We start from the raw sequence: 57,671 nt of genomic DNA on the forward strand, positions 1-57,671 counted from the left end.
AGTAGGTCGATGCCAGATTTAGAGAAGAGCGATTCTGAAAAGAGTCGCTCTTTTTTTATGGTGTAAATGGTATTTTAGCTCTCCCTCTGTTTTAGTCGCCTCCGGCGAGTTGCAAGTTACATTTGCCTTCGGCAAGTTGCAGGTTGCTTGTCTTGTGTTGTAGACTGTATTTAATTTATTTGCTTTTAGATAATGAAAAAAAGAGTAGGAATACCTACTCTTTTCTGCTGTGTGAAATGATATATGCTTACTTGAGAAGCTCTTTTATTTTTTCTTCCAATGCTTTGCCTCGTAGTTTGATGGATAAGACTTTTCCTGTTGAATCTACAAGGAAGATAGCGGGGATAAGTTTTACTTCGTATGCATCGGCGATATTTGATTTATCCAAGAAATTAGGCCAAGGGAATTGTTCTTCTTGAAGTGCTTTTTGCCATGCAGCATTGTCTTTGTCTATGGATATGCTGATTATTTCAAGACCTTTGGTTGCAAATTCTTTATACAAGGCTTTCAGGTTGGGAATTTCCCGACGGCATGGTCCACACCAAGATGCCCAAAAGTCGATGAGTGTGTATTTTTTGCCTTTTATTAGTTCTTGTAAAGTGAGTGTTTTACCTTGAGAGTCAGTTACGGTAAAGTCAGGGGCTTGTTTGCCTTCGAGGGTTTCCGGATATAGTTCTTCATAAACAATTTGACCGTAATAACTTTTCTGTGCTTCCGGTGAGAAGTTCGCGAACCATTCTTTTTGCTCTTCCTCGAACCAACTCATGGATTGCAACATAAGGAAAGGTCCCCACCAAGAGTTCTTGTTATCCATGACGGCTTGTTTTGTCTTTTCCCCCGCAGCTTTGAAAAAAAGATTTTCGTCTGCAGCCATTTCCTGATATTCTTTTGTTTTGGCAAGAGAGTCCATGAGAGTTTTGTTTTTATTCATTCTGGCTTCACTTATTTGGGCGCTGATTACCTTGTGTTTTTCATTTTTGCTCATAAACATCTGTTCTAATTCTTCTTTAAATGCCATTTTTTTGAGAAATTCCTCGTGGATGGGGGAGCCGGATACTTTTGTATCACTAAAAGATGTCCATTCTTTACCATTGTTATCCCGGGTTTCTACCTTGCTTGTAACAGTGGCATTTACCCCGTTCTCTACCATTACTTGTATTACGCCCGAATTTTCTTTCAATTGTATGTAGAACATCCGGGGTGATTCAACTTGACCGGAAAAGGTAAATTTGCCGTTAGAAAGAGTTGTCGTTGCAATGGGTTTTTCTTGTTTGTGAGTAGAACCCGGCACGAGGCAAATTTCTGTTCCGTCGGTTAAGCCGGTGATTGTTCCGTTGATTGTAAATGAATCTTTTGAAGCACAAGCAGTGGTGGCTAGCGTGATGATGGCTAGCATCATGATTATTATTGTTTTCATTATCGTGTCGTTTTAAAGCTTATCGTTCTACATTTTGTTTTATGGTTCCGTTCCCCGGATTGCTTGTAGCTCCCAACGGGAAGGGCATTATCCACAGGTGTGAAGTCGGGGATAGGGTGAGTGTACTTTCATTAAACTCTTTTGTGAGTGTCCGGGCGTACAGGGCATCTTGATTTAAGCGACGCATATCCCAAAAAGGGATGGCGGTTTGCACGTATTCGTTCGCTTTTTCCGAAATGATGTATTTCACGGCTTGCTCTGTCGTGGCGGCAGAGAGTGGAGCGTATTTATCCGCGAAGATACGGGTTACACGTACGGCGTTCAGAACGTTCATGGCTTCGTTGATATTGTCCTGTCCTCCTTTGCGTGCAAGACATTCGGCTTTTATGTAATACATTTCGGGCGTGGAGATTCCACCACCGTTAAATTTATCATTACGGATACCATAGAATATATCATCGGGTGCTTCGTATTTCGCTTTCCATTTAGAGGCAAAACGGGCATCGCCTTCTTCAAAAAGGGCGGCACGCGTGATGGTTAAAGCTCCGTTGACTCCGCTTTGTCCGAAGTTCTTTTGTGTGTTGGTCCCGTAGCGGAAAATATAGTTTTCCGGGTTATTCAAGCCGATAGCGGGATAACTGGTTGACCAATCGTCCGGTTTTTCTATTTGTTCTTTGTTTTGCTCGTAATAGGTGCGCCAGTCATATAGTTCATCGTTTTGTTTCAAGGCTTCTTCCGCGTATGTTAAGGCATTCGTGTAATCGCCCATGGTGAGATATACCCGTGCCAACATGGCGTATGCGGTTCCCAGAGTCGGGTGCAGGACGGTAGTACCTTCTTCGGGGAGAGCCGGAAGAGCCTCGGTAAGGTCTTGTAAAATGAATCCATACATTTTTTCGATCGTGATCTGGGTAGAGGGAGCCCCCATATCCATACTGAGAATCTGGGGAACGGATAGCTTCGTGGCGGCAGTTGTGCTGTTGTAGGCTTCCGCGTAATAGTTTGTCAGATAGAAGTAATTCATTGCCCGGAGTACTTTTGCTTGAGCGATCAATTCATCCCGTTCTGCTTGGGTACATTCCGTGGCATCGGGTACGCTGCTGATAATGAGATTCCAATTCGCGATGGCAGAATAGGAATAGTAATAGAGGGCTTCATCGGAATTGTTTTGTTCGATGCGATCTTCGTTCTCCTGCCAGTTGTAGTTGATAGAATTTAGTGTTACAGAAGTGAGGGAACTCGGTTTCATGTACACGTCGTTCAATAGGTTTATGGCTTGTGTGGCATCGTTAAGATGATTTGATTCATTCCGGATAAAAGCGTCGAAGTCGGCGAGGGTTGTCGGGATTTTTTCTCCTTTGGGGAGAATGTCTAAAAAGTCGTTGCAGGAGGAAAAAAGAGCTCCTGTTATCAGAAGACTGATACTTACGAGTATATATTGTATTTTCTTTTTCATGGTCTTTCGATTTTAGAATTAAAAGTTCAGGTAGAGTCCACAAACGTAATTCGGTTTGTTCTTACTTCCCAGAAGAACTCCGGCTTTGCTGTTAAATGCAAGGGTGGCTAAATTCTCGATATTGAATTGTACACGGGCTGCACCAAGACCGATTTTCTTCACCCATTCAACCGGAACTCTGTACGAGAGCGAGAGATTGTTGATTTTAATATAGGATGCATCCAACACGTGAATGTCTGCTTTCCCGTATATGCTTTCCCGCGCGTAATTAAATTCCGGGGATGTGCTGAACAAGAGGCGGGGAACATTGGTTTTTTCCTCGTCACCTGCTTCTTGCCAGCGTTTACGGATGTCTTTGTTCGTCATACTGACCGTCCTGCCCATGCTGATCGTGGGAATATTGGTGTTGCGTATTTTATGACCGCCCGCGTAAAGCAGCATGAATGAAAATTCAAAGTTTTTGTAGTTCAATGTGTTCGTGAAGGAGCCGCTGTAAACGGGAACACTTGTCCCGGCATAATGGATCGCTTCGAGATCCGTGTATTTCGTTGTCGTGATTTCTCCGTTCAAATCGTACATTTGAGGTTCTCCTTTTTCACTCAATCCTGCCCATTTGTAAGCGTAAATAGCGTTATAAGGTTTTCCTTCTCTGGGGTATGCCATAGGATAATCCATTTGGAGATAATACACGGGTGCAGTTACATTAATCTTGGTTACTTTGTTTTTGTTGTACCCGAAAAGGAATCCCGCGTTCCATTTGAACTCGGTTTCGCGGAGGATGTCCCCTTGGAGTGTCAATTCAAATCCCCGGTTACGCATAGCCCCGTTGTTGAAGGAGAGGGTTCTGTACCCGAAACCTTCCGTGGGTACTCCCATTTGGTTGGCAAGCAGGTCTACACTTTTTTTGTTGTACACTTCAAACGTTCCGGACAAGCGTCCCGTGAGCACTGAAAAGTCTATACCGACGTTTATGGTCGTTGTTTTTTCCCAACGCAGGTTTGGATTAGGAGGTGAAGAGATATTTCCGTACAAGCCTCCGACTAAGGTGCTCGCGTAGTAATTGGCCGTGAGATAGGGTGCGGCGTCTTTCGCGATATTACCGCCAATACCGTATGATGCCCGAAGTTTTAGTAAATCTATCCAGTTTACGTTAAAGAAGCTTTCCCGGTTGATATTCCAGTTTGCCCCGACAGACCATAACGGTTTGTTCTGGTATTTGGAGTTTGTACCCCATAGGTTGGAACGATCCCAACGGATACTGCCGGAGAGGGTGTAACGGTTGTCGAATGAATAGGCTATGTTGGAATAGAATGACACGAAACGGTTTACCAATTCCGATTGTGACCGGGGAGAGGTGAGCGATGCCCACGAGTTCATCAGACCGGAGAAACCTGCCGTCAGTTTGGTTTCATCGATATATTGTGATGACAATAATCCGCTGTCGTAGCCGTAGCGGGTAAGACTGCTATATTCCAGCTTGGTGTTTCTGATTTCCTGCCCGATGATCCATGTTACGTTGTGCAAGTCGTTGAATGATTTGTCAACATTGATTTGCTGGCGGAAATTATACGCGTTGGAATGGTGTTCCTGCGTGTAGAATATATCCCCCGCGGGCAGGTTATACAAGGCTTCTCCGTTATTGTTCGTGGCAAATTTATTGACCGTTTGGCGGGTATTCAAAGATTCCATTTCTTCCAGACGTTTCAAGCGGCTTACCCCGTATTCGTATTGGAACATGGTATTATAGGATAACCACGGAAGGATTTTGATATCCAGTTTCCCGTACAGGCGGTTGTTAAATTCTCTGGTTTTGTTCAAACGTCTGTCGAGCTCGTCAAGCGGTACGATATCCAGACTGTATAGTCCGTAATTGGCTATATTATCTCTCACGGTCTTTGTTTGCTGGGCGGCAATGGTGACGGGCGTGCCGTTTTCTTTTAACCGGTCGTAGGGACTCGCGGTGAAGCCTGCGCTGTAAGAACTGAATAAGTCGTATGTTTGTTCCGTTTTATTCTTGAAACTGATGTAAACGCCGACATCTGCTTTCAACCAAGAAGTCAGTTGAAGTGAATTTGTGATATTTATCCCGACTTGATCGTTTTTCGTGTATCGGTCTTCTTCTTTGTTGTTCCGGTAACTGACGGAGAGGTTGAAGTTATTCCGGTCTGTGGCTTTGCCCACGCTCAGGTTGTATTGCTGGTAGAAAGGATTGCGTTTGGCGTATTTCTCTACATCCTTGTAAAAGCCGAATCCCCGAGAGCTCAATTCTGCCAGTTTCGCGTCCGCTTCTGCTTGAGAAATCTTGTTCGTGTAAAGGTCGAGTAAGATATTGGTCCCCGCGCTGGGTAGGGTGGAATAGTTGTTCCGGAGGTTTTCAGCCTCGGCAATCGCCCGGTCTATGCCATTGTTTAATTCGGCGTTTTGTGTTGCCCAGTATTTTTCCAGTTCGATGATATCGGCCGAATTGGTCAAGTTACCCGTGTAGTAGGAATAGGGATGAATGGTAAACGAGCCGGAAAGTTGTACTTGAGTCTTGCCTTGTTTGGCTTTTTTGGTCACGATGACAACGACACCATTGGCAGCGCGTGCCCCGTAGATAGAGGTGGCGGCGGCATCTTTTAATATGGTGATGCTTTCGATGTCTTCCATGTTGAGATCGGGTATGTTTTCCGTGACATTGCCGTAGGCGTCGATAGTCGTGTTTTCCACTGGAAAGCCGTCAATCACGTAAAGCGGGGTTTGCATGGCATTCATGGTTGATACTCCCCGGATGATTCCGTCGGAATACCCGGCGACCTGTCCTTCCAGTACGGAGGACAAGTTGTCCAAACGACGGGTTTCGAGAGTGGTGGCGCTTACTTTGGCAAAAGCTCCGGTAGAGCGTTCCTTGGAAATGGTTTGGTATCCGGTTACCACCACTTCGTCTAAGGTTTCCTTGTCGGGTTCCAGTTTGAAGTTGATTACTTCCTGTTTACCCAAGGGCATTTCAATGGTTTTGTAACCGATGAAGGATACCATGACGGTGTTATATTTCTCGTCGAATGTAAGAACATAGTTTCCGTTGACGTCGGAAGGTACTCCGGTGGTGGTTCCTTTCAGCCAGATGTTGGCTCCGGCGATGGGCTGGTTGTTTTCGTCCAGTACCTGACCTTTGATCGTGCGTGTTTTTTTCTTTTCCGGGGTGTCGGTCGCCGGTTTCGGTTTCACGATAACGATGTCGCTTTCGATTTCATAGGTGTAAGGCTGGTTTTTGAAAATAAGATCCAATGCCGTTTTTAACGGTTGGTTCTCGAATTTCAAGGTGACGTTTGAGGCTTTCTGAATTTCGACTTCGCTGTAAATGAATTTTACTTCGGTCTGTTCTTTGATTTGTTTGAATACTTCGCGAAGAGGCATATTCTTCACGTCCAGAGTCACTTTTTTCACGGGAGTGTCAGCGTAACTCCCCATGCCGAATACGAATAGGAAAATGAGTAATAAACTCAAATGCTGTTTCTTAAATGGATTTTTTTTCATAACATTGTACTTTAATTGTTTTTTCCACCTAGAGAATGGAATTAATTGTTTAAACGGGAGATGTTTGCAGCATCTTCCGCTTTCTTTATAATAATATTTCTTCCGGATATTTCGAATTTGATATTTGTTGTCTTGCCGATAATCGTGAGGACTTCTTCCAAGGTTTGGTTTCGCTTCACGATGCCTGTAAAGGGGTGCTCCCGGAACTCCGCCGCTTCAAAGGTGAATTGCACGTCGTACCAGCGGGACAGTTGTCGGGCAATGTATGATAAGGGCATATTCTCGTACTCGAAGGCTCCGCTAATCCATGAGGTATAGATTGATACATCGACTTTTTGTTTTTCCAGTTTGTCGGTCGTGTGGTCCATGATGGATTGTTCTCCCGGCGAGAGGCGAATTTTCGAGTTATTGTGTTCGAACTCGACACTTCCGGTGACGAGTGTGGTAATTGTTTTTTGTTCTTCGGGATAGGCTGTTATGTTGAATTTCGTGCCTAGTACCCGAATCCGGTCGTTGCCCGAATGCACGATGAACGGGCGGGATTTATCCGGCGCCACTTCCAAGTATATTTCTCCTTTCATGTAAATCTCCCTTGTATTCCCGGAAAATTGACTGGGGAATTGTATTTCGGAGGACGAGTTTATCCATACACGTGTGCCGTCTGACAGCGTGAAACGGTATTCACCACCCGGGGGAACGGTAATCATGTGAAGCGGGGCGGTTTGCCCTGTTTCCCGATTATCCTTGTTATATTGTAATCCTTCCAGAGAGTCGTTTACAATAGTCGAACCGTCGGGAGCCACGATGCGGGAAGATGCCGAGGAGGTTAGGTTGACAGTTTCGCCGTTGGCGTAGCTGAGTACAGCTTTCACGCTGCCGGGTTCGATTTGAGTTTGAGCAACTTGTTGCTCCGGGGCATACGTCGATCGTGTATCCGGGAATATAAAGAGCAGGATTAAAGCGACAGAGGCTGCAATAGCAGTTCCGATAATCCGGTGCAGGCGTCTGTTCTTCCGGCGAGTGTGTGTTAATGTTTCGGAGAAGTTTTCCCAAGCTTCTCGCGGTGAAAGTTTTTCTTGTGCCTGTATTGTTTTTAGTAGTTTCTCTGCTTCCCGGATATCCCGAAATAGTTTCCGGGCTTCCCTGTCATTGTCTATGAGATGGCGGAGTTGCTCCCGCGCCGCCGGGGAGAGGGTGCCGTTGCTGTATTCCGCTATCAGTTCGTATATTGTTTTATGCTCCATGTGTCACTGTTTTATATGATATTCCCAAAAAATTAGAATGGGTGACACGAATAGAATAAAATTTTGAAATTATTTTTCAGAATGCAGGAAAGAGAGAAAGAGGAGGGAGAATGTTTTGGTGTCTATTGACTTGCGCAAAGCTTCTAGCGCACGGGCGTAGTAGGTTTTCACGGTATTAACGGATATCTGCATTTCTTCCGCCACGGTTTTATAAGGCGTGTTATTGAAAATAATGGCTTTTAATACTTTTTGAGGATTGGTGGGGAGATTTTCTATCGCGGCGTATAGTTGTTCTTTGATTTTTTCGAGTTCTGCCTCGTCGTCATGAAGCATTTCATCCAGAAAGTCATCAATATGCAGTTCAATGTCTACGAAATAGGTTTTGCCTTTGTTTCTCATGAATTGTAAAGAGGCTTTACTTGCAGCGCCGAATAAATAGGAACGGATAGAGCCTGAAAACGGATGTCCCTTTTTGTTGTTCCAGAAAGAGATGAAGACGGATTGAACGATGTCTTTAGCGTCCTCGACGGAAAGAAGGTAGCGCATGACATAAGTGCATAACGGTTGATAGTAGATGTCAAACATTATTTTCATGCACCGTTCATCTCCGGCTGCCAGCAGGCGAATAATCGTTGATTCGGTTTTATCTGTCACTGTCGGTATTCCTTTTCGTGGAGTGGTAAAGTTAGTATTAATCCGGTAAAATGCAAAGGGGATGACTTGCCGGAAACAAAAATCCCCCAAAAGATGTCTTTCAGGGGATTTCGTGAACTCGGCGGGAGTCGAACCCACAACCTCTTGGGCCGTAACCAAGTGCTCTATCCATTAAGCTACGAGTCCTTGTTTATTTTGCGTGGCAAAGGTATGGAATGTTCTTTGTTTATGCAAGAGTTTCGTGTTTTTTTTCAGATACTTTTTTTTATGTTTGAAAAATAACAAAGCGAGGTGCGTATAGTTTTTATTACTACTTTTGCGTTAGGTTGTTCAAGTACAAATAGAAGAATATGCTTAAATTTATAGTCGAGAAATTCAAGAGATATCATTTAAAGGATGTGGCAGTCAAGGACGAGCGGGTTTTGGCATTTCAAAATTTAGAGGCGGCGAAGGAATGTGTGTTGTTCTGGGTGGCTGATGATATTTCTTGGACAGAGGTAGATAAAATTAGAAAATCTCTGGCAAAGTATATGGAAGTGCATTTGCTTTCTTTTATCCGGCAGTCCAAATCGGTATTTGAACGCTCGGGAGACGCGTTGTACGCGGATGAGTCTTCTATTACGTATGGTGGGAAAATTCGGGATGCCAAGTTGCGGGAGGTGTTGGAGAAGACGGAAGGGGTGTTCATAGACATTTCTATGCAGCCCGATGTTTTGGGGGATTACATTGTACGATATGCCAAATCGCCGTGCAAGGTCGGTATATCCAGAGAGGGAGTGGAGCATGATATTATGTTTGCCAATGTCCGGAATACGGACGTTTTTGTAGATCGTTTGTTTAAGTTATTCACAAAGATTAATACGTATTGAGATGAAAAAGTTTTCGGGAGTAGGGGTTGCTTTGGTTACTCCGTTTGACGAAATGGGAAATATCGACGAAAGTTCTTTAAGAAACCTCGTGAATTACGTGATAGACGGTGGTGTCGATTATCTGGTGGCTTTGGGTACTACTTCGGAGGCCGCGACAATGACGGTAGAGGAGAGGGCTTACGTGGTGAACGTGATCACGGAGGAGAATGCCGGGCGGTTGCCGATTGTCTTGGGTGTTGGAGGAAATAACACGGCTCATGTTGTGGAGGAACTTGCCACGTTACCTTATTTAAGGCAGGGAGATGCAATATTGAGTGTTACACCTTATTATAATAAGCCTTCACAGCAGGGATTATATAATCATTTTAAAGCTATCGCGGAACATTCGCCTCTTCCGGTAATCTTGTACAATGTTCCGGGGCGTACTTCCGTGAATATGACGGCTGCAACCACGTTGCGACTGGCTCTTGATTTTGAAAATATTATCGCGATAAAAGAGGCTGCCGGTAATTTTGAACAGGCGACTTCCATTATTGCCGGGATGCCGGAGAATTTTATATTCCTTTCGGGTGACGACGGCATTGCCCTGCCCTTGATTTCTATTGGCGGGAGTGGGGTTATCTCTGTGATCGCGAACGTGTTGCCGTATGACTTTTCTACTATGGTGCATTTGGCTTTGGAAGGAGAATTTGGGGAAGCGAAAGATATCCACTTGCGCTTGGGTGAGATGTTCAAGGCTCTTTTCGAGGAGGGAAATCCTGCCGGGGTGAAAGCAGCCTTGCATGCCAAAGGGGTTATTGCCAGTCAAAAACTACGTTCGCCCTTGTGCGAGGTGAGTGATGCTTTGTACCAGAAATTGAAACGAGGTGTGTAAAACACACCTTCCATTTTAATCTATATATCCGGACTGGGAACGTCTCAGTCTTTTTAATTTGTATTGCCTGTACTGGAACAAGCCGATTAATAGTATAATGACGATAGGCAAGAAAAAGTTGAAATATTTCAAGAATGTCCGGTATGAATTACTTACCGGTTCTAATGTCTGATTCACTATGTATTTGTTCCTCAATTTTATCAACCCGGAATCGTCAGCCAACCATTCGATAGAGTTTATGGCAAACCTGATGTTGTCTAGGCGAAGGGCATCGTAGTCATTGTCTTCCATGAAGCTGGCATTCGAGATGACGATGATAGCACTTTTGTCGTCTTCATTATTCAATAAGGCAGCCACGACGTTGTTCGGGCGGTTGAAGTCATGGCGGGTCCACGTCTTCTGTATGTCGAAGAACACGGGAACTTCCTGTACTCCCGATGTCGGGGAAGTTTTTGCCAACGGGGTGAACGTGTAGGCGGAAGTGGTTTTCACGTTTGTCATACTACTCGCGAAGAGTAGTGATATGGCATTCAATCCGTTTGTGATAACATGAGAACTGAATTTCTGTATGGTTGGCATATACGGAAAACTGACCTCACTTTGATATAGGAAAAAAGGTCCTTGAGATACCCGGATTCGTCCGCAATAGCTATCGATCACGAAGTCATAGTTGATCTTCAGTCCGAAGTTTTCCAGCATATCTTCAAGACCGACACGATTGATAAAACCGTTATTTTGACTTGCTGTGATTTGTCCGACCGCGTGATTCAGCGCGATATACAGTCTTCCGCCTTGCTTCAAGTATTCTTGGAGTCGTTTAATCTCTTCCTTGCTGAAACTGTCTCTGGGACCCATGATACAAATCACTTTGTAACGGTTCAAGTCTGTGAATTGGTCGATGTATAATGATTCCAAACGTGCGTTTCGGAAAAGTTCATGTCTGATTTGGGTGATCTTGTCGCGGAGCATTTCGTTGTGTCCCAGCAAGAAGCCGATATTCGGTTTTGTCGTGTCGCACGCTTCTTTTAACATGCGAGTCACTTCGTATTCCAGCGGGGTATGCTGGCTGATAAGGGGGATGACCGATTTTTTGTTCCCGATTTGTATGACTGCCCCGAAGTAGATTTTTTGGATCTTCACCATATCTCTTTCCATGCTTTCTTGGGAGAAGGGATGTATGCCGGCTTCCAAGGCAAGTATTTCTCTCGAGTCGTTGTCCGGCGTGATGGTGGTGATCGTGAACGATTTGTTGCTAAGGGTTTTGTATTCTTTGAGCAAGTGTTTAAATTCCCGTCCCATTTTCATTTTGTCCTGCGAAAGTCCTTCAGACATGAAAAGGGTTACGGAAACGTCTTTATCGACTTTTTTAATCATATTTTTGCTCACGGGGCTCAACGAGTATTTCTTGTTGCTCGTGAGGTCTATTCTGGCAAAAACGAAATAGGAGACAATATTTACCGCTATCAGTGATAAAATCAGGAAGGTGGGGTTATATATGAATTTGTTTTTCATCACTAGGTATATATTAGGCTCTGGTTCGACTGATATAGTATCTCGCTAGCGCGAGGAACAAGGTTACAATACTGACGAAATATACAAAGTCTTTCGTGTCGATGACTCCGCGGGGAATGGCATCGAAATGTTCGCCCATGGATAAATAAGTAAACAGGGCAGCGATGAAACCGGAGCCGAACAGTCCCGCGATAAACTCGAACAGGAATTGGAACCATATCCCGATGGCAAAGGTGACGAAAAAAGCAACAATCGTGTTTGACGTCAATGACGACGCGAATATGCCCATGCTGATATAGCAACCGCTAACCAGTATTAGTCCGAGGTAGCCGCAAATCCCGGCAGCATAGTCCACATGCCCGAGTGATGTCAGCGTAATGTAATAGGGCAGAGTCAGTAACAGGCATAGAATGACTTGCAGGAGTATCGCGAAAAATTTACCGCAAAGGAATTGCCACGGTTTTATCGGTTTCGTGAACAGGAGTTCGAACGTGCCGTCCTTTCGTTCGTCCGATATGCTTTTCATCGTGAGCACGGGAACCATGAAAAAAAGCGTCCAGTAGAACACGTTGAACAAGTAACTCAAAGAGGCTTGTCCGGTGTAAAATACGTTTTTCCACGAGAACCAGCAGATGAATCCCGTTATGCAAAAGAAAACCGTGTAAATAATGTATATCGCGAGCGAGTTGAACGCGACTTTTAATTCTTTATCTATGATAACTTTTACTGCGCCCATGAATTATTCGTTTTGAGTGACTTTTCGAAATATATCTTCCAGTCTGGTCTGCACGGGAGTGAGTTCACTGATATACCAATCATGTTCCCGGCAGAGGTCAAATATGGTTCGTCCGATTTCCACGTCGGGTTTGCACTGGATCTCGAAGTTTTGCTCTTGGGTAATCTCCATGTGCAATATCTCCGGGAGCGTGCACAAGGCATCGTGGATGACCGGTATGTCGTCCCCTTTGATGCCCAGTTTGAAACTGTAACCCGCGTCGGATTTCCGGCGGAGTTCGGATGTCGTCCCGTTTGCCACGATCTTGCCATTACTCATGATCATTACCTGATCACAAGTCGTTTCAATCTCGGATAAAATATGAGAGCTTAGAATCACCGTTTTGTCTTCCCCGATGGTCTTGATGATTTTGCGGATAGCAAAGATCTGGTTCGGGTCGAGTCCGGTAGTCGGTTCGTCCAAAATAACAACTTCCGGATCATGAATAAGGGCTTGAGCGATTCCGACACGTTGCCGATAACCTTTGGATAGCTCGTGAATCTTTTTATGTTTCTCGTTATCAAGTCCGCACAACCGGATCATATCGAGTACCCGTGCCGTGATTTTGTATTTCGGGATGTCTTGAAGTTTACCGATAAAAAACAGGAAGTCGATCACGTTCATTTCCGGGTACAGCGGGTTGTGTTCCGGGAGGTAGCCGATGACCTTTTTGATTTTTCCTGCCTGCTTCCAGATGGAGTAATCGCCGAAATTGATATTCCCGCGTTCGGGCAAGAGATAGCCTGACAATATTTTCATCGTGGTTGTTTTCCCGGCTCCGTTTGGTCCCAATAACCCAAGAACTTCCCCTCTTTTGGCTTTAAAAGAGATGGAATCCACGGCTTTGTGTCCTTCGAAAGACTTCGTTAATTTATCCACAATGACATCCATGGGCAGCTGTTATTTGTTTTCTACAAAAATAGTCATTCAAATTGATGATTTACGGCTTTAATAATCTTTAACCGAGTAATTAACAAGGTTTTAATCAATAGTGTTAAGTTTTTACATTTCTAGCGACAATCGTTTACTTGTGTTTATCGGATGATTCACGCACGATTAACTCGCAATTGACGATCTCTTTTCTTATCCTCGCGTGCCTGCTGTTTATGATTTGTTCGAACAATAATTCAGCCGCGGTTTTTCCTATTTTTTCCGGGAATTGATTTATCGAACTAACCGTGGGATTCATGTACCGGGAGCGTTTCGTGTTGGAGAACCCTACCACGGCAATGTCCTGCGGGATATTGAGTTTTTTCTCTTTTATCGCCTCAATCGCACCGATAGCCAGATCATCCGTGATACCGAATATGGCATCCGGTCTTTCCCGCGTTTCGAGTAATTGTAGCGTGGCCTGCTTGCCGGATTCAACGGTTAAGTCCGAACAGTAACGGATATAATTTTCCTTTATAGGTATATGATTTGCTTCCAGCGCTTTCCGGTAACCTTCCATGCGTTTGCCGCCGATGGCTATTTGTTCCGGTCCGGTTAATATGGCAATCTTTTTGCATCCGACCGACACGAGATGTTGTATCGCTTGGAAGGCAGCGGTAACACCGTCAGTCACGACTCTCGATACTCCTTCCACGGAACCCGTTGTGCGGTCGAATAATACCACGGGGATTCCGGATTCTTGGATTTGTTTCACGTGGTCAAATTCTTTTGTCTCGTGCGATAGAGCCATGATGATTCCGTCCGCCCGGTTTGCCAATAGGACGTCCACGCTTTTTTTCTCTTTCTCGAAGTTTTCGTTTGAGGAGATAACCAACACGTTGTACCCGTGACCGTCAGCTACTTCCTCGATTGTTTTTACCACGGTAGCGTAAAACGTGCTCACGATCTGGGGTACGATAACCCCGATCGAGTGGCTCTTGTGCGTTTTCAGCGCGACGGCAAGGGGATTGGGCTTGTACCCGAGTTGCTTGGCCAAGTCTTGCACTTTTTTGCGGGTTTTAGCGCTGATTTCATGATTGTCTTTCAAAGCACGGGAAACCGTTGATACCGATATTTTCAGTTTCTCCGCGATGTCCTTGATTGTTACAGGCTTCTGTGTTGTCATATACTTAATATGTTTGGGTCACGACTTTTTTTCTAATTTCGGGTAGGCTATACGGGCGTGATACACGTTGATCAACATTTCCGTGAATACTCGCTTCACGGTGGAGATGTCCCTGAATGTCAAGTCCGCGTTGGCGAATCTTCCTTCTTGAAGCATACCGTCTATAATATTATTTACAAGATTTGTCAAGTTTTCCTCGTCCTTTACTTCCAGAGCCCGGGAAGCGGCTTCCACGGCATCCGCCATCATGACCACCGCACATTCTTTTTTCACCGGATCGGGACCGGGATAGGTAAATAGTGCTTCGTCTATTTCTTTGTCCGGGTATTTGTTCTTGAACGAGTAATAAAAATATTTCACCTGACTTTTGCCGTGGTGTGTGCGGATAAAGTTCTTGATGGCTTCCGGCAGTTTGTACTTGTTCGCCAGTTCAAGTCCTTGCGTGACGTGTGCGATGATAAGTTGGGCGCTCTCGTCAAAATCCAGATTACTGTGCGGGTTCAACCCACCGGTCTGGTTCTCGATGAACATGATCGGATTGTAGGATTTACCGATGTCGTGGTATAATGCCCCGGTACGTGCCAGCAGGGGACTGCCGCCGATATGGTAAATCGCCTCTTCCGCGAGGTTGGCAACCATGAGGGAATGTTGAAAGGTTCCCGGTGCTTTCTTCGTGAGGTTACGCAATGCCGGGTGGTTCGGGTTCGAGAATTCCAGTAGACTGATTTCCGAGGTGTACCCGAAAAGTTTTTCCACGAGGTAGAGTGCCGGGTAAATCAAACTTAGTAATACCGTGTTGATAAGCAACAGAAGGATGGCAAACAAGTGTTTGGGGGCAAATGAACCTTCCTGTATAAGCGTGAAAGCCCCGTAAACAAGCACGTAAGTCAAGAATATCAAAGCCAGCGCGATGAATAATTGTGATCTGCGCTGCAAATGGGAGAGGCTGAACATGGCCACGATTCCCGCCGCTATCTGCATGAAGAAATACATGTAGTTGTTCGGGGCGTAGTACGAGATCAGCATGGTCGTGCCCAACAGCAGGTAAAGTGCCGGACGTGTGCCGAACAGTATGTTCACGATGAGCGGGAAGAACAGCACGGGTATCGCGAGAATATTTATATTCTGGAAATAACTGATACTGCCCACGGCAATGGTCAGCAGGAACATGCTATACAGGAAAAAGAAGTCTTTCGTGTTGTAGAAGAGCCTTTTTCTTGATATGTAAAGAAACATGGAAAAGCTGAGTATGGCAATCAGCGTCAGGATGGTTTGGGCGGCAGTGATTCTGATTCGGTCTACCGTCGAACCTAGACTTTGCTCGTGTTCTATACGGAAAGATTCCAGTACCTTGTATGTTTCGGGGGTGACCAGATCATTTCGGGAGATGATAATATCCCCTTTGTTTATCATGCCTTGTGTCGGCGTGATATTTTTCATGCTGGTTTCTACCGCCAGTCCTGTTTTGGTAAGGTCGTATTCCAGATTCGGGTTAATGTAGTTGTTCAAGCCCATGCTGAGGATCTTTTCCTCGGTTGTTTTCGCGAGATGCAGACTTTGTACGTATTCTACCAGTGTTTCGTATGCTTGTTTCAGCGTGTAGACATTGGAGAATTTTTCCTCTTGGGCAATACCGTCCTTAACGACCAGAATGTTTTTGATTTTGTCTGTATTGAACTTTTCCGGCATTAGAAGTATTCCGCGAGAGTATATCTCTCGTAACTTTGTCACGATCTTGTTGATGTCGTTCCCGTTGAACAAAGTTTTGTACTCGCCTAATTTTTCAGCGAATTTGTTGATCTGTACATCCGAACTTGCTTCCGTGTAATTGAAAATGGGAGGCTGTTCTTCCCGGATCTTTTCAATTTCGGCTGTAATTTCCTCGGAACTTTTGTGCAAGGGGAAATCAATCGGGGCAATTAACGTTTCGTATTTCCACGGCATTCCTTTCTGGTAAGAGTATTTGAATCCCTCTATCTTGGGGAGTAGCAAAACTATTATACCGCAGATAATAATGATCGTACTGATTTTGAACACGTGTTGAATCGTACGATGTTTTCTATTTTTATTACTTAGCATGTTCGACTTTATAGAATTATCTTTGTTCAAAGATATAATAAAATTTTAAAGCCTCCTACGGGGAGGCTTTAAAATTGTTGCAAGTTACAAGTTGAGCCTTCGGCTCTGCAAGTTACAAGTTTTTGAATGAGTTCTTTTTAACCTGTAACTTGCAGAGCCAAAGGCTCAACCTGCAACCTGTAACGTTTGCCGTCGGCAAACACCTATTGCATTCCCGCGGTTTCCACTTCGGTGCTAACTTTCTTGATCAAGCCTTGGAGAACTGATCCGGGACCGATTTCAAGGAAGGAGGAAGCTCCGTCAGCCAGCATATTTTGCACGGTTTGAGTCCAACGCACGGATGCTGTCAATTGGTCTATCAAATTTTGTTTGATTTCTTCCGGATCCGATACGGGTTTTGCATTCACGTTCTGGTAAACCGGGCAGATCGGTTTGGAGAAGTGCGTGTTTTTAATCGCATCCGCCAATTCTTGACGGGCGGGTTCCATCAAAGGGGAGTGGAATGCGCCGCCTACTTTCAACGGGAGAGCCCGTTTTGCTCCTGCCGCTTTTAATTTCTCGCAAGCCGCGGTGACGCCTTCTATGGTTCCGGAGATTACGATTTGTCCCGGACTGTTGTAATTGGCGGGTACCACCACGTCATCAATTTCCTCTAGTGCTTTTTCCACGGTTTCATCCGGCAAACCTAGGATTGCCGCCATTGTTGACGGGCGTGCCTCGCATGCCTTTTGCATGGCAAGTGCCCGGGCGTGTACCAGACGTAATCCGTCTTCAAACGAGAGGGCGCCGTTAGCCACAAGCGCGGAAAATTCTCCCAGCGAGTGACCTGCAACCATGTCCGGTTTCTCGGTCAACGATTTGGCCAGTATCACGGAGTGAAGAAATATTGCCGGCTGGGTTACTTTGGTTTGTTTCAGGTCTTCGTCAGTTCCGTTGAACATCAGATCCGTGATGCGGAATCCCAGTATTTCGTTCGCTTTCTCGAATAATTCTTTCGCCTCGGGAGAGTTTTCATACAAGTCTTTACCCATTCCCACGAATTGAGCGCCTTGGCCCGGAAAAACAAATGCTTTTTTCATACTCGTTTTGTTTATTTCCTAATGAAATTTGTTACTAATTAATCGGATAAACTCCTCCCGCGTGGCAAGTTTCTCGAACGCGCCGCTAAAGTCGGAGGTTGTTGTTACCGAGTTTTGTTTTTGTACACCCCGCATCATCATACACATGTGCTGCGCCTCGATCACCACGGCAACGCCCAAGGGATTGAGGGTATTTTGAATACAATTTTTTATGTCGTTCGTCAGTCTTTCCTGTACCTGCAATCTTCTGGAGAAGGCTTCCACTACCCGTGCTATTTTACTTAGTCCCGTGATATACCCGTTCGGGATATATGCCACGTGCGCCCGCCCGATGAAGGGCAGCATGTGATGTTCGCAAAGGGAATATATCTCGATGTCTTTCACGATCACCATTTGGCGGTAGTCTTCTTTGAAGAGGGCGGAACGCAGGATTTCTTCCGGGTTTTCATGATATCCCCTTGTCATGAATTGCATGGCTTTCGCTACACGGTACGGGGTTTTTATCAATCCTTCCCTGTCTGCATCCTCACCCAGCAGTTTCAGTATTTCTTTATAATGGTAACTTAATTGTTCCGTTTTTGTTTTATTGTAATATTCTACCTTGCGGTAAAATTCTTCTTCGTCATCCAATTCCGTGTATTTCATTCAAACTCTCTTTTAGGTGCTTGATTCATCACTCGTGTCAGTGATGGAAAATTCGATGCAAAGTAAAATATAATAATCGAGAATTGAAAATCGAGGATGAAAAATGACAAGAAATGGGGAGGGAATGCTGTTCCGTTGCGAGAGGGATATGTAGCCGTTGCACGAGGGTTGACCTCTCGCGATGCATGAAGTTTGGGAGAGATTTGGGAGGGAAAGGTAACGGGAAGCGTGTTTTGTGCACACGTTAAAAAAGCATATTTCTTATTAAAACGTAGGCTATGAGTGGGCGAAGTGCAGGCGAACAGTAGGCGATGTCGCCTATTACCCACTCAAAACTCGCCTAAAACCCGTTTATCGGTATAGTTTATTCCTTGTTTTGGGATAGGGTAAGTGGGGGTATTCGTGTATTTACTTGAAGTCGATATAAAAATGAAGTAGATTTTTGTCATATATTAAAAATAAACTATCTTTAGCAGATTAAAAACATTGAATATGGAGTGGTTTGTGTTATTCATGCTCGTCGCGATAGGCTTTGTCCTGTTGATTCTTGAATTTCTAGTATTTCCGGGGGTGAATGTTGCCGGGATTCTTGGTTTTGCTTGTGTTGCCGGGGCTATTTGGCTGGCTTATTCTACCATGGGTACTACCGTGGGGCATTTCACGTTGCTCGGGACGGCTGTTTGCGGGTTCGGGGTGACGTGGTACGCGCTTCGGGCGAAGACATGGCGGCGAATGCAATTGAACACGCAGATTGACAGTACCGTGGAAGGTGTCGATGAAACGATACGGGAAGGGGATGTCGGGATTACCCAAGGGCGTTTGGCTCCCATGGGCAAAGTGCGGGTTGGTGACAGCGTGGTAGAAGCGGAATCCCGTTCGGGTTTTGTAGATGAAAACCGGGATGTTGTGGTATTGAAGGTGTATAAAAATAAGATAATTGTTAAACTAAAAACAGAATAAAGGATGGATAATAGCAGTTTGTTTTTTCTGGTAGCGGTCATCGCGGGTGGATTGTTCTTGCTTTGGATGATTCTCTACTTCATTCCGATCGGGTTGTGGTTTCAGGCGTTGGTGTCCGATGTAAAGGTGTCATTGTTGCAACTGGTGTTGATGCGTTGGAGAAAAGTGCCGCCTACTATCATCGTGCGTGCCATGATCGAGGGCAAGAAAGCCGGATTGGAACTTTACCGCGACCTTCTGGAAGCGCATTATCTGGCGGGTGGGCACGTGGCTCAAGTGGTACACGCTTTGGTGTCGGCGTCCAAGGCGAATATCGATTTGACATTCCAGATTGCCACGGCGGTAGATTTGGCAGGGCGTGACGTGTTTGAGGCCGTTCAGATGAGTGTAAACCCGAAGGTGATTAATACTCCTCCCGTTGCCGCGGTGGCAAAGGATGGTATCCAGTTGATCGCCAAAGCGAGAGTTACCGTGCGGGCTAATATCCGTCAATTGGTCGGTGGTGCTGGGGAAGAAACTATTCTGGCACGTGTCGGCGAGGGTATCGTGTCGTCTATCGGTTCTGCCGGTTCGCACAAGGAAGTATTGGAGAACCCGGATTCTATATCGAAAGTGGTGTTGAGCAAGGGATTGGATTCCGGTACCGCTTTTGAAATCTTGTCTATTGATATCGCCGATATCGACATCGGTAAGAATATTGGTGCCGAGTTGCAGACAGACCAAGCAGAGGCAGATTTGAAGATTGCCCAAGCGAAGGCAGAGGAACGTCGCGCCATGGCAGTTGCCACCGAACACGAGATGAAGGCTCTGGCACAAGAGATGCGCGCCCGGGTGATCGAGGCGGAAGCCGAAGTGCCGCGCGCTATGGCAGAAGCTTTCCGTAACGGTAATCTCGGTATCATGGATTACTATAAAATGAAGAATATCGAGGCGGACACGAGTATGCGGGAGTCGATCGCTAAGCCGAACGATAAGAAGAATACGCAGAAGTAGACGGAATAATCTGGAAAGTTTCTACGTGATTATGAATGCACAATCAAATTCAGGTTGTGCATTTTTTTATGAGTTTCATTAACAATCACATTTAACAATGTCGTTTCAAAAATGGTCTCTGCGACAATTATTAAATAAAATTTTAGTAAAAACGCCATGATTAGCAATTTAATTTCTTATATTTGTAAATATGCTAACTTAAATATTTCAAATTATGAAAAGATTATTATTATTAATGTTGGCGTTTGTGTTCCTTACGGGATTTTATAGCGAAGAAGTAAAAGCACCAAACATTCAAAAAAATGCAAAAGAGGTAGAAATTATTCCTTTTGCACCTAGGATGTATGATTATTCTCATTCGGGTAAGGTTACAGGTAAAGTTGGTCAAAATATAAGATTTGGTGTTAAATATTCGGGGTATCCAATGCCCACTTGTGAGGTTTATAAGGATGGTATACAAATTGTAAATTCTTTGATATATCGTATCAGGCATACGGGCGCTTTTGGTGCAGGCGAAGTGGTTGTTGAAATAGAGGAAGTAGAATTAGAGGATTCAGGTAAATATACTATAGTTTTGACAAATCCCCTTGGGAGTGTATCGGTGACCTACGTGGTGGAAATAACCGAATAGTATGATATTCTATGAGGTTAGTTCTGCTCTCAACGAGAGTATTCGAAGAAGGTTGTTTTAGTACTATATTTGAGGCAATCCTTTTTGATGTTTAAAACTGTTTTTTGCCATTTTTAGATTGGGGTAAATTAGATATAATGGATAAGAACAATATTGTTATTGAGGCTCTGTACGAGTTTAAACGTGTGCGAAGGAGTATTTTGTTCCAAGTGTTTGTCGTTTTGGCAATCGTAGGACTTGTTGTTTATCAGTATACTTTTTTGTCAAGAGAAGGTGGTACGGTCTCGATAAATAATTTGTTCCAGTTTTATATGGATTGGACTTCACAGGCTCTATCTTCATCCATTGCTTTTAAAAGTGCCTATTATTTTAATATTATTCAGTTACTTCTGATAGCGTGTTTTGCTGCTGGTGATTCGGTGGTGCTTGAAGAGGGAGCGAAGAGCGCGTTGTCCGCTCGCCCACAAGGGAATAGCGAAATAGTGTTCGGGAATTTTTTGGGAAAGTTGTTGACGGTAACGATATTGAATTGGATTTCTTTTGCAACGTCAATCCTTATAAATTTAGTCTTGTATTCCAATTCTTTCGATTTGTCCAATTATTTTTTTTATTGGCTCACGCTAACACTTCCCGTATCGGTTTATTTTCTTGGGATTTCTTGTTTCGTGATGCGGCTTGTTCGTAATCGGGGTATAATTATTCTTGTATTGCTCTTGTTTTTCGGTGGTGTGACTTTCTTTGGAGCCGGTTTTTGGAATGGTGTATTCGATCCTTGCGCCCGATATATACCAAATATGTTTTCGGATTTCACGGGACACGTGAATCTCGGGAACTATTTGTTACAAAGGGGAAGTGTTTTTTTGATTGGCGCAGGGTTCTTGGTTTTATCGATTATTCCTTACGCGAGAATCCCGAATCATGCGCTTGTGTTTCGTAAGTGTCTTGGTATTGCCTGCGTTTTATTCGTGTTTGCCGGAGGATTGGTGTTCGTTTATCATCTTCGACACGTGACGGTCAGTGATTGTCGGGAAACTTATAAGCGGGTGTACGATGATTATGACCAATATCCCGGAGCAAAGATTATCCGGCAAGATTTGCACCTGAAGGAGCTAGAGAATGGCGGTATTTCGGTGAATAGCCGGATGAAGATCATGAACGGCTCTTCAGACAGTATACCCTTGATCATGTACTTGAACCCGGGCTTAAAAATTACTTCATTTGAAGTCAACGGGGAATCGGTTGTTTTTCGGAGAGAGCACCAGATACTCGTGTCAAATAAAGAGTTGTTCCCCTCGGAAACTTATGATGTTTCGATTCATTACGAGGGGAATATTGAAAACGAGATATGTTTCCTGGATGTAGCTCCCGAAGAATATAATTCACCCGGCGTGAACGCTCTTGGTATATATTATTTTGGAAACACGCCGGCTTTTTGCGGGAAAGAGTACAAGTTGCTCACGCCGGAGTGTATATGGTATCCCGTGTGCGTGCCGCCGTATCATTTATCCGGCAGCAGAAATATAAGCTTTACCCGATACTCGTTAAAGGTTGAACATGATCCTCGGTTAACGGCAATTTCGCAAGGAAATATTATCGAGAAGGGCGAGGGAGAAGCATTATTCCGGTTCGGGCATGATGTTCCGGGTGTTAGCTTGTGTATAGGGAATTATGAAGAACATGAGATTATGGTGGATTCCACTCGCGTGACCTTGTACTTTCTTCCTGATCACGACTATCTTTTGGATGGGTACAATGTACCGAAAGATACTCTGGCGAAGAGATTGTTAACAATAAAAAAGGAATTAGAGCATGAATGTATAGCATATCCCGAGAATTTAACAAAAGAAGAATGGGCAGTTGTGAATGAAATGGATGATGGCACGCGGGAGTATTCGGAAATACTCGATATAGTCTACGCTAGAAGGCCTTTTGATCCCAGGCAACACTATCCATATCGTTGGCTCGTTCTTGTGGAGGTTCCTTGTAATTTTAGTTGTTTTCCAAGTTTGACGCAGTTGACAGGAGAGCGAGAGCAGGGAGGAATGGTGTTTATGCCGGAAAAATTGTATACCATAAAAGGTTATCGGCATAAGAGTTTCAACGATCGGGGTGAAGAGGAGGATTTGATGATTCGTCTGAGAGGGGATATTCACATGATATTAGGAGAAGGGAATTGTAATATACGACCTGCACTTATAGGAAGAACGACTTCCATTTTTTCTAGTGAATGTCCAATTATGAATGATATTTTTGCCTACATGGCTCGTGATGGTTTTAATACATTTTATCATGGGGCAGTGGATTATCCGATAGTGGAATACTTGAACGGGAATAGTTTAAGAACCGCGTTAACTGACAGGTCATTATCGCCGGATGAGTTTAAAAATATTATGCGCAAAAAAAGCGAAGAGTTATACATGTATATCATGTTACATGTAAATGAGATACAGTATCGCCGGTTTTATCACGAATTTTTGGGGGATCATCTTTTTAAAGAGACTACTCTTGAAGAATTTTGTCAACAATTCTATAAGTCTTTTGGTGTTAGGTTGGATTCACTGGTGGAGAGTTGGTACAATACCGATAAATTGCCTTTGTTTGAGATTCGAGACGTGCGGGCAGTAGAATTAAAGAAAACATCGTATCTGCCGGATATGTTGTATAGCTTTAAGGTTTTTAATAGAGGTGATGTGCCGGGGGTTATTGTGACAAGTGATTATCAAGGATGGGTTATTCCTCCTCACGAGGGACGGGAGATCAAGGCTCGTAATCGTAAGGATGCCTATCATAATTATTATGCTCCTTTTTATGTGGGGATGCCTCTGGCTCAAAATCTTCCCGCGATGTTATCATTAGAGTTGGAGAGTTTGAATGATGTGTCAATGGATACTGTAGCAGGTGTTTTCAGAATAGATTCGTCTGCCTTTTTCCCGAGTAAGAATGAGATTGTTATTGATAATGAAGATGCTGGCTTCAGAGTAGTGCAAGCAAAGGGATTTAATATTTTATCTTTATTTCGGGGAGATGAAGAAAACCGTAAAAAATATTACAAACGATTTTCACAACGTGAGAAATGGTTGCCTTCTATGAATGAACATTTTTATGGTAATCCAATACGAAGTGCATACGGTAAAAGAGCCGGTTCCGGAGAACAAAAAGTGGAGTGGAGTACCGTGTTACCTCAGGAAGGTAAATATGAAGTGTTTTTTTATCACACGAAGCCTAATGATATAAGGAAAGATCCGAAACAAGAATTCCATTATGTCCTTTCCGACGAGAAAGGCGAGCATGAAGTTGTTGCTTTTGTAAACGCGGATGAGGTGGGTTGGATATCTTTAGGGGTATTTGATTTTACTAAAAAGGTGAAAGTGACCCTAAGTGACAAGGATAGAAAGAATGATAAAGGTGCATATAAATACCCGCAAGAGATCGTTGCTGATGCCGTGAAATGGGTTAGTCAGGATTGAATGTATTGAATTTGTCGAAATCGGGTATGTGATATTTTTCTAGTGGCAGTAACTACCGAGAAATTCTCGGTAGTTTAATTTGTGTCTTTTCAACAATATCCTTTTTTGCTTGGTTTATTCCGGAAAGAAAGAGCCGGGTAAATCCCGTAAGTTGTACCGGGAGGCCATGACTTCGCCGTAGGCTCCGCAGGAGCGGATGGCGATGAGGTCGCCTCGTCGGGTGGCGGGGAGTTCCCGGTCTTTGCCGAAGCAGTCGGAGGATTCGCATATCGGGCCCACGATATCGTATTTTTCGTACGGTTGTATGGAGGTGAGGTTTTCGATGCGATGGAATGCTTGGTAAAGGGCGGGACGCAGGAGGTCGTTCATTCCGGCGTCGAGTATCACGAATTTTTTGTGCTTGCCTTCTTTCACGTAGAGTACGCGGGAAACGAGTGAGCCGCATTGTCCCACGAGAGAGCGTCCCAACTCGAAATGCAGTTGCTGTCCGGGTTGGGCTTCGAAGAAATCGGCGAATGTCTGGAAATAAGAAGCGAAGTCCGGGATTAACCCGCAGGAGGGGCAGTCGTAATTGATACCCAAGCCGCCTCCGAAATTGACGTGGGGGAGGATAATACCCTGTTCTTTCAGACGAGCCTGTATTTCGTTTACCCGCAGGCAAAGTCCTCGGAACACGGTGAGGTCGGTGATTTGGGAACCGATGTGGAAATGTAACCCGATAAGACGGATGTTTTCTAATTCCCGGCAGACGGCGATGGCGTGCTCCAAGTCATAAAGGTAGAAGCCGAATTTGTTTTCTTCTATTCCCGTGGTGATGTAATGGTGCGTGTGGGCGTCCACGTTCGGGTTGACGCGAAGGGCGATAGATGCTTTTTTGCCGAGTTCCCCGGCGAGCGTGTTGATTACCTCTATTTCCGGCAGTGATTCGCAGTTAAAGCAGAATATGTCTTTTTCCAGTGCGAGTCGGATTTCATCATCACTTTTGCCTACCCCGGCATACACGATCCGGTCGGGATGGAAGCCGTATTCAACGGCTCGGGCAACTTCGTTGCCGCTGACACAATCGGCTCCTATTCCATAATCTTGGATGATTTCAAGTATTCTAGGGTTGGCATTGGCTTTCACGGCATAGTGTAAATGGAAACCGTGGCGGTTGGCCTCTTGTGTCGCGGATTGGAGGGTTGCCCGCAAAAGTGCGGTGTCGTAATAATAGAATGGTGTTTTTAAAGATTGAAATGTTTTGACGGTTTCTATATTCATTTTCAATTAGGTTTATAAGATTAAATGGTCGTCTATAAAGTCTATAAGGTCCGTAAAGTCCATAAGGTCTATTTTCGACTTTATGACCTTATGGACTTTATGACTTTATGGACTCATTATTAAATAATCTCTCGCTAAGGTCTTGTAAGGCACGTTGTTTGTCTTCCTGTTTAACGAGCAGGGAGATGCTGTGTTCGCTTGCCCCGTAGGAGATCATGTGTAACGGGATGTCTTGCAGAGCGGTGAGGGCTTGGGCGGCGAGGCCGTTGTTGTTGATGGAGCAGTCACCGACGATGCAGATGATGGACAGGTTTTCTTCTACCTCGATTGTCCCGTATTTGGTCAAATCTTTTTTGATATCTTCCAGATGGCAGGTATTGTCGATGGTTAGCGAGATGGCTACTTCGGAGGTAGCTATCATGTCAATCGGTGTTTTCCATGACTCGAATATCTCGAATACTTTGCGAACGAAGCCGTATGCCAGAAGCATGTTGCTGGATTTTACCTTGATAGCGGTAATCCCGTCTTTGGCGGCGACAGCCTTGAAGTTTCGTACCGGACTTTCTTTGGTGATCAGGGTTCCCTCGTCACCGGGGTTCATTGTGTTTTTCATGCGGACGGGGATGTTTGCCCTTTTTGCCGGTTGTATACTTGACGGGTGCAGGATTTTTGCCCCGAAGTACGCCAATTCCGCCGCTTCGTCGAAAGAGAGGCTCCGGAGTGGTTGGGTGTTTTTCACGTAACGGGGATCGTTGTTGTGTACACCGTCGATGTCTGTCCATATCTGTATCTCGCCGGCATTGACGGCAGCCCCGATCAAGGCGGCGGAGTAGTCACTGCCTCCTCTTTTTAAATTATCGATTTCCCCGTAGGCGTTGCGACAGATGAATCCTTGGGTGATGATGATGCGTTCGGTGGTCGGGTTGGAAAGCAGGCGCTTCAAGTTTTGTTCGATGTAGAAATAATCCGGCTCGCAATCCTTGTCGATACGCATGAAGTCGAGGGCGGAGAGTAATGTCGAGGGGATGCCTTGTTCTTGCAGGTAGTAGTGCATGAGGGTGGTGGAGATGATTTCTCCCTGTGCCACGACGGCTTTCTCTTGCAGGGGATAAAAGTCTTTATTAATAAAGGAACGGAGATAGGTGAAGATGGTTTGCACGAATTCCTGTCCCTTGTGCTTGTAATCCTCCGTGTCGTAGAGTTCGCTAATGGTCATCAGGTAATCGAGTTCCAGATTCTGTATCGCGGTCAGGGCTTCCTGACGATCGTTCCGGTAGAGGTTGTTCGTGATGTCAACCAGCGTGTTGGTGGTTCCCGACATGGCGGAGAGTACCACGATTTTGGGTTGCTCGTCCGAGATGAGTTGTGCCACTTCTTTGATTCGCGGAGCGCTACCGACAGAGGTGCCTCCAAATTTCAGTACATTCATAATGTTTTATTTTTGTTTTATCCGTTCATTTTTTTCGCATGAAAAAAGCCCGTGTAATCACACAGGCTTCTTCGTCAGTTTTTTTCACAACAGTACGTTAGCCTGCAAAGAGCCTTTGCATGCACATCATCATATGTTTATATTTGTTTGTATTTTGAGTCATCATACTACTTTTGTGTTTTCACGATGCAAATATTGCATATAGAATTTGAAAAAACAAGACCTTGTTAAAATATTAACGATTGGGGAAACGGCATTCATTTTTTTAACGCCGTATCCTCAAGTGGTTTTGCCACGTTGCAGAGTTACAGGTTATGGAAGATAACAGCCGTCCAGTTGTCTTTTATCTTGTGGGATTGATATTTGAGTCCCAGACTTTCAGCTTTGTCCCGGATCATGGGGATATCTTCCGTGTAGAATCCGCTCATGATGAGGTAACCGTTCGGGTTCAATACATTCACGTAGGCGTGCATGTCGTTGAGCAGGATGTTGCGGTTGATGTTGGCAAGGATGATGTCGTAACGTTCTTTGCCGTCCAATAGAGCGGCGTCACCGATCAGTACACGGATGTTTTGCACGTTGTTGGTGGCGATGTTCTCCATGGCATTGTTATAAGCCCACTCGTCGATGTCGATTCCGGTGAGGGTGGTCGCCCCGGCTTGTGCCGCCATAATAGACAGGATTCCCGTGCCGCACCCCATGTCGAGTACTTTTTTCCCCTTGAATTCGGGTTTCATGTCAAGTATGTTTTCCAGCATCAGTGCCGTGGTGGCGTGGTGTCCGGTACCGAAACTCATTTTCGGGTCGATGATGATTTCGTGTTCGATGTTATCAATCGAGGGGTGGAAACCCGCCCGCACCAGAATACGATCTTGAACGAGTATGGGGGTGAAGTTTTCTTCCCATATTTTGTTCCAGTCTTGGTTCTCGATTTCGGCTTTCTCCCATGTAATGGTGTACAGAGAGCGGAAGAAAGAGAGGATTTCCATTTCTTCAACTTGTTCCGGCTTGAAATCTTTTGATGGGATGTAGGCTTTGAAACCGTCGTCCGTGTACGAGAAACTGTCGTAGCCGAGGTTGCCTAATTCGGCGATGAGTGCATCGGCAATGTCCTCCACGTGGGGAGTGATATGGAAAGTAAGTTCTGTATAAAACATGCTATCTGATTTTTTTGCAAATGTAGCAAAAAATAGTCAAAAGTCCGTAAGGTCCATAAAGTCTATAAGGTCTGCAAAGTCATGGTGCCCTCCGGACGATTTCACCGACAGTTCTGCTATCGTGAACAAAACGCCCCGTGGGGGCAATGGACTTTTGACCTTATGGACCTTATAGGCTTTACGGACTTATTTGCTCTTCACATGAGTTTCTCCAGTTTATTCAACGATTGAGCGATCTCCTGATCTGAAAGTTCGAAATTTTGCAAGTTACCTCCAAGGTATTGCTCGTAAGCGAATAAATCGATCATTCCGTGTCCGGATAGGTTGAAAAGGATTGTTTTAGCTTTCCCTTCTTCCTTGGCGATTTTTGCTTCGCGAATAGCTTGGGCGATGGCATGGGTGGATTCCGGTGCGGGAATGATGCCTTCGGTTTTAGCGAACAGGATTCCTGCCTCGAATGTTTCCAGTTGGGGTATCGCGACGGCTTCCATGAGTTGATCTTTCAATAATTGACTGACCAGAACTCCCGCGCCGTGATAACGCAGGCCACCCGCGTGAATACTTGCCGGCTGGAAGTCGTGTCCCAGCGTGTACATGGGGAGTAATGGCGTGAGACCGACCGTGTCGCCGAAGTCATACTGGAATTCTCCGCGAGTGAGTTTCGGGCAGGATTGAGGTTCCACGGCGATAACCCGGGTGTGTTTACCTTCTTTCAAGTTGCGACGGATAAAGGGAAAACTGATTCCGGCGAAGTTAGAGCCGCCGCCAAAGCAACCGATCACGATATCCGGTTCATCTCCCGCTTTCTCCATTTGTAACAGTGCTTCCTCTCCGATGATTGTCTGGTGTAACAACACGTGGTTCAACACGCTTCCGAGGGAGTAATTCGTCAGCGGGTCTTGCGCGGCTAATTCAACGGCTTCGGAAATGGCTATTCCCAAGCTGCCGGGGGAATCGGGAAATTCACTCAATATCTTTCTTCCGGCTGCCGTCAGTTCGCTCGGGGAGGGGATCACGTCGGAACCCCACGTGTTCATCATGAGTTTGCGGTAGGGTTTCTGGTTGTAGCTGACCTTGACCATGAAGACTTTCAGGTCCAGACCGAAATGCTGGCAGGCAAAACTGAGTGCCGTACCCCATTGTCCGCCACCGGTTTCCGTGGTGATTCGTTTGATTCCCTGTTTATAATTGTAATAGGCTTGAGCGATTGCCGTGTTCGGTTTGTGTGAACCGGCAGGACTCGTTCCCTCGTTTTTGAAATAGATTTTTGCCGGGGTGTCGAGAGCTTTTTCCAACGCGTAAGCCCGCACGAGAGGGGTTGATCTCCAGATTTTGTACAAGTCTTGTACTTCGTCGGGGATCTCGATATACCGTTCCGTGGAAAATTCTTGTTTTGCCAGTTCTTCGGCAAACAGCGGGTAAAGGTCTTCCGGCTTCAACGGTTGTTTCGTGCCCGGGTGAAGCGGGGGGAGAGGCTTGTTCGGCATGTCGGCCGCGATGTTATACCATGTTGTCGGCATTTCTTGCTCCGTGAGCAGGATTTTCTTGATCTGTTTCATGTTTTCTGATTTTAATAGTGAATAAAAAAGAAGAGAGCCTATTGCTAGTAAACAATAGGCTCTTTCTATATCTTCAATTATGCAATACAATCACATAACCTCATTGTTTACTATGAAGTTTAAAGAGGTGCCACCACCAAGTAAGGGCTATGTGTTGATTGTATATCATAATCTTTCTTTCTCTTTGATCGGTACAAAACTAGGCATTGATTTTCTTTTTTCCAAATTCAAAGTAAAAAATAATGTTGTCAGGTATTAATTCTTTCACGAAAATAACGCTTCACTATTGCCGTTTATGGAATTAATTGCTTACATTTGCAGCATCCCACTCGAATTAAGATAAATGAACGTGTATTGCACAGAAGAGATTGCCTCCGGTGTGCTATGCACGTTTTATTAAATTCGGAGTGGGATCTTAGTTTAATAAGAAGCCGGAGGCATTTCTTTTGTTAGTTTAAACGATGCAAGTAAGATATTGTTATGTTTTCCGTAACAATTTTTGAAAATTCTAAATTTGTCAAGGTGGGGCCGTGATGGTTACCCACCTTATTTTTGTAACATATTGTCAATTATGCTCGTAGTATTTATTATTGTATTCTAGCTAAACTAAAATTAATTATGATGAGAACTTTTGGAAGAATTGGATGGATTTGCATGGTGACTATTGTTGCCGGATTGGCATTGGCTTCTTGCGGGAATAGCCAGAAGAGTAAGGTACAATCGGGTAATCAAGCCCAGCAACCGGCAGGCGCTGTCATCGAGGAGTCGGAGGTAGTCGTGGAGGTGGATAGTATTGCACCTGATTCTACCGCGGTGAAAGTGAAAAAGTAAAGGAGGGGGGCGAAACACCCCCTCTCGTCCATAAGGTCTGAAAGTCCATAATGTCGTAAGGTCAAATGTATCGAAAGAATTGATTTATATCATTATGTTATAAATCATGGACTTTACAGACTTTAGGAGCCGAAGGCTCGACTTTATGGACATTACAGACTGGAGGGGTGTCAAAACACACCTCCTTCATAGTATCATTTGTGGCATAAATTCGAAACTGTTGTATTTGGGACGTAGTCTGTCCGTGTTGTAGAATTTCTGGACATCCACGAGTTTCTTGCTGCTGGTCACGATTTCGATGGGAGCGTTGTCATAGCGTCCGTTACGCAGGATAACCAGTCGCCCGTGCAATCCTTTATTTATCAAGTCAAGTGCAAGGTTACCGTATGCCATGGGAACGATGGAATCAAGCGCGTCCGGATCTCCGCAGCGTACAAGATAACCCAGTTTTTGGGTTATCGTGTTGATCACTTGCCCGTGATTGAATTGCGGGGTAAGTTCCTTGAGTTGTTCGGAAATCATGTTCCCGATGCCTCCCAGCTTCTTGTGCCCGAACATATCTGTTTCTTCGCTTTGGAATATCATGTTCCCGCCGCAGAAAGTAGCCCCTTCCGACACGAGGACTACCGAGTATTTGCTTGGGTTCGTGAAACGGTCTTCACAAAGTAATTCGGTTAGGCGCTCGATATTGAATTCGTATTCCGGGATCACGCAACGATTGGCCGCACCTGCCAGCGTGGGTAGCATGGCGGTGAAACCGGCATAACGCCCGAATACTTCCAGCACGAGAATACGTTCGTGTGATCCGGCAGAAGTGCGCAAGTCATGCGTGAGTGAAATCGTTCTGGTGATGCAAGTGCTGAAACCGATACAATAATCGGTTCCCGGTACGTCATTGTCCATTGTCTTGGGAATGGCGACCACCTTGACACTTTCTTTGCTCAGACGGACGGCGTAACTCAGTGTGTCGTCGCCCCCGATCGGTATCAGGTAATCTATCCCCATAAATTCGAGATTTTTCAGAACCTCCGGGGTTAAATCATTGATATCGTCCGAGTATTGTTCTTGCAGGTGTTTCGGCACGTTAGCCCTCGGAACGTGTGAAGCCCGCGTGCGTGACGTGTGAAGAAATGTACCCCCCGTGCGACCCGCTCTGTTCACGATTTCTTCGGTTAACTCGAAGAAATTGTTGGAGTTATCGTATTCCGGGTCCCGCACGATGTCTATCAGACCACCCCAACCTCTTCGTATTCCGATTACTTTATATCCTTCGCGCAAGGCTCTGATGGTTACCGCCCGTATAGCGGGGTTCAAGCCGGGAACATCGCCTCCTCCGGTGAGTATTCCTATGATTCCTCTTGTTTTTTGTGGTACCATAATTGTAGTAGCTTTATGTTAGTAAAATCGAACTAATATACATGAATTAATTTAATTAATACGTTAATTTCCTTATTAAAGTCAGTATATTTGTCCGTTTTTTATCGAGAAAACATATATTATTTGAAAAATGGAGAGTTTGCTTGTTTTTTGGGAAGAGTCGGGTATATTGAAGTACGGGGCAATCGCGTTGCTCGTGTTGTTATGTATATATATGTACTTGATTATTCGACGGGTGATTATCGTGTCCCGGAAGGATAAACGGCTTGATAAGCCGGAAGGGGAGGGGGTATCCGTTATTATTACCGCTCATAATAACGCGGAGGCTTTGAGGAGGAATCTGCCTAGTTTCTTGATGCAAGCCTATGGTAAATACGAGGTTATCGTGGTGGATGAATGTTCGGAGGATGACACGCAGGATGTGTTGGCGGAGATTCAGAAAGATTATCCGGAGTTGCGGTGTACGCGTATTTTTCCCGACACGAAATTTCGTTTCACGAAAAAATTGGCCATAAATATAGGTGTACTCGCGGCAAAATATGATATTCTGTTGTTCTCCGAGATACATTGTCGTCCTGCCACGATGCATTGGGTGGAGACTATGCAATCTTATTTTGATGAAAACACGGCGGTAGTTGTCGGTTACGCGAATTACGCCCCGGGTGAGCATAATATCACTACATGGCGGGCATTCCGTTTTCTCCGTTTTTTAGAAATGTTAGTCTTGGTAAAAAATAAAAAATATATTTTCGGTGATGGATGTAACATGGCTTACCGAAAATCGTATTACATTAAAAACCGCGGGTTCGCGAAGAACTCACAATCGTATTTGGGATATGATAATGATATGGTTAATGAATTGTCGAAGTTCGGAATGGTTAAAACAATAAAGTGTCCGGATACGTACGTGATAATTGATAAAAGTGACAAAAAAGGAGAGGTAAACGAAATATCGTATTATTATGCTAGTAAGATGAGATTGACAATGACGGAGAGATTAGGAATAGATAAAGGTATAATAGTGCGTTTAATTTTTTATGCGCTCTCTATTTATTTGATTTTCACTGGCGTGTATCCGGTATATTTGTCCGCGATAATGATTATAGCATTTTTAACGGATTTTGTTTTGCTAAATATTTGCGCTATTTGTCTGAAACAAAAAAAATTATTCCTAACTTCGTTTATTATTAGTACAGTCGGTTTTGTTTATCGATGGTACTGGAATGGATATTCATTTTTTAATAAAAAGAAATGGAGCTGAATAACAACTTGTCAGAGAAAGCTCTCTACGATTACAAAGTCGTGAAAAGAGCAATAACGGGAGATGAAAAAGCCTATGCCGAATTATTTAAGCGGTATAAGGACTCAGTGTACTTTATGATACTGAAGATGGTGAATAACAGAACAGATGCGGAGGACTTGATGTTCGAGGCATTCGAGAAAGCTTTCGCGAGTTTGAATTACTATTCGCCTCAGTTTGCATTCAGTACTTGGTTGTTTAAAATCGCTTCTAATAACACGATTGATTTTATTCGGAAGAAGAAAGCGAAAATTGTTTCCTTGGATAAGGATGATATTAATCCTGACGATCGCGGGTATATTAACAGTGTGCCGGCTGACGTACTGACCCCGGAAGAGGAAACGATACGCAAGCAACGGGCTGAGTTCATGCGGGAAAAAGTCGCTATGCTGAAAGGCCGTTACCGTCAATTGATAGAATTACGTTATTTTGAGGAGTATTCTTACGAAGAAATTGCACAGGAGCTGGCAATCCCGCTAGGGACGGTGAAAGCTCAATTATTTCGGGCTAGGGAGTTGTTGCTGAATATTTTGCAGAACACGGAAATAGCCAGAGAAAATGAGAGGGCATAGCCTTTTTATCCTTCTGATTTTTTTATGCCTTGGTTTACGGGGGCAAGACACGAATGACCGGGATATATTTGTTACGGGGGTGATTTGTGACCGGGATAGCGTACAGCCTCTGCCTGACGCTATTTATCGTTTCGGGCAGGAGGTTCGGGGTGTGGATAACCAAGGACGATTTTCCGTGCATGTAAAGGTCGGCGACACGTTATATTTTTCGCACGTTGGTTTTGAACCCGTGCGAATCGTTGTTTCCGATACTTTGAAAAAGGATGATTATCTTTTAGGCATTTTCATGGTACGGGATACTATTCAATTGGCTGAAGTCGTTGTGTTGCCCCGTTTCTTCATGGAAGATTTCAAGATGGATTCCGATCTGATCACTGCCCATAATAATATGAAAGGTGCTGTTAACGCGGCATCCCGCCCAGTGAAAGAGATGGATCGGGAGATGAACCAGAAGATGGTTATCTCCGATTTAGCCCGAAAAGTGGAGATGAAAGGCATGGTTGATGTTAAGCTGGGGATAGGAACGCAGTCTTACACGGCGTTGAAAGGTTTAATGCGGTCACGGCGTATGGCGGATAAAGGGAAAGTGATAAGAGTACAGGAAATAGACTTGTTAAAGAAAATTTTTTATATAGAAAAAAGAGAAAAATCGGATAACTAAAAGAAGAAAGATTATCTTTGTATTTGAAACAAGCCACGTGTGGGCAGAGTTTCCAGTGAATCGATTTATTAATATCAAAGTTACGTTTTTATGAAGAATTTGTCGATAGGATTAAATGTGTTATTGCTGATTGCCGTAATTGTTTTATACATTTTACATTTCTCCGGGAGTAGTAAGAGTACGAGCAGTCAAGACGGGGTTGCAACTGTAAACGCGGATGCAAAAATTGTCTACATTAACATGGATACTTTGCTTAATAAGTATACTCAATCAAGGGAGTTGAACGAGGCGTTTTTGAAAAAACTCGAAGCGAATCGCACGGAATTGAACGTGAAAGCAAAAAATCTTGATCGCGAAATTGCCGAGTTCCAACATAAAGTAGAGAATGGCGGATTCCTTACTCGCGAAAGAGCTGAACAGGCTCAAACGGAGTTGTTGATTAAACAGCAGAATCTGCAAAAACTGCAACAGGAGATGAGCGAGAACGCTCAACGGGAACAAATGGAAATCAATCGTAAATTGTACGATGCCATTACAAATTTCTTGACGGATTATAATAAATCAAGAGGCTATCAGTTGATATTAAGTACTACTTTAGGCGGAAACGTGTTGTTTGCCCAAGATGGTTTTAATATTACCAACGAGGTGGTAAACTTGTTGAATGCCCAATATCAAAAGAAATAAGCGTTTAATAATATACGGGGGAAGGCTGAGAAATCAGCCTTTTCTTTTATCTAATAGAAAGAAAATGAATTTTGAATATACGGTTGATATTGCGGCAGACTCGGAAGAGGTGTTCACTGCGTTGACAAATCCTTTCCAGATAGAGATATGGAGTGGTTATCCTGCCGAGATGAAAGCGGAAGAAGGATTTGTGTTTTCCTTGTGGGAAGGTGATATATGCGGGGTAAATCTGGAAGTGAAACCGAATCGTCTGCTTGTACAAGAGTGGTTCTTCGGTGATACGGCAGAACGTTCCATCGTGACGTTGAAACTGAAGAAAGTCGGAGAACAGACTCAGGTAGAACTGGAACACACGAATATTCCTGATGACGTGTTCGAGGAAATCGTGGAGGGATGGAAAGAGTATTACTTGGGCTCTATAAAAGGTATGTTGGAAATGTACTAATCGTAAATCAGTAAAAATACGGATTATACATCCGAATCCGGATAGTAATTTTGTCTTGTAAATTATTCACTAACTAATAGATTATTTTGCATGAGCAAGTTAAAGATTTCGGAAGATTGGACTTCTACTATCGTCGGGTGGTTTATCATCCTTTTGATTGTATTTCAATTGAAACCGCATTGGCCTTCGTTCAGTTGGCCTGATGCCGATGCATTAATGAATAAGGTATTTACTCTGGATAACGTGGGGCATGCTTTAATTGTCTTTTGCTTCATGTTTTTCATGGCGTTGCTGGCAGGAATGTTGGCAGGGAAAAAGTTTAAGATGATCGCGGCCAGTTTTCCCGTGGTATTCTTTCTGACTCTTCTGGCTATGGTTGTCGGGGGAAATAAGTTTCTGAAAGATTGGGGTTTCGAAACCGTGATATTCAGTCTTTTGATAGGACTTTTTATCAGTAACGTGTTTTCTATTCCCAAGTGGTTGAAGGAATCACTTTCTTCAGAATTGTTCGTGAAAATCGGGTTGGTATTGTTGGGAACTTCCGTACTTTTCGGGGATTTGTTGAAAGCCGGTTCGTTAGGTTTGATACAGTCTTGCGTGGTTGTTTTCACCGTTTGGAACTTCTGCTTCTGGTTGTGTCGAAAGATGAAGATTGATAAAGAGATGTCATTGATGCTTTCCAGTGCCGTTTCTATTTGTGGTGTTTCGGCAGCTGTAGCGACAGCCGGTGCGATTAAAGGAGATAAGAAGAAATTGTCTTACGTGGTATCTCTGGTATTGGTGGTGGCTGTCCCTATGATTTTAATTATGCCGGGACTGGCGAAGCTGATGGGGTTGCCGGAAGATATGGCAGGTGCTTGGATCGGGGGAACAATCGACACGACAGGAGCCGTGGCAGCGACGGGAGCCATATACGGGGAGGTGGCGTTACAAACGAGTACTATCGTGAAGTTCTCGCAAAATGTGCTTTTGGGTGTTGCCGCTTTTCTGATTAGTATATATTGGTCGTACTCGAAGAAAGAGGTGGCGGAAGAGAAACCTACATTAAAGGTTATCTGGCTGCGGTTTCCCAAATTTGTATTGGGATTTGTTGCTGCTTCCGTTGTCTTTTCGTTCTTCGTGGCCCCGGAGATCGTGTCTGAAGCAAAGCCTATATTAAAAAATATTCAGGGAATGTGGTTTGCCCTTGCTTTCATGTCTATCGGTCTGGAAACCGATTTCAAGAGTCTGATCACGTCAGAAAATCGTCGTTCTACTTATGCTTTCTTGGGAGCGCAAGCCTTTAACGTGGTGTTCACGTTGTTAGTGGCTTGGATACTTTTCGGACTAATAGCATAGTTCGTAAAGTTCATAAGGTTTGTAAAGTTTATAAAGTTGAAGAGCAAAAACTTTATGAACTTTATGAACCTTATGAACTTTATAAACTAAATATGATTGTATTACCGATATTGTTTGTAATTTTGTCCGTAATTTTTGAAGTTAAACGCAAAAAATAATAGAAGATGAAATTTTTTATTGATACGGCAAATCTTGATCAGATTCGGGAAGCTAATGACTTGGGAGTATTGGATGGAGTGACTACCAACCCGTCATTAATGGCAAAAGAAGGTATTAAAGGTGACGAGAATTGTAGAAAACATTACGTTGAGATTTGCAATATCGTGGATGGTGATGTAAGTGCTGAAGTAATCGCCACGGATTACGAGGGAATGATTAAAGAAGGGGAGGAACTGGCCGCTTTGCATCCGAATATTGTTGTAAAAGTTCCTTGTATTGCTGACGGAATCAAGGCTATCAAGTATTTCACGAATAAAGGTATCCGTACGAATTGCACGTTGGTGTTCTCTCCGGGACAGGCATTGTTGGCTGCTAAGGCCGGTGCCACGTATGTTTCGCCTTTCGTGGGACGTTTGGATGATATCAGTAGCGACGGTATCGAGTTGGTGGAGAAGATCGTGGATATGTATGCTTACTACGGGTTTAATACGCAGGTTTTGGCTGCTTCTATCCGCCACACGCAACATATTATACAATGTATCGAGGCTGGTGCTGATGTGGCAACTTGTCCGTTGAGTGCAATCAAAGGATTGTTGAAACACCCGTTGACAGATTCCGGTTTGGCAACATTTCTGGCAGATCACAAGAAAGTAAATTCATAAATTCGCGATAATGCTTGTACGCTTATTCGAGGATAATCCTAATGATAGGGAAATTCGGAAGATCGTTGAGCTCTTACGTGATGGTGGTATTATCATCTACCCGACCGATACTATTTACGCGATAGGATGTGATATTAATAGTGTGAAGGCTGTGCAGCGAGTATCGGCTATACGTAAAGTGAAGCCGGAGAAAGCTAATTTCTCGATGATATGCAAGGATTTGGGAAATATTGCGGCATACGCTAAGGTAACAAACGAGGAATTCCGGTTGATGAAGCAATGTTTGCCCGGACCTTTCACTTTCGTGTTGCCTGCCACGAGCAAATTGCCTAACGCGTTGATGAATAAACGTAAGACTATCGGTATCCGTATTCCGAAAAATTTTATCGTACAAGCTATCGTGGACGAGCTAGGTGGACCGTTGTTGACAACATCCGTGAAGGCGGAGGAGGGAGAAGTTGAAGAATATATCACTGATCCCGAGTTAATCCACGAGAAATACGGTCGCTTGGTCGATTTGGTTATCGACGGCGGTTATGGAAATAATATCCCTTCCACCGTTATCGACTGCACGGGCGATGAGATTGTTGTCACCCGACAGGGATTAGGTGAATTATAAAATAAAAAAGGACTTCGAGCGGAAGTCCTTTTTTATTTATTTCTTCCAGAAAGCTCTACTGAATAATACCAGTACGGTGAATACTTCCAAACGCCCAACCATCATCAGTATGGATAAGAATATTTTCGCGAAGTCATTCAAGTGTGCGAAATTGCTCATGGGGCCAATCTCGCCGAATCCGGGACCTACGTTACTCATACTTGTTATAACAGCACTACAAGCCGTGGCAATATCTTCCGTGAACAAGGACATGATAACACTGGATATCCCGAAGATGAAGATATAAAGGATAAAGAAACCCATGACTCCAGTCATTATATTGGGATGTATGCTCTTCCCGTTGTATTTCACGTTAATGATTGCGTTCGGGTGAATGATGCGTTTCATTTCAATAAATGAGTTCTTGAACAGCAGATTCAGTCGGATACATTTTAAACCGCCGGATGTAGAGCCCGCGCAGGCTCCTATAAATAGAAGTACGAAAATAATCACACCTAGTAAAGGAGGCCATAACAAATAGTCTGCCGTGGCAAATCCTGTCGTCGTGAGAATCGAAACAACTTGGAAGAGGGCTTCCCGAATGCTTAATTCCAAATCATCATACCCCTTGAAATATAGTACACATGCTATCATAGCACTTGCTATGAGAATGATGAAGAAGTAAAGTTTAAATTCTTCATCACGGAATAATTTTTTGATTTTCCCGTGAATGGCAACATACATCAGACCAAAGTTAGTTCCCGCGATAAACATGAAAATAATGACAACATACTGTATATAAGCCGAGTTCCAATAAGCAAGGCTATCTTGTTTCGTGGAATATCCCCCGGTAGCCATCGTCGTGAATGAATGGCAGATGGCATCAAACAAATCCATTTTACCGAGAAGTAACAACAAGGTCTGGGCTACCGTGAGTGATATGTAAAGATACCACATACGGCGGGCGGTGGAGGTGAATGTCGCGGTGAATTTGTCATGCGTGGGACCGGGAACTTCGGCGACAAACAGGTCGCGGCCTTCAATACCGAGTCCGGGTAGTATTGCCAGCAATAGCACGATAATACCCATACCTCCCATCCATTGGGTTAGCGAACGCCAGAATAACGTGGCATGTGGTAAAGCCTCGATGTCATTTACAACGCTCGAACCGGTAGTCGTGAATCCGGACATGGTTTCGAATATAGCATCCGGAATGGAAGGAATCGTACCTCCCAACAAAAAAGGCAAACAACCGAATATGGTGAACATTACCCAAGTGGTAGTGACAATAAAATACCCGTCTTTCTTGGCAAGAACCCGATCTTTTACCTTGACCGTGAAAGCCATAAGGCTTCCTGCGGCAAGAGTGATGGCGGTAGAATATGTAAATGCCATCATATCATTTTCCCCGTATATCAAGGCGACAATGATACAGATCATCAGAAAAGCACTTTCGACGAGCAAAAGTTTTCCTATAATGTTGGTTATAAACCTGAAGTTGATCATCGTTGAAATAATTTGATTACTTTCTTCACCGCACTGGGTAGAGCGAAGATGACAACTTTGTCGTCAGCCTCGATCTGCACGTCGCCTTTGGCAATGATGGCATCCCCGTTACGGATGACTCCCCCGACAGTAGCATTTTCCGGAAAATTCATATCGGCCAATGTTTTCCGGGTAATTTTGGAACCCGCTTCTGCCGTGACTTCAAATACCTCAGCTTCCGAGAACGTGAGGAATTTCAAGTGTTTCACGTCTACATTCATGGTGTAACGGTATATGTGTGAAGCGGCTATCAATTTAGTGTTTACCAGCGTTCCGATCCCGATGTTTTCGGCAAGGTCGATGTAGTCGATATTCTCAACTTCGGCAACACTTTTTTTAACTCCTAACTTTTTGGCTAATAGACAAGAGAGAATGTTTGTCTCTGACGAATGCGTGACGCTGATAAAAGCATCGGTATTTTTGATACCTTCTTCCCGGAGCAAGGCGAGGTCGCGACCGTCACCGTTGATTACCAGTGTCGATTTTAATTTATCGGCGATAAGGATACATTTCTCACGGTCTTTTTCTATAATCTTGACATTGTAGTTTTTTTCAAGCAAAGAGGCTGTCTTTATTCCGATTCGGGAACCTCCCACGATAACGACATTCTTAACCTCGTATTGTGATTTGCCGCAAAGGGCGAATACATTCGGTACATAGAAAGGTTTCGTCACGATGAAAACAAGATCGCCGTACCGGAAAGAATCATTTCCCCTCGGGATGATAGTGCGCTCGGCACGTTTGATGGCAACGACACGGAAATGTTGTGCCCCGTATCTTTCTGCCATTTTGATCAACGTGAGGTTGAGTACCGGGGCATTTTCCCATAATTTGATACCGAGTAATTGCAATCGACCGTCGGAAAATTCATGTAACTGGCGGGAACCGCTTTGCTTCAAGGAAGCAACGATTTCTTCCGCGGCCAGACGTTCCGGGTAGATTAAGGAATCGATACCGATCATCTTCAAGTATTCCGTATTTTCGCTCTCCAGATATTCGCTATTGTTAACCCGCGCGATAGTTTGTTTCGCTCCTAACTTTTTGGCTAAAATGGCAGAGTTGATATTTTGATCTTCCTGATGATTTACCGCGATGAACAGGTCACACTTGTGTACTCCGGCATCTTTAAGCGCACCGATAGAAGTACATGATCCCACGATAGACATGACATCGAGTTGGCTGCCAAGTAATTCCAGCTTTTCTTCGTCGTTGTCGATCAGCATGATATTATGTTCCTGCTTACTAAGCATCGTCGCGAGATGTGTCCCCACTTCTCCTGCTCCCGCTATTACTATGTCCATTTTCGTTAGGTGTTAATTAACTGGCAAAATAAAGAATTATAATCCGAATTACATAGAAAAATGAACCAATTTTTATTTTAAGGGAATCACGATAGAGCCTAGTTCATTTGTTTTAAATAGAGGGATTTGCTTTTGAATGCAAAATTCGTCCCATGCCCGGATACATCGGGGGGTATTGGATTGGTCTATAATGATTTGACTTGGAAATGACGATTGTGTCGTATCCGAGATAGGGAAAATATTTCCCGTGATAATGAGTATTCCTTGGTCGGGTATAGTGGGACATGTACCATCTGCAATTGTAATTGTTTGTTTACGAGTTTGCAGTTGCTTATTCGTGTAAATGATTTGGTCCCCGATGAATCCGTCATGCTCGGGAAGCGGTTGCAGGTCATTTGCTATCGTGTATGTCAACTGGCTTGGGATGGTATCCGTATTTTTCAGTAGAGAATAGTATCCCTTGTGATTCAAGAGTATCACGGAATGACGATATCTATTGTAAACAACGATTTCTTGTCGGTTTTGCTTGTGGAACGTGTAACCGTAGATGAAAATAACAAGCAAACATGTCGAGGCTAGAAACAAGTGGGCAATCCGGCGTTGTCGGCTGGTCACGTATAAGATAAATGATAAAGTTATAATATATATAAGGATGATATGGAAGGATGTCGGGTATAATTCTGTCAGATTTATGGCGATACCGGAAAATATTCGGAGGCAATAAAGCAGGATTTGAGTGATACCTGTTACAAGATACGCGAGATAACTGCCGATAAGAGAGGGTAACACGAGTAGGATTGCCCCGAGATAGAGTAATAGTGTGGCAACCGGTACGGCGACGAGATTGAATAGAATGCCGTTTAAACTGATCGTGTGGAAATAGTATGCAGTAATCGGGAGAGTCAGAATTTGCGCGGAAAAGCTGACGGCGAGGAGGGGGTATATCTTCCGTGTGAGCCGGGGAAGCGCCTTACGCTTAATGGTTATTAACGGATAGACAAGTATAATTCCAGTGTAGGCGGCATACGACATTTGAAAACTCACGGAATACAGTAATGTCGGTTGGATAAGCAAGGTGAAGAATGCTGCTGCCGCGATAGCGTTTAAAGGTACATAATCCAGACGGAATGCTTCTCCTATAATAATGAAACTCAATATAGTTGCTGCCCTGCAGGCGGAAGGTGATAAGCCGGTAATACCCGTGATCAACCATAACAATGGAATCAGTGCGAGGGTGAATCTGCGATCGCGTAGTTTGAAAAGACGTAACCCGTAAAGTAGTAAAAGATAAATAGCCCCGATATGTAATCCGGAAATGGCAAGCAGGTGAATGGTTCCCGTGTCTTGGAATAATTGTTTCGTGCCGGGAGTCAGATTTTGGCGATCTCCAAGACAGAGGGCTGCAAGCAGGTTATAGGTTGTGCTGTCCGGCACGATAGTTGACAATTTATGTGACAAATGCTGTTGCAGGGAATGACAAAAAGAGTACAAATCTTCCGAGTGTCCTATTCGTGTCGGAGTCGAAATCGGAATCGCTTGGGCTTGAATGTTTTGGTGACGGAGGTACGTGTTGTAATCAAATTCATGTGGATTGCCCGTGGCTGACAGCAAATAGACTCTGGCGTCAAACAGGAGCGAATCGCCGACAGAAAACCGGATAGAATCCCGGTATCGCGTGAAGATGCGAATCCCGTTTGAGGAGATAATTGCTTTGTCGGGTGGAGTGAGCCGTTCACAGCGTCCTTGCAGCGTGTAGACATTACCCGGCACGAATGGCAGGTTTTGCGGGCGATGGCAATACACGCCTGTCAAGAAAATGAACAGAAACGAGAAAATAGAAAATAATTTTCCGTAACGTGTACGGGCAACTCCTGTCAATAGAAGGAGTGAGCCTATAATCGAGTAAAGGATAAATCGGGAGTGAATGTCAAACATCCATTCACTGGCAAGAATTCCCGCGATTAAAGGAATCACGAGGAAAAGGAATGGATACCGATGCCAGTGAATGGGACGCATAGGCGTAGCCTCGGCTATTTCGGCAAAACTACCCGGTAGTTTTGTTTGAATTTCCCGGCACTGATATTACTCAACTTCCCTTTTAATAAACGTTTTTTCAGAGCGGACAAGTGGTCAGTGAACATGATTCCGTCCAAGTGATCATATTCGTGTTGGATGATGCGTGCGCGGGTGCCCGTGAATTCTTCCACGTGTTCTACCCAGTTCTCGTCCCGATAGGCGATTTTTATATGATCTTTTCTCATCACGTCCTCGTGAATGCCGGGAATACTCAAGCAGCCTTCATTGAAAGGCACCTCTTCCCCGGAACGTTCCAGTATATGCGCGTTGATAAAAGCTTTCTTGAAATCTTTACAGTCCGGGTCAATTTCTTCAAATGGGCTTCCGTCAATCACGAAAATGCGTATGTTTTTCCCGACTTGCGGGGCAGCTAATCCCACCCCGTCTGACTCGTACATGGTTTGCCACATGTCATCGAGCAGTTTGCTTAACCCCTCGTATTCCGGGGTAATGTCCTCGGATACTTTCCGAAGTTTCGGATGTCCGTAAATGTAAATAGGTAACAGCATATTAAATATTCATGTTTCTTTGTGATTCCATGTAGGATTGCAATATGATCGTGGCACTGATGGCGTCGATAACTGCTTTATCCTGACGTTGTTTTTTCTTGGCTCCTCCTTCTAGCAACGCCTTGTGTGCCAAGACTGAGGTGAAGCGTTCGTCATACATGACGATGGGGATGTCCGGGAGTTTACGTTTGAGTGCGACGAGAAACGGCTTGATGTAAGTCATGCTTTCAGAGTCCGTGTTATTCATTTGTTTGGGGTGTCCCACGACAAAAAGGTCTACCTTTTCTTTCGAGCAGTAATCTTGTAGAAATTGTAAAACCTCGTGTGATTTGACTGTCGTTAGACTGTTGGCGATGATCTTGCATGGATCCGTGACCGCTATGCCAACCCTTTTTTTCCCGTAATCAATAGCAACAATCCTTCCCAATACCCTATTCCTTTACGATAATAAAAATATCCTCGTTCTCTTTTTTCATCAAGTACTGTTCTCTGGCGAACTTTTCGAGGTTATCCCGATTCCCTAACAATTCATCTTTTTTGCGTTTATCTTCTTCAACCTTTTTCCGGTAGTAATTTTTTTCTTTCTCCATCTGGCTGATTTTTGAGCGCAACTGTAACTGATCGATAAAACTGTATTTATCGAACAACGCGATCCATATAACAAATAGCAACCCCACGATAGTGTATTTGTTGGCAAATCGCTGAAACAAATTTCTCGATGATCGTTTGTTTTCGTCTTGCATAGTGCAAAGGTACAAAAAAAGAGGCGGTTAAGAACCATTATCCATTATTTTTTTTCCGAGCAGGCAAAAACATGGTTTTTGCGCTGCATATTTATAAAAACGGGAAGAATATTTATACAGCGAATTGATATACAGCGATTTGTGATTTGATAAAAATGAAAATTGGCTATTTTTTGTGTAACTAATTTCGTTAGCTTTGTGCTTTCGGAATTTTTTTAGACAAAAAGAAGAATAACAATAAAATATCAGTAATGGAAAAGAAGTTAGCGGTTGTTGCGTTAGGTGGAAACGCTCTTTTGAGAGGAAACCAGAAAGGAACTATCGAGGAGCAAAATGCCAACACGGTAGATACGTTGGAAAATTTAATATACTTGATTAAGGAAGGGTATAATTTGATTATTTCGCACGGAAACGGTCCTCAGGTAGGAAACGTGCTTATGGATAATGCTGCCGGTGTAGAGATGTACGGTAACGCTGCCATGCCTTTGGACACTTGTGTGGCTTTCACGCAAGGACAGATCGGCTACATGATCGAACGTAACTTGAGAAATATTTTGAAAGAGCACGGTCTGCAACGTAACGTGATCTCGATGGTATCCCAAGTGATCGTGGACAAGAATGATCCGGCGATGCAGAATCCGACCAAGCGCGTGGGTAAGATATACACGAAAGAAGAGGCGGATAAACTGGCAGCCGAGAAAGGATGGGTTTTCAAGGAAGAGATCAAGGTTGAAGGCGGATGGCGTCGGGTGGTTCCTTCCCCGGACCCGAAAGATTTTATGAATGCCGATTTGGTGGAACGTTTGGCTCGCGAAGGCAATATCGTGATCACTACCGGAGGTGGTGGTATCCCCGTGTATATCGACGAGAAGGGTGACATCCAGCCGTTGGAAGGTGTTATCGACAAGGATTTGGCTTCCGCTATGGTAGGTACGAGAGTGAAAGCGGACGAGTTCTATATCTTGACGGATGTTCCTTATATTTATAAGGACTTCAAGAAACCGTCGCAACAGAAATTGGAATTCTTGGATTATGCCGATACGATGAAATACATGGAAGAAGGAGTGTTTGCAGAGGGAAGTATGGCACCGAAAATTCGTGCTTGTTTGCGTTTTGTTAAGAATGGTGGAAAAAAATCAGTGATTACCGAAGCCACAAAGTTGGAAGACAGACGTTACGGTTCCAAAATCACGATGGAATACGAGGACGATAGAAGATAATTGAAAATGGAGAGTTGAAAACTGGAAATGAGTTTTTAATTCTCGATGGGATATTGTACTTTTGTCCATAAATAATGAATCTGAAATTTAAAATTATAAATCTAAAATTAATAAAGTTATGGCTTTTAATTTGAGAAACAGAAATTTCTTGAAGTTGTTGGACTTCACTCCGAAAGAGATCAAATACATGTTGGATTTGGCTGCTGATTTGAAAAAAGCAAAATATGCCGGAACTGAACAACCTCGTTTGAAAGGTAAAAATATTGCTTTGATTTTCGAGAAAACTTCTACCCGTACCCGTTGCGCGTTCGAAGTAGCTGCTCATGATCAAGGTGCTCACGTGACCTATCTTGGTCCTTCCGGATCTCAGATTGGCGTGAAAGAATCCATGGCTGATACGGCTCGTGTATTGGGACGTATGTATGATGGTATCGAGTACCGCGGTTTCGGACAAGCTATTGTTGAGGAATTGGCTCAATATGCAGGTGTACCTGTATGGAACGGTTTGACCAACGAATTCCACCCGACTCAGATTCTGGCAGACTTCCTGACCATGATGGAACATACCGATAAGCCTTTAAACAAAGTGACTTTCGCTTATCTTGGTGATGCCCGTTTCAACATGGGTAACTCTTTGATGGTTGGTGGTGCCAAGATGGGTATGGATGTACGCATTGTTGCCCCGAAAGAATTGCAACCGGATGCCGAGTTAGTTGCTACTTGCAAGGCTATCGCTGAAGAAACCGGAGCTACAGTTACCATTACCGATAACGTGGAAGAAGGAGTGAAAGGTTGCGACTTCCTGTACACCGACGTGTGGGTGTCTATGGGTGAGCCTGCTGAAGTATGGGCAGAACGTATCAAATTGTTGACCCCGTATCAAGTAAATGCTAAAGTTATGGAATTGACCGGAAACAAGAACTGCAAATTCATGCACTGCTTGCCGGCATATCATAACCTTGATACTCAAGTAGGTCGTGATGTTTACAAACAATTCGGCATGAACGGATTGGAAGTAACCGAAGACGTGTTCGAGTCTGCAAATTCTATCGTGTTCGATGAGGCAGAGAACCGTATGCACACGATCAAGGCTGTGATGGTTGCTACTTTGGGTGACTAAAGATTTAGTTCATGATCGGTAGAAATACCCGATTATATTGTATAAAGAAACCCGCTTGATAACAAAATCAAGCGGGTTTCTTCCGTTATAACCATGGAGATTAATGGTAATTATTGGGAAATAATACCCCTCCCTCGAAGCTGTCCGGGAGATACCCCGTGGCTCGAATAGCTCCGTGTAGCGATGCTCTGGCGAAGCTTCGTGAGGGCTTCGAGCAAGGGGTATTATTTCAGTGAGATAACTTTTTGATAAAGAATACTAATCCAGTTGAGAATGATCGGAACGGCAATGATATTTTATAATGCTATTGTCCTTCGTTTCTAAATAGAAAAAAGTCGGTTTATAATTTAAAAATAAGATGTTCAATAAATGGACCGAAATTATTTTATATTTTTACGAGCGCAATTAGATGGTATTGTGCTTAAAAAACGAAGGTGATGTCTTCAGAATTAGTACATAAAGAAAAATTGTTTGTTGAACTGTTTAACAAAAACTACAAGGCTTTGTGCTTGTATGCGGTAAGGTTTTGCGGTGATTTTTCTGAGGCGGAGGATATCGTGCAGGACGTGTTCGTGAGATTTTGGGATATTTTTCAGGAGGGGACAGAGACTATGTCTGCTCGTTCTTATTTATACCGGATGGTGCGTAATGCATGTATTGATCTGTCGCGGGCTAAAAAGTACGATACGGTTGATATAAATTCATTAGCAGATCAATTGGAATATTTTTTCCATACGGAATCGGAGGAAGATTCTACAATGGATAAATTGTTGGAGGCGATAGAAGCTTTGCCGGAAAAATGTCGCTATGTGTTTGTCGCTATCTGCGTGGATAACAAAAAATACAAGGAAGTTGCAGACGAAATGCATGTTTCCTTGAACACGATCAAAACGCAGCTATCCAGAAGCTTAAAGCTTCTTCGGGAGAGCTTGAACAAAGAAGATTTCAAATTATTTCTTACTTTTTTCACGATTTTCGAGTAATTTCTTTCACCCGTTTCTGTTTTTTTTCGTCTTCTATGTAAAGAATTGATATTGGATTATGATGAAAGAAGAAATAGAAGATATAATATGGCGGGATTCTCGAGATGAATGTTCCGGGGAAGAAAAAGCCTGTTTGCGAGAATGGCTTGAGGCTTCCGACGAGAATAAACGTGCTTATAAGGATATCCGATCAATTATTCAATGCGGTGCTTTGCTAAAAGGATATGACCGTTTGGATAAACCACTGGCCTTGGGTAAAGTCATGAAACAAGTGAAGCCGTCGCCCGTTATGCGGAGATATTCGTGGTTAAAGTACGCGGCAGCGATAGTATTCCCCTTGTTAGCAGGACTCGTGGCTTATTATGTTTTTGATCGTACGACGGAAAATACAAATATCCCCGTGATTGCAAAGTACGATATTCAACCGGGGGAAGCGAAGGCTATTCTTTATTTGTCTGATGGGCGGGAGATTAATCTTAAGGATGTAAGTGATTCTACGATACGGGACGGTTATTTTGATCAGGAAATTCTATTCCGGGATAAGAGTAATACATTGAATTATTATGATTCTTTGCGCGAAACGGATAAAGTCGGTAAATTGGTATATAATAAGATTGTCGTACCTCGCGGGGGAGAGTATATGCTGATCTTGTCGGATGGAACGAAAGTATGGTTGAATTCTGAAACGAAGATGGAATACCCGTTGTGCTTCGGGCAAGATACCCGGGAAGTTAAGTTGACGGGAGAGGCGTATTTTGAAGTGAAAAAAGATGCAAAGCGACCTTTTAACGTGTTGATGGGGGATGCGAGAATTGAAGTGACGGGAACCTCGTTTAATGCTTCCTGTTATCCGGAAAAAGGGGATTGTAGTGCGACATTGACTTCTGGGAAAATAAATCTATGGGGTGATCATTCGATGAAGAGGGTGAATGTCGGGGAGCATGCCGTTTACGATAAAACGTCCAAGGAAATCACGGTAAAAGAGGTTGACTTGAAGTATTATACTTCTTGGCGTCACGGGACTTTTTATTTTTACGACACTCCTTTATCTGAGATTACCGAGGCTTTGGGACGTTGGTATGATGTGAAGTTTTATTTTTCGGACGAGTCTTTACGGGATGTCTGTTTTTCCGGTGCAGCTTTGCGTAACAGACCGATAGATTTTATTCTTAAATTGTTGGAAAATACTCAATCATTAAAATTTTCAATACAAAAAGATGGAACGATATGGATAAGTAAAAAATAAAAAGAGGAAGATTGGCCTCTTCCCCTTTTTTTCTTTAATAACCCTCTCCTGCAAGAGAGAATTTTAAATAAATAGTTATACAAATCTATGAAAAAAATTTTAACGGATGAACTTTTCCGGGAGGGAAAAGTATGGTCTAAACTATGGAAAATTATGCGATTGCAATTATTGATCGTTTTTGTAACTCTGTTCCAGTTACATGCTGAAACAGGAGTTGCACAGGAAAGAGTTAGTATTTCCTTTAAGGATGCTCTGATTGAAGACATCATAAAGGAAGTGGAAGCGCAGTCCGGTTACGTGGTGGTGTATAATAACACCTTGTTGAAGAATATGTCACGCGTAACCGTTCGGCTGACGAATGTAAATGCCAAGGATGCTTTGAATGAGGCACTGAAAGGCAGCGGATTGGAGTGTAAAATGGTAGACGATTTTCTGGTTATTTCGAAGAAGGAAGGAGGTGATGACGAGAAAAAAGAAACTTTCAGGAAAATCAAAGGGAAGGTTATGGACGAGAAGGGGATAACTCTTCCGGGGGTTACCGTGCTTATCAAAGGTACTACTTTAGGTGTCGTGACTGATATCGATGGGAAATTCTCGATTGAGGTACCGAAGATGGATAGCACGATACTGGTATTCTCTTTCGTGGGAATGGTTACTAAAGAATATCGTTTGCCGAAAGATCCGAAAGATGATGCAAAGGAGATATCCATTCGCCTTCAAGAGGACGTGAAAGAGATGCAGGAAGTTGTCGTGACCGGGTACGCCAATATCAGAAAAGAGAGTTTCACGGGAAATTCCGTTACCGTGAAGAGAGAAGATTTGTTGAAGGTTTCCAAAACGAATGTAATTCAAGCGTTGCAGACTTTTGATCCTTCTTTTCGTATCCAGCAAAATAACCAGTGGGGTTCGGACCCGAACAACGTGCCCGAATTGTATATCCGCGGACGTTCCGGTATCGGGGTGAAAGATCTGGATAGAAAGAAGAATCTTTCCAAGTCAGAACTGGAAAACAACCCGAATTTGCCGACTTTTATCATGGACGGATTCCAAATTAGCGTGGAGAAATTGTATGATATGGACCCGAATCGCATTGAAAGTATAACGATACTGAAAGATGCGGCTGCTTCGGCTATGTACGGGTCCCGTGCGGCTAATGGTGTCGTGGTTATCACTACCGTTGCCCCTGTTCCGGGTAAAGTATCGGTATCTTATAGTATGACGGGAACCGTGACGGCACCGGATCTGACCGACTATAACCTGATGAACGCAAAGGAAAAGTTGGAAGCAGAGGTGGCGGCAGGCATTTATAAGGCTGCTAATTATTCTGATCAGAATAAATATGATGTAGAATATAATGGTAAGCTCAACAATGTTGCTCACGGTGTTGATACCTATTGGTTAGCCAAGCCGTTACAAACGGCATTTAATCATAAACACAGTTTGTATATAGAAGGGGGAACCAATGATATTCGTTTCGGGTTGGATATGCTCTATAATAATGAAGACGGTGTGATGAAAAAATCTTACCGGGATCGTATGGGGGTTGGTTTTTATATTGATTACCGGATTGGTTCTTTCCAAGTAAAGAATTATATATCTTATAATATTACACGATCGGAAGAATCTCCTTACGGTACTTTCTCGGACTATACTTCAAAGCAACCGTATGACGAGTATAAGGATGCGGACGGGAATTACTTGAAACAGACCTTTAATTGGCATGGGGGATCTTCGTCGGAGTTAAAGAATCCTTTGTACGAGGCCGGATTAAAGAGTTTTAATAAGTCACAAGTGGATGAGTTGATAAATAATTTGAGTGCCAACTGGTACGTGAATAATTATTTGCAAATAAAAGGACAATTCAGTTTAACCAAGAAAAACACGAAAAGTGACGATTTTATTGATCCGAAGTCAATGCGTAACGGTAAGGTGTTGAGTGCGGCCAATAGTAGTTCGGGAGAGCTTCGTACAAGTGCTGGTGACGGGTTCGATTGGGATTTGAATGCTTTTTTGGCTTACAACCGCACTATAAGCGGACACAATATCAATCTGAATATTGGTATTAACGCAACGTCTACGCATACTTCTACGACATCGGCATTTTACAGGGGATTTCCTTCCGGTTCGTTACATTCTCCCAATTACGCGCAGGAAATTGTGGAGAAACCGACGGTAAGTCAGAACAGTACCCGTTTGTTCGGTGTGTTGGGAAGTTTGAACTATACTTACAATAATATCTATTTGTTGGATCTTTCGGTGAGAACAGACGGTTCTTCCGAATTTGGTTCCGATAAACGGTTTGCTCCTTTCTGGTCGGGAGGTTTAGGTATTAATCTTCATAATTACGAGTTTATGAAGAAATACGGTTATATTGATGTGCTGAAAATCCGAGGATCTTACGGGGTGACCGGTAAAGTAAATTTCCCGCCTTACGCGGCACAGACTATATACCAGATACTGAGTGAAGAATGGTATAAAACAGGCTTTGGCGCTTCATTGATGGCGTTGGGAAATAAGGAGCTGGCTTGGGAGAAAACGAAGGAGTTGGATTTGGGTATAGATGTACAACTGTTTAATGGCGGGTTGCAGATGGAATTCTCCTATTACCGGAAAAAAACGATTGATCTGATCAATGATGTGACGATCGAGAGTGCAGCGGGTTTCACGACTTACATGGATAATTTGGGAGAAGTGATGAACAAAGGATACGAGATTCAATTGAAAAGCGATGTATTCCGCAATAACGATTGGTATGTTTCCGTATTCGGCAATTTGGCTCATAATAAGAATGAGATATTGAAAGTTTCCGAGAGTCTGAAGGCTTATAATGATGCGGTAGATAAAAACTTTGCAGAGTCAAACGCTTATGACGGTTCCACTTCCAAGCCTATCACGAAATACCAAGAGGGAGGTTCATTGACTTCGATTTACGCGATGAAATCTTTAGGAATAGATCCCGCTACCGGGCAGGAGATGCTGGTTAATCGTGATGGTTCCGTTACTTATACATGGAATAGTTCGGAACAGGTTGTCGTGGGAAATACGGAACCGAAAGCACAGGGAACGTTCGGTTTTAACGTGAACTATAAGAATTTTACGTTGTACACGACGTTTATGTACGAGTTCGGTGGGCAGCAATACAACCAGACTTTAGTTGACAAGGTTGAAAATGCCAATCTGTATACTTCAAACGTGGATAAGCGAGTATTTACCAACCGTTGGAAGAAACCGGGTGATAAAGCTAAATTTAAAGCTCTTGAAACCGGAAGAAACGGTATTGAAACGACAAATCCGACAGAACGTTTTGTACAGGATTATAACGTGGTAACATTGAATTCGATCACTTTGGGATATGATTTTAATTCGGAATTGATAAAGAAAGCCCATTTGGGTATGTTGCGTTTGGAAGTGGGGGCGAACGATCTTTTCAGAATTTCATCTGTTAAGGCGGAACGCGGGCTTAGTTATCCTTTTGCCAGATCGGTGAATTTTTCAATAAAAGCGACTTTCTAAATCGGAGTTAGTTATTTAGGAATTAGAAATCAAGAGAATATGAAGATAAATAAGATAATATTAGCTGTGCTGTTGCCGTTCATGTTGGGTTCATGCGAGCAATGGTTGGATGTTGCACCTGATGATCAGGTAAACGAGGAAACTCTTTTTGCGACCGGGGATGGCTACCGGAATGCGTTGAATGGAGTTTATCGGGATATGGCGACTTCGCAAATGTATGGCAGGGAATTGACATGGGGTTTTGTTGATGTGATGGGGTGGGTGTATGATCCGTTGACGATTTACTATGATTGCAGTACCCATGATTATTATGACGTGTTGTTAGGAAAATACAACGCCACGGGGGTGAAGGCTATTACTGAGGCATTCTGGTCACAAGCTTACAATTCTATCGCAAATTGTAATAACATTATTGCCCGTATCGATGGAGAAGAGCCGTCGAAATTTGTCGGGGGAGAGTCCGAGCGGGATATGATTCACGGGGAAGCATTGGCATTGCGGGCTTATCTGCATTTTGACATGTTGCGTTTGTTTGCTCCGGCTCCCAAGGTGGCGGATGATAAAGGCTACATTCCGTATTACGAAAGATACGGGTCGACTTCGGAACCCAGAGGGAGCGTGAGTGTGATTCTGGAAAAAATAGAGCGTGATTTGTTGAAAGCCAAGAATCTTGTAGCTCCTTTTGATACGGTGGGTGATCATAGATCTTGGATGAAAACCAGCGCGAGAATAGAAGGCGGACGAGGAGATAAAAATTTGCCGGATGATTTATTCTATTTATACCGGGGATACCGGATGAATTACTATGCTATATGTGCAACTTTAGCCCGGGTATATTCTTATGGTGACAAACAGACGCAGGCAAGAGAGAATGCGCAGGAAGTTCTGGATGCGACTTATCAGAATGGGATGTATCTCAATAAATGTTTTACATTTACCGGGGGAGGGAGTTATAACAGTAACTATAAATTGTACGACGGAGTGATTTTCGCTCTTTCCAACCAGAAATTAATAGATGATTATAGCCATTATCTCGGTTCGGAAAATATTCAGTTACCTGTATATTATGACGCAATTATCTATAACGAGGATTACGACGAGATTGACACGGAAGACGCTCGTTTGGGTTTATTCTCGGTTGTGGATGATTATTATTATTACTCGAAAAAATATACCCCACAGGTCGGGAATTCTTATGGGGAGGATTTGATACCGATGGTACGTTTGAGCGAGATGTATTATATTATCAGTGAGGCTCTTTACACGGAAGGACAGACGCAGTTGGGAATTAATAAATTGGATGAGGTTAGAATGGCAAGAGGTATCCGGGGCGGTAAACTTCAGATCGGGAGTCTGGAGGAGATGCAGGAAGCTATATTGAGGGATGCCAGAAGAGATTTTATAGGGGAAGGACAGTTGTTTTATTATTATAAAAAGTATGATATGACCCCGAATGATTGGGGATACACGATCGGCAGAGTATTGCCTCTTCCTGACAATCAACTGATTCATTAATAAAATAGTAAGATGTATATGAAGAACTATATAACTATAATAGCGATAGTATTTGCTCTCTTTTCTTGTAGTGAAAAGGAAACAATGACCTATCAATCCGAAAGATATCTTTATTTCACGACAAGTCTGGATAGTGCCGATCTTTCCGTGTCTTTTTCGCATTATCCGACAAGTGATGAGTATAAAGCGGGATTTGAGGTCAATTTAATGGGTAATCTCCTCACGGAAAAAGCTAATTACCGTGTTTCCGTGGTTGATACCGGAACCACGGCACTTCCAGAAGAGTATGTTTTGGATTTGGAGCCTGAATTCGGTGCGAATCAGTTGAAAGATACTCTTTATGTGGTGTTGAAAAAGACCGAAAGATTGAGTGATGGTCCCGTGACGTTGATGATTAAACTGGAAGAGGGAAATGGCTTTATTCCGGGATTAAGTCGCAATCGTACGGTAAAAGTGCATTTTAACAACGTGGAAAGCAAACCGCTCTGGTGGGAAGGGGATATCATTTCCGTGTATCTGGGAGAATATTCTCCGGAGAAATACAAACATTTCTTGATTGCAACCCAAATAGATGCAACGGAAATTCCAGTGTTGTTAAAGGAAAATCCGACTAAATTACGGCTGTTGGCATTAGAGTTTAAAGATTACTTGACTTTGCATCCGGAGTTGAATTTAACGGTGCCTATTTATTAATGATTAAAAAATAATGGCAATGAAAATAAGATATATACTTTTTTTACTCGTCATGATTTTAGGGATGAGTTCTTGCTATGATGATAAGGGAAATTATTCATACGACCCCAAGAATGATATTACGGTTACTTTTGATGCAAGTTATTTTGAAGCGGTTTTGGGGGAAACGGTTAAATTGTCACCTAAGTTGACCTTTGCTATTGACAGTAATGATGTTGATTTGAGTTATGAATGGATTTTCCTCGGAAGGAAAATTTCTGATCAGCGGAATTTGGAATGGGTGGTCGATACCGTGGTCAATTACCAGAGTATTTATATGAATGTAATTGATAATCGTACCGGTGTCGCTTATTCCGGGGGAATATCAGCTCTTTTGACTTCTCCTTATGCCAAAGAAGCGTGGGTTGTTCTAGCGAAACAAAACGGGAAGTCCGTTCTTTCCTATATTCGGGAAAAAAATGAGGATGACGGGAGTGACTATGGAAAATTCACGTACGAAGACGTACCGGATATTTACCGGTTGGTAAATGACGAGGAATTAGGCTCGGAACCGGTTCGGGTGTTGGAACATTTTGCCGGTGGCGGAGATCTTGGAAATTTCTGGGTGTTGCAAAACGGCGGTCAAGGATGTGTTGATTTATCGGGACAGGATTTCACGAAAGACGTATTGTTAAATAATATCTTCTTGGACGGGAATCTGCCGACGGATTTTAAACCGATAGATATGATTGATATGAAGTGGTTGACCTGCGTGGTGAATCATGACGGGAAAGTGTATACTCGCAAGAAATTGACCGATCAGTTGTATAATTCCGGTTATTTTATCGATCGTCCGTTGATATTTGAGGGAGAAGAGGTAGATGGTTCACGTTTTGTGCTGGCTCCCTTTGCCGGATTGGGTTTTACCGTGATGTATGATAAAGTGAACAACCGATTCTTGGCAATTTCCGACCTGAGCAAAGAAGTGGCTGGAAAGGTGTTTAAATTTGCAGTGGATGAATCCGCGTACGCCCCGGACTTTGCGCGATTGAATGATTTGGGTACAATGGAGGTCTTGCATACCGGGTATTACGAGGTTAACGAAGGACGTGGTGATCAAGGATATTACTCTATTTTGCGGGATCGGACAACCGGGAATTATTACACGCATGATTTTCGGGTGAACGAGATGAAAGAATCTGCTAATCCTTCGGCATTTCCGGTGTTGCAACGGCAGATAGATTTGAGTCAAGTGATAAACGGAACTTCAAAGAACGTGTTTAACGTATTGCGTTCGTGGGTGTTCGGGAAAGATTTCGGAACTCCCTATGTATTGATTTCTAAAGATAACGAGCTGTGGTTATATGATCGTGATGCTAAGTTACCGGTAGAAAAGTATTATGAATTTCCACAAGGACAGATTATTACGGCTATCGACTCGGAATGTGTAGGTAGTCGCAGGGTGGCAATCGGTATGCAATCCGGAGAGTTCTACGTGTTGGATTTGACGAGAAAAGCCGTGAATGGCCAGAAAGAAAAATTGCTTTATGCTTCCACTCATGATTTTGGTGAGATCGTGCACATCCGCTACAAGGTAGGTTACGGTAATAGTTGGAGTTTTTAATTTGTAACAGAAAACAAGGGAGTCCCGAAGGTCTTTTCGTTTGAAATTCTTTTCGGGCTTCCTCTAATCGGCTGGAACAGAGATTTATTTAAGTCTTGTTTGTTCCAGAACGGGAGAGCGTTGTATAAATATCGGGATGAAATAAATTGTATGTAAATTAGAAGTATTTATGAAAATCAGAGTTTTAGTTATTTTGATGACTCTTGTCTGTATTCCGTTGATTACAGATGCTAAAAAGAGGGAGAAAAAGAAAAAAGCGGGAAAAACGGAGGAGGTGCAAACTCCTAAGGAATCTGCTTATGACCAGCTTTTTAAAGGTAAAGAGTGTACCACGGTGAAAGGGATGATCACGCTTCATAAGGTGGATGGTAAATTGTATTTTGAGTTTCCGTTGAGCTTGTTGGGAAGGGATATGCTTCTCGGTTCGACTGTTTCCAGTATTAGTGATAACTCGAATGCATTGGTGGGACAAAAGAATCAGACACCGTTACATGTAGCTTTCACGATGACCGATAGTATGGTTTACCTGTGCGAAGTGACGAATCCTTCTCGGGCACAGATTTTCAGCCAGAGCAAGGATAAAAACATCGGAGAGGCCATGAAGAAGGGAACCCGTTTGCCTATTATGGAAGGATTTGCGGTGAAGGCTTACAATGCCGATAGTACGGCAGTTGTTTTTGAAACGACCAAATTCTTCGTGAGCGATGATTCCCGGATGGATCCTTTTGATCCTTACGGGAAAAAAGTTTATTACGGACAGGGTACACGGAGAAAGCGTTTCCAGTCGGAATTGTCTTATGTCGGGGACATAAAGGCGTTCTCGGATAATGTTTCCGTCACCTCTTCACTTTCTTATTTGCAGGATATTGCCCTTTACGGGATGTTCGTGTTGGTTATGGATGAACCGGTAACCGTGGGGGTGAATCGTTCATTAGTTTTATTGCCGGAGGAACCGACTATGCGTCCCCGGCTGGCCGATCCCCGAATCGGTTATTTTGTTTCCGGCAAAGAAGTTATTACGGACGAACAGGATGGAGTGAAAGATGTGTATTATATCAATCGTTGGGATCTTCAGCCTAAGGATGTGGAAGCTTATAAGCGGGGCGAACTGGTAGAACCGATGAAGCCGATCGTGTATTATGTCGATGATGCATTCCCGAACGAGTGGAAAGCTGCGATTCATGCCGGAGTGAGAATTTGGAACAAGGCTTTTGAAAAGATCGGTTTTAAAAATGCCGTGCAGTCTTATGACTTCCCGAAAGATGATCCGAAATTCGATCCGGACAATATAAAATATTCCTGCGTGCGTTATTGTCCGGTCGGGATGGCTAACGCGCAGGGACCG

At 43.6% G+C, this 57,671-nt stretch carries 47 protein-coding genes and 1 tRNA gene (1 of these 48 running past the window's edge); 24 read left to right on the forward strand and 24 right to left on the reverse strand.

Features of this window, described 5'->3' with window-relative positions; all coding sequences use genetic code 11:
• Positions 1 to 247: 247 nt before the first annotated feature.
• The 6 genes from ACK8P8_RS07860 to ACK8P8_RS07885 all read right to left on the reverse strand — a co-directional run bounded on the left by ACK8P8_RS07860 (position 248) and on the right by ACK8P8_RS07885 (position 8,473).
• Positions 248 to 1,417 carry a redoxin domain-containing protein gene (locus ACK8P8_RS07860; protein ID WP_369859065.1) on the reverse strand — a complete coding sequence of 390 codons (1,170 nt, stop codon included), beginning with the start codon at positions 1,415 to 1,417 and terminating at the stop codon, positions 248 to 250.
• 19 nt (positions 1,418 to 1,436) lie between these two features.
• Positions 1,437 to 2,873 carry a RagB/SusD family nutrient uptake outer membrane protein gene (locus ACK8P8_RS07865; protein WP_099294433.1) on the reverse strand — a complete coding sequence of 479 codons (1,437 nt, stop codon included), beginning with the start codon at positions 2,871 to 2,873 and terminating at the stop codon, positions 1,437 to 1,439.
• An 18-nt stretch (positions 2,874 to 2,891) separates the two neighbouring features.
• On the reverse strand, positions 2,892 to 6,389 hold the full coding sequence (locus tag ACK8P8_RS07870; protein ID WP_369859064.1) for a SusC/RagA family TonB-linked outer membrane protein: 3,498 nt from the start codon (positions 6,387 to 6,389) through the stop codon (positions 2,892 to 2,894).
• Positions 6,390 to 6,430: 41 nt separating this feature from the next.
• Entirely contained in the window at positions 6,431 to 7,633 is a 1,203-nt protein-coding gene (locus ACK8P8_RS07875; RefSeq protein WP_369859063.1) for a FecR domain-containing protein, read from the reverse strand.
• A gap of 69 nt (positions 7,634 to 7,702) precedes the next feature.
• On the reverse strand, positions 7,703 to 8,287 hold the full coding sequence (locus tag ACK8P8_RS07880) for an RNA polymerase sigma factor (RefSeq protein WP_141561007.1): 585 nt from the start codon (positions 8,285 to 8,287) through the stop codon (positions 7,703 to 7,705).
• Positions 8,288 to 8,400: 113 nt separating this feature from the next.
• Positions 8,401 to 8,473 (reverse strand) — tRNA-Arg (locus ACK8P8_RS07885).
• Positions 8,474 to 8,637: 164 nt separating this feature from the next.
• On the opposite strand from ACK8P8_RS07885, the gene ACK8P8_RS07890 reads away from it, so the two are divergent.
• Both ACK8P8_RS07890 and dapA read left to right on the forward strand, forming a co-directional pair.
• Positions 8,638 to 9,156: a DUF6913 domain-containing protein gene (locus ACK8P8_RS07890; RefSeq protein WP_099294425.1), complete on the forward strand. Its 519-nt coding sequence runs from the start codon at positions 8,638 to 8,640 to the stop codon at positions 9,154 to 9,156.
• A gap of 1 nt (position 9,157) precedes the next feature.
• Positions 9,158 to 10,030, forward strand: a complete 873-nt coding sequence (gene dapA, locus ACK8P8_RS07895; RefSeq protein WP_227216815.1) for a 4-hydroxy-tetrahydrodipicolinate synthase — start codon at positions 9,158 to 9,160, stop codon at positions 10,028 to 10,030.
• 15 nt (positions 10,031 to 10,045) lie between these two features.
• Here the strand turns inward: dapA and ACK8P8_RS07900 are convergent, their stop codons facing one another.
• The 7 genes from ACK8P8_RS07900 to folE form a co-directional block, all read right to left on the reverse strand.
• A complete protein-coding gene (locus ACK8P8_RS07900; RefSeq protein WP_099294421.1) occupies positions 10,046 to 11,542 on the reverse strand; it encodes a GldG family protein in 1,497 nt (498 codons plus the stop codon).
• Positions 11,543 to 11,555: 13 nt separating this feature from the next.
• Positions 11,556 to 12,278 carry an ABC transporter permease gene (locus ACK8P8_RS07905; protein WP_186978655.1) on the reverse strand — a complete coding sequence of 241 codons (723 nt, stop codon included), beginning with the start codon at positions 12,276 to 12,278 and terminating at the stop codon, positions 11,556 to 11,558.
• 3 nt (positions 12,279 to 12,281) lie between these two features.
• A complete protein-coding gene (locus tag ACK8P8_RS07910) occupies positions 12,282 to 13,208 on the reverse strand; it encodes an ATP-binding cassette domain-containing protein (protein WP_099294417.1) in 927 nt (308 codons plus the stop codon).
• Positions 13,209 to 13,341: 133 nt separating this feature from the next.
• Positions 13,342 to 14,373, reverse strand: coding sequence for a LacI family DNA-binding transcriptional regulator (locus ACK8P8_RS07915; RefSeq protein ID WP_099294415.1), 1,032 nt, complete (start codon positions 14,371 to 14,373; stop codon positions 13,342 to 13,344).
• Positions 14,374 to 14,391: 18 nt separating this feature from the next.
• Positions 14,392 to 16,452 carry an HD family phosphohydrolase gene (locus ACK8P8_RS07920; RefSeq protein WP_410025736.1) on the reverse strand — a complete coding sequence of 687 codons (2,061 nt, stop codon included), beginning with the start codon at positions 16,450 to 16,452 and terminating at the stop codon, positions 14,392 to 14,394.
• Between the two features lie 203 nt (positions 16,453 to 16,655).
• Positions 16,656 to 17,531: an ACP S-malonyltransferase gene (fabD, locus tag ACK8P8_RS07925; RefSeq protein WP_186978658.1), complete on the reverse strand. Its 876-nt coding sequence runs from the start codon at positions 17,529 to 17,531 to the stop codon at positions 16,656 to 16,658.
• 18 nt (positions 17,532 to 17,549) lie between these two features.
• Entirely contained in the window at positions 17,550 to 18,176 is a 627-nt protein-coding gene (folE, locus tag ACK8P8_RS07930) for a GTP cyclohydrolase I FolE (protein ID WP_099294409.1), read from the reverse strand.
• Positions 18,177 to 18,662: 486 nt separating this feature from the next.
• Between folE and ACK8P8_RS07935 the strand changes: the two genes are divergently transcribed.
• From ACK8P8_RS07935 to ACK8P8_RS07950, 4 genes are all read left to right on the forward strand, one after another.
• Positions 18,663 to 19,136, forward strand: a complete 474-nt coding sequence (locus ACK8P8_RS07935) for an NfeD family protein (RefSeq protein ID WP_444860992.1) — start codon at positions 18,663 to 18,665, stop codon at positions 19,134 to 19,136.
• Positions 19,137 to 19,139: 3 nt separating this feature from the next.
• A complete protein-coding gene (gene floA / locus ACK8P8_RS07940) occupies positions 19,140 to 20,129 on the forward strand; it encodes a flotillin-like protein FloA (RefSeq protein ID WP_099294405.1) in 990 nt (329 codons plus the stop codon).
• 214 nt (positions 20,130 to 20,343) lie between these two features.
• The gene (locus ACK8P8_RS07945; protein ID WP_410025737.1) at positions 20,344 to 20,760 is read left to right on the forward strand and encodes an immunoglobulin domain-containing protein; all 417 of its coding nucleotides are present in this window, start codon (positions 20,344 to 20,346) and stop codon (positions 20,758 to 20,760) included.
• A gap of 137 nt (positions 20,761 to 20,897) precedes the next feature.
• Positions 20,898 to 24,227, forward strand: a complete 3,330-nt coding sequence (locus ACK8P8_RS07950; RefSeq protein WP_410025738.1) for a golvesin C-terminal-like domain-containing protein — start codon at positions 20,898 to 20,900, stop codon at positions 24,225 to 24,227.
• 114 nt (positions 24,228 to 24,341) lie between these two features.
• Here ACK8P8_RS07950 and lysA read toward each other — a convergent pair whose 3' ends face one another.
• The 4 genes from lysA to ACK8P8_RS07970 all read right to left on the reverse strand — a co-directional run bounded on the left by lysA (position 24,342) and on the right by ACK8P8_RS07970 (position 29,632).
• A complete protein-coding gene (gene lysA, locus ACK8P8_RS07955; protein WP_099294399.1) occupies positions 24,342 to 25,487 on the reverse strand; it encodes a diaminopimelate decarboxylase in 1,146 nt (381 codons plus the stop codon).
• Positions 25,488 to 25,584: 97 nt separating this feature from the next.
• The gene (locus tag ACK8P8_RS07960; protein ID WP_410025739.1) at positions 25,585 to 26,916 is read right to left on the reverse strand and encodes an aspartate kinase; all 1,332 of its coding nucleotides are present in this window, start codon (positions 26,914 to 26,916) and stop codon (positions 25,585 to 25,587) included.
• Positions 26,917 to 27,221: 305 nt separating this feature from the next.
• Complete coding sequence (gene prmA / locus ACK8P8_RS07965; RefSeq protein WP_099294395.1) at positions 27,222 to 28,073, reverse strand: 50S ribosomal protein L11 methyltransferase; 852 nt, start codon at positions 28,071 to 28,073, stop codon at positions 27,222 to 27,224.
• A gap of 197 nt (positions 28,074 to 28,270) precedes the next feature.
• Entirely contained in the window at positions 28,271 to 29,632 is a 1,362-nt protein-coding gene (locus tag ACK8P8_RS07970) for a TrpB-like pyridoxal phosphate-dependent enzyme (protein ID WP_292269834.1), read from the reverse strand.
• Positions 29,633 to 30,250: 618 nt separating this feature from the next.
• Here ACK8P8_RS07970 and ACK8P8_RS07975 point away from each other — a divergent pair.
• Positions 30,251 to 30,463 carry a hypothetical protein gene (locus tag ACK8P8_RS07975; RefSeq protein WP_186978663.1) on the forward strand — a complete coding sequence of 71 codons (213 nt, stop codon included), beginning with the start codon at positions 30,251 to 30,253 and terminating at the stop codon, positions 30,461 to 30,463.
• Between the two features lie 186 nt (positions 30,464 to 30,649).
• On the opposite strand, the gene ACK8P8_RS07980 is transcribed toward ACK8P8_RS07975, so the two are convergent.
• Positions 30,650 to 31,840, reverse strand: coding sequence for a 6-phosphofructokinase (locus tag ACK8P8_RS07980; RefSeq protein ID WP_292269837.1), 1,191 nt, complete (start codon positions 31,838 to 31,840; stop codon positions 30,650 to 30,652).
• A gap of 130 nt (positions 31,841 to 31,970) precedes the next feature.
• Between ACK8P8_RS07980 and ACK8P8_RS07985 the strand changes: the two genes are divergently transcribed.
• The 8 genes from ACK8P8_RS07985 (at position 31,971) to ACK8P8_RS08020 (ending at position 38,280) form a co-directional block, all read left to right on the forward strand.
• A complete protein-coding gene (locus ACK8P8_RS07985; protein ID WP_292269839.1) occupies positions 31,971 to 33,101 on the forward strand; it encodes a glycosyltransferase in 1,131 nt (376 codons plus the stop codon).
• Complete coding sequence (locus ACK8P8_RS07990; protein ID WP_099294385.1) at positions 33,092 to 33,712, forward strand: RNA polymerase sigma factor; 621 nt, start codon at positions 33,092 to 33,094, stop codon at positions 33,710 to 33,712. Before ACK8P8_RS07985 ends, ACK8P8_RS07990 begins: the two co-directional genes overlap by 10 nt.
• Positions 33,699 to 34,373 carry a peptidase associated/transthyretin-like domain-containing protein gene (locus ACK8P8_RS07995; protein ID WP_292269842.1) on the forward strand — a complete coding sequence of 225 codons (675 nt, stop codon included), beginning with the start codon at positions 33,699 to 33,701 and terminating at the stop codon, positions 34,371 to 34,373. The genes ACK8P8_RS07990 and ACK8P8_RS07995 overlap by 14 nt, the downstream gene beginning before the upstream one ends.
• Positions 34,374 to 34,463: 90 nt before the next feature.
• The gene (locus ACK8P8_RS08000; protein ID WP_292269844.1) at positions 34,464 to 35,057 is read left to right on the forward strand and encodes an OmpH/Skp family outer membrane protein; all 594 of its coding nucleotides are present in this window, start codon (positions 34,464 to 34,466) and stop codon (positions 35,055 to 35,057) included.
• Positions 35,058 to 35,121: 64 nt separating this feature from the next.
• Complete coding sequence (locus tag ACK8P8_RS08005; RefSeq protein ID WP_099294379.1) at positions 35,122 to 35,502, forward strand: SRPBCC domain-containing protein; 381 nt, start codon at positions 35,122 to 35,124, stop codon at positions 35,500 to 35,502.
• 90 nt (positions 35,503 to 35,592) lie between these two features.
• Positions 35,593 to 36,840, forward strand: coding sequence for a YeiH family protein (locus tag ACK8P8_RS08010; RefSeq protein ID WP_099294378.1), 1,248 nt, complete (start codon positions 35,593 to 35,595; stop codon positions 36,838 to 36,840).
• A 164-nt stretch (positions 36,841 to 37,004) separates the two neighbouring features.
• Complete coding sequence (gene fsa / locus ACK8P8_RS08015) at positions 37,005 to 37,661, forward strand: fructose-6-phosphate aldolase (protein WP_027201604.1); 657 nt, start codon at positions 37,005 to 37,007, stop codon at positions 37,659 to 37,661.
• Positions 37,662 to 37,671: 10 nt separating this feature from the next.
• A complete protein-coding gene (locus ACK8P8_RS08020) occupies positions 37,672 to 38,280 on the forward strand; it encodes an L-threonylcarbamoyladenylate synthase (RefSeq protein ID WP_099294377.1) in 609 nt (202 codons plus the stop codon).
• Between the two features lie 36 nt (positions 38,281 to 38,316).
• On the opposite strand, the gene ACK8P8_RS08025 is transcribed toward ACK8P8_RS08020, so the two are convergent.
• From ACK8P8_RS08025 to ACK8P8_RS08050, 6 genes are all read right to left on the reverse strand, one after another.
• Positions 38,317 to 39,765, reverse strand: coding sequence for a TrkH family potassium uptake protein (locus ACK8P8_RS08025; protein WP_410025742.1), 1,449 nt, complete (start codon positions 39,763 to 39,765; stop codon positions 38,317 to 38,319).
• The gene (gene trkA / locus ACK8P8_RS08030; RefSeq protein ID WP_099294373.1) at positions 39,762 to 41,105 is read right to left on the reverse strand and encodes a Trk system potassium transporter TrkA; all 1,344 of its coding nucleotides are present in this window, start codon (positions 41,103 to 41,105) and stop codon (positions 39,762 to 39,764) included. Before trkA ends, ACK8P8_RS08025 begins: the two co-directional genes overlap by 4 nt.
• A gap of 72 nt (positions 41,106 to 41,177) precedes the next feature.
• Positions 41,178 to 43,121 (reverse strand): ComEC/Rec2 family competence protein, encoded by a 1,944-nt coding sequence (locus tag ACK8P8_RS08035; RefSeq protein WP_410025743.1) that lies wholly within the window; start codon positions 43,119 to 43,121, stop codon positions 41,178 to 41,180.
• A gap of 14 nt (positions 43,122 to 43,135) precedes the next feature.
• On the reverse strand, positions 43,136 to 43,690 hold the full coding sequence (gene def, locus ACK8P8_RS08040; protein ID WP_099294369.1) for a peptide deformylase: 555 nt from the start codon (positions 43,688 to 43,690) through the stop codon (positions 43,136 to 43,138).
• A gap of 1 nt (position 43,691) precedes the next feature.
• The gene (ruvX, locus tag ACK8P8_RS08045; protein WP_099294367.1) at positions 43,692 to 44,117 is read right to left on the reverse strand and encodes a Holliday junction resolvase RuvX; all 426 of its coding nucleotides are present in this window, start codon (positions 44,115 to 44,117) and stop codon (positions 43,692 to 43,694) included.
• A 4-nt stretch (positions 44,118 to 44,121) separates the two neighbouring features.
• Positions 44,122 to 44,433 (reverse strand): FtsB family cell division protein, encoded by a 312-nt coding sequence (locus tag ACK8P8_RS08050; protein WP_227216794.1) that lies wholly within the window; start codon positions 44,431 to 44,433, stop codon positions 44,122 to 44,124.
• 251 nt (positions 44,434 to 44,684) lie between these two features.
• Between ACK8P8_RS08050 and ACK8P8_RS08055 the strand changes: the two genes are divergently transcribed.
• The 9 genes from ACK8P8_RS08055 to ACK8P8_RS08095 all read left to right on the forward strand — a co-directional run.
• Positions 44,685 to 45,653 (forward strand): carbamate kinase, encoded by a 969-nt coding sequence (locus ACK8P8_RS08055; protein ID WP_099294363.1) that lies wholly within the window; start codon positions 44,685 to 44,687, stop codon positions 45,651 to 45,653.
• 118 nt (positions 45,654 to 45,771) lie between these two features.
• Complete coding sequence (locus ACK8P8_RS08060) at positions 45,772 to 46,773, forward strand: ornithine carbamoyltransferase (RefSeq protein ID WP_099294361.1); 1,002 nt, start codon at positions 45,772 to 45,774, stop codon at positions 46,771 to 46,773.
• A gap of 437 nt (positions 46,774 to 47,210) precedes the next feature.
• Entirely contained in the window at positions 47,211 to 47,756 is a 546-nt protein-coding gene (locus ACK8P8_RS08065; protein ID WP_099294359.1) for an RNA polymerase sigma factor, read from the forward strand.
• Positions 47,757 to 47,814: 58 nt separating this feature from the next.
• On the forward strand, positions 47,815 to 49,002 hold the full coding sequence (locus tag ACK8P8_RS08070) for a FecR family protein (protein WP_099294357.1): 1,188 nt from the start codon (positions 47,815 to 47,817) through the stop codon (positions 49,000 to 49,002).
• 87 nt (positions 49,003 to 49,089) lie between these two features.
• Positions 49,090 to 52,515 carry a SusC/RagA family TonB-linked outer membrane protein gene (locus tag ACK8P8_RS08075; RefSeq protein WP_369859057.1) on the forward strand — a complete coding sequence of 1,142 codons (3,426 nt, stop codon included), beginning with the start codon at positions 49,090 to 49,092 and terminating at the stop codon, positions 52,513 to 52,515.
• A gap of 39 nt (positions 52,516 to 52,554) precedes the next feature.
• Positions 52,555 to 54,030 (forward strand): RagB/SusD family nutrient uptake outer membrane protein, encoded by a 1,476-nt coding sequence (locus tag ACK8P8_RS08080; protein WP_227216792.1) that lies wholly within the window; start codon positions 52,555 to 52,557, stop codon positions 54,028 to 54,030.
• Between the two features lie 18 nt (positions 54,031 to 54,048).
• Positions 54,049 to 54,723 (forward strand): DUF4843 domain-containing protein, encoded by a 675-nt coding sequence (locus tag ACK8P8_RS08085; RefSeq protein ID WP_176555163.1) that lies wholly within the window; start codon positions 54,049 to 54,051, stop codon positions 54,721 to 54,723.
• 19 nt (positions 54,724 to 54,742) lie between these two features.
• Entirely contained in the window at positions 54,743 to 56,326 is a 1,584-nt protein-coding gene (locus ACK8P8_RS08090; RefSeq protein WP_176555162.1) for a PKD-like family lipoprotein, read from the forward strand.
• Between the two features lie 169 nt (positions 56,327 to 56,495).
• On the forward strand, positions 56,496 to 57,671 hold the 5' end (the start) of the coding sequence (locus ACK8P8_RS08095; protein ID WP_369859056.1) for a zinc-dependent metalloprotease. It continues 1,512 nt past the right edge of the window; the window shows 1,176 of its 2,688 coding nt (coding positions 1-1,176); its start codon is at positions 56,496 to 56,498; its stop codon lies beyond the right edge, outside the window.

Origin of the sequence: Butyricimonas muris (genome assembly GCF_046365375.1) — a bacterium.
GTDB classification, from domain to species: domain Bacteria; phylum Bacteroidota; class Bacteroidia; order Bacteroidales; family Marinifilaceae; genus Butyricimonas; species Butyricimonas muris.

Bases quoted from the DNA above. Each gene is read 5' to 3' on its own strand.
- ACK8P8_RS07870 (WP_369859064.1), bottom strand. From the start codon at position 6,389: ATGAAAAAAAATCCATTTAAGAAACAGCATTTGAGTTTATTACTCATT.
- ACK8P8_RS07910 (WP_099294417.1), bottom strand. From the start codon at position 13,208: ATGGATGTCATTGTGGATAAATTAACGAAGTCTTTCGAAGGACACAAA.
- ACK8P8_RS08070 (WP_099294357.1), top strand. From the start codon at position 47,815: ATGATGAAAGAAGAAATAGAAGATATAATATGGCGGGATTCTCGAGAT.
- ACK8P8_RS08055 (WP_099294363.1), top strand. From the start codon at position 44,685: ATGGAAAAGAAGTTAGCGGTTGTTGCGTTAGGTGGAAACGCTCTTTTG.
- lysA (WP_099294399.1), bottom strand. From the start codon at position 25,487: ATGAATATAGAAACCGTCAAAACATTTCAATCTTTAAAAACACCATTC.
- def (WP_099294369.1), bottom strand. From the start codon at position 43,690: ATGCTGTTACCTATTTACATTTACGGACATCCGAAACTTCGGAAAGTA.
- trkA (WP_099294373.1), bottom strand. From the start codon at position 41,105: ATGGACATAGTAATAGCGGGAGCAGGAGAAGTGGGGACACATCTCGCG.
- floA (WP_099294405.1), top strand. From the start codon at position 19,140: ATGGATAATAGCAGTTTGTTTTTTCTGGTAGCGGTCATCGCGGGTGGA.
- ACK8P8_RS07920 (WP_410025736.1), bottom strand. From the start codon at position 16,452: ATGCTAAGTAATAAAAATAGAAAACATCGTACGATTCAACACGTGTTC.
- ACK8P8_RS07915 (WP_099294415.1), bottom strand. From the start codon at position 14,373: ATGACAACACAGAAGCCTGTAACAATCAAGGACATCGCGGAGAAACTG.
- ACK8P8_RS07990 (WP_099294385.1), top strand. From the start codon at position 33,092: ATGGAGCTGAATAACAACTTGTCAGAGAAAGCTCTCTACGATTACAAA.
- ACK8P8_RS08035 (WP_410025743.1), bottom strand. From the start codon at position 43,121: ATGCGTCCCATTCACTGGCATCGGTATCCATTCCTTTTCCTCGTGATT.
- ACK8P8_RS07975 (WP_186978663.1), top strand. From the start codon at position 30,251: ATGATGAGAACTTTTGGAAGAATTGGATGGATTTGCATGGTGACTATT.
- ACK8P8_RS07980 (WP_292269837.1), bottom strand. From the start codon at position 31,840: ATGGTACCACAAAAAACAAGAGGAATCATAGGAATACTCACCGGAGGA.
- ACK8P8_RS08010 (WP_099294378.1), top strand. From the start codon at position 35,593: ATGAGCAAGTTAAAGATTTCGGAAGATTGGACTTCTACTATCGTCGGG.
- ACK8P8_RS08000 (WP_292269844.1), top strand. From the start codon at position 34,464: ATGAAGAATTTGTCGATAGGATTAAATGTGTTATTGCTGATTGCCGTA.
- prmA (WP_099294395.1), bottom strand. From the start codon at position 28,073: ATGTTTTATACAGAACTTACTTTCCATATCACTCCCCACGTGGAGGAC.
- ACK8P8_RS07995 (WP_292269842.1), top strand. From the start codon at position 33,699: ATGAGAGGGCATAGCCTTTTTATCCTTCTGATTTTTTTATGCCTTGGT.
- ACK8P8_RS08060 (WP_099294361.1), top strand. From the start codon at position 45,772: ATGGCTTTTAATTTGAGAAACAGAAATTTCTTGAAGTTGTTGGACTTC.
- ACK8P8_RS07970 (WP_292269834.1), bottom strand. From the start codon at position 29,632: ATGAAACAGATCAAGAAAATCCTGCTCACGGAGCAAGAAATGCCGACA.
- ACK8P8_RS08020 (WP_099294377.1), top strand. From the start codon at position 37,672: ATGCTTGTACGCTTATTCGAGGATAATCCTAATGATAGGGAAATTCGG.
- ACK8P8_RS08065 (WP_099294359.1), top strand. From the start codon at position 47,211: ATGTCTTCAGAATTAGTACATAAAGAAAAATTGTTTGTTGAACTGTTT.
- ACK8P8_RS08085 (WP_176555163.1), top strand. From the start codon at position 54,049: ATGAAGAACTATATAACTATAATAGCGATAGTATTTGCTCTCTTTTCT.
- fabD (WP_186978658.1), bottom strand. From the start codon at position 17,531: ATGAAAAAAGCATTTGTTTTTCCGGGCCAAGGCGCTCAATTCGTGGGA.
- ACK8P8_RS07875 (WP_369859063.1), bottom strand. From the start codon at position 7,633: ATGGAGCATAAAACAATATACGAACTGATAGCGGAATACAGCAACGGC.
- ACK8P8_RS08075 (WP_369859057.1), top strand. From the start codon at position 49,090: ATGAAAAAAATTTTAACGGATGAACTTTTCCGGGAGGGAAAAGTATGG.
- ACK8P8_RS08005 (WP_099294379.1), top strand. From the start codon at position 35,122: ATGAATTTTGAATATACGGTTGATATTGCGGCAGACTCGGAAGAGGTG.
- folE (WP_099294409.1), bottom strand. From the start codon at position 18,176: ATGAAATACACGGAATTGGATGACGAAGAAGAATTTTACCGCAAGGTA.
- ACK8P8_RS07890 (WP_099294425.1), top strand. From the start codon at position 8,638: ATGCTTAAATTTATAGTCGAGAAATTCAAGAGATATCATTTAAAGGAT.
- ACK8P8_RS08080 (WP_227216792.1), top strand. From the start codon at position 52,555: ATGAAGATAAATAAGATAATATTAGCTGTGCTGTTGCCGTTCATGTTG.
- ACK8P8_RS07900 (WP_099294421.1), bottom strand. From the start codon at position 11,542: ATGAAAAACAAATTCATATATAACCCCACCTTCCTGATTTTATCACTG.
- ACK8P8_RS07865 (WP_099294433.1), bottom strand. From the start codon at position 2,873: ATGAAAAAGAAAATACAATATATACTCGTAAGTATCAGTCTTCTGATA.
- ACK8P8_RS07945 (WP_410025737.1), top strand. From the start codon at position 20,344: ATGAAAAGATTATTATTATTAATGTTGGCGTTTGTGTTCCTTACGGGA.
- ACK8P8_RS08050 (WP_227216794.1), bottom strand. From the start codon at position 44,433: ATGCAAGACGAAAACAAACGATCATCGAGAAATTTGTTTCAGCGATTT.
- ACK8P8_RS07960 (WP_410025739.1), bottom strand. From the start codon at position 26,916: ATGAATGTACTGAAATTTGGAGGCACCTCTGTCGGTAGCGCTCCGCGA.
- ACK8P8_RS07985 (WP_292269839.1), top strand. From the start codon at position 31,971: ATGGAGAGTTTGCTTGTTTTTTGGGAAGAGTCGGGTATATTGAAGTAC.
- ACK8P8_RS08025 (WP_410025742.1), bottom strand. From the start codon at position 39,765: ATGATCAACTTCAGGTTTATAACCAACATTATAGGAAAACTTTTGCTC.
- fsa (WP_027201604.1), top strand. From the start codon at position 37,005: ATGAAATTTTTTATTGATACGGCAAATCTTGATCAGATTCGGGAAGCT.
- dapA (WP_227216815.1), top strand. From the start codon at position 9,158: ATGAAAAAGTTTTCGGGAGTAGGGGTTGCTTTGGTTACTCCGTTTGAC.
- ACK8P8_RS07950 (WP_410025738.1), top strand. From the start codon at position 20,898: ATGGATAAGAACAATATTGTTATTGAGGCTCTGTACGAGTTTAAACGT.
- ACK8P8_RS07905 (WP_186978655.1), bottom strand. From the start codon at position 12,278: ATGGGCGCAGTAAAAGTTATCATAGATAAAGAATTAAAAGTCGCGTTC.
- ACK8P8_RS07860 (WP_369859065.1), bottom strand. From the start codon at position 1,417: ATGAAAACAATAATAATCATGATGCTAGCCATCATCACGCTAGCCACC.
- ACK8P8_RS08090 (WP_176555162.1), top strand. From the start codon at position 54,743: ATGAAAATAAGATATATACTTTTTTTACTCGTCATGATTTTAGGGATG.